General features: G+C 60.2%; 40 protein-coding genes (2 of these 40 only partly in view). 17 read left to right on the top strand and 23 right to left on the bottom strand.

The window, feature by feature from the left end; all coding sequences use genetic code 11:
* The 3 genes from AC3IUE_RS17005 to AC3IUE_RS16995 all read left to right on the top strand — a co-directional run.
* On the top strand, positions 1-1,564 hold the 3' portion of the coding sequence (locus AC3IUE_RS17005; protein ID WP_489263027.1) for a nitrite/sulfite reductase. It extends 110 nt beyond the left edge of the window; only the last 1,564 of its 1,674 coding nucleotides appear in the window; its start codon lies off the left edge, out of view; its stop codon occupies positions 1,562-1,564.
* Positions 1,561-2,040, top strand: coding sequence for a DUF934 domain-containing protein (locus AC3IUE_RS17000; protein WP_046046936.1), 480 nt, complete (start codon positions 1,561-1,563; stop codon positions 2,038-2,040). The genes AC3IUE_RS17005 and AC3IUE_RS17000 overlap by 4 nt, the downstream gene beginning before the upstream one ends.
* Positions 2,041-2,117: 77 nt before the next feature.
* On the top strand, positions 2,118-3,086 hold the full coding sequence (locus AC3IUE_RS16995; protein WP_489263026.1) for a hypothetical protein: 969 nt from the start codon (positions 2,118-2,120) through the stop codon (positions 3,084-3,086).
* 175 nt (positions 3,087-3,261) lie between these two features.
* On the opposite strand, the gene AC3IUE_RS16990 is transcribed toward AC3IUE_RS16995, so the two are convergent.
* The 14 genes from AC3IUE_RS16990 to AC3IUE_RS16925 form a co-directional block, all read right to left on the bottom strand.
* Positions 3,262-5,613, bottom strand: coding sequence for a tetratricopeptide repeat protein (locus tag AC3IUE_RS16990; protein WP_489263025.1), 2,352 nt, complete (start codon positions 5,611-5,613; stop codon positions 3,262-3,264).
* A 284-nt stretch (positions 5,614-5,897) separates the two neighbouring features.
* Entirely contained in the window at positions 5,898-8,411 is a 2,514-nt protein-coding gene (locus tag AC3IUE_RS16985) for a fused MFS/spermidine synthase (RefSeq protein ID WP_489263024.1), read from the bottom strand.
* A 188-nt stretch (positions 8,412-8,599) separates the two neighbouring features.
* On the bottom strand, positions 8,600-10,186 hold the full coding sequence (locus AC3IUE_RS16980) for an arylsulfatase (protein WP_489263023.1): 1,587 nt from the start codon (positions 10,184-10,186) through the stop codon (positions 8,600-8,602).
* 73 nt (positions 10,187-10,259) lie between these two features.
* Positions 10,260-11,288 (bottom strand): HAD family hydrolase, encoded by a 1,029-nt coding sequence (locus AC3IUE_RS16975; RefSeq protein ID WP_056745862.1) that lies wholly within the window; start codon positions 11,286-11,288, stop codon positions 10,260-10,262.
* Positions 11,285-12,703, bottom strand: coding sequence for a BatD family protein (locus AC3IUE_RS16970; protein ID WP_489263022.1), 1,419 nt, complete (start codon positions 12,701-12,703; stop codon positions 11,285-11,287). The genes AC3IUE_RS16975 and AC3IUE_RS16970 overlap by 4 nt, the downstream gene beginning before the upstream one ends.
* Positions 12,700-14,280, bottom strand: a complete 1,581-nt coding sequence (locus AC3IUE_RS16965; protein ID WP_489263021.1) for a VWA domain-containing protein — start codon at positions 14,278-14,280, stop codon at positions 12,700-12,702. The genes AC3IUE_RS16970 and AC3IUE_RS16965 overlap by 4 nt, the downstream gene beginning before the upstream one ends.
* A gap of 1 nt (position 14,281) precedes the next feature.
* Positions 14,282-15,274, bottom strand: a complete 993-nt coding sequence (locus tag AC3IUE_RS16960; RefSeq protein ID WP_489263020.1) for a vWA domain-containing protein — start codon at positions 15,272-15,274, stop codon at positions 14,282-14,284.
* Positions 15,261-15,854: a DUF4381 domain-containing protein gene (locus AC3IUE_RS16955; protein ID WP_489263019.1), complete on the bottom strand. Its 594-nt coding sequence runs from the start codon at positions 15,852-15,854 to the stop codon at positions 15,261-15,263. The genes AC3IUE_RS16960 and AC3IUE_RS16955 overlap by 14 nt, the downstream gene beginning before the upstream one ends.
* Positions 15,851-16,789, bottom strand: a complete 939-nt coding sequence (locus AC3IUE_RS16950) for a DUF58 domain-containing protein (RefSeq protein WP_489263018.1) — start codon at positions 16,787-16,789, stop codon at positions 15,851-15,853. Before AC3IUE_RS16950 ends, AC3IUE_RS16955 begins: the two co-directional genes overlap by 4 nt.
* A gap of 8 nt (positions 16,790-16,797) precedes the next feature.
* A complete protein-coding gene (locus AC3IUE_RS16945; protein WP_489263017.1) occupies positions 16,798-17,778 on the bottom strand; it encodes an AAA family ATPase in 981 nt (326 codons plus the stop codon).
* Positions 17,779-17,792: 14 nt separating this feature from the next.
* Positions 17,793-18,746 (bottom strand): SphA family protein, encoded by a 954-nt coding sequence (locus tag AC3IUE_RS16940; RefSeq protein WP_489263016.1) that lies wholly within the window; start codon positions 18,744-18,746, stop codon positions 17,793-17,795.
* A 12-nt stretch (positions 18,747-18,758) separates the two neighbouring features.
* Positions 18,759-20,162: a DUF1254 domain-containing protein gene (locus tag AC3IUE_RS16935; protein WP_489263015.1), complete on the bottom strand. Its 1,404-nt coding sequence runs from the start codon at positions 20,160-20,162 to the stop codon at positions 18,759-18,761.
* Between the two features lie 27 nt (positions 20,163-20,189).
* Positions 20,190-21,641, bottom strand: a complete 1,452-nt coding sequence (locus AC3IUE_RS16930; protein WP_489263014.1) for a DUF1254 domain-containing protein — start codon at positions 21,639-21,641, stop codon at positions 20,190-20,192.
* A gap of 10 nt (positions 21,642-21,651) precedes the next feature.
* Complete coding sequence (locus AC3IUE_RS16925; RefSeq protein WP_489263013.1) at positions 21,652-22,443, bottom strand: hypothetical protein; 792 nt, start codon at positions 22,441-22,443, stop codon at positions 21,652-21,654.
* Positions 22,444-22,812: 369 nt separating this feature from the next.
* On the opposite strand from AC3IUE_RS16925, the gene AC3IUE_RS16920 reads away from it, so the two are divergent.
* From AC3IUE_RS16920 to AC3IUE_RS16905, 4 genes are all read left to right on the top strand, one after another.
* Positions 22,813-25,389 carry an S-type pyocin domain-containing protein gene (locus AC3IUE_RS16920; RefSeq protein WP_489263012.1) on the top strand — a complete coding sequence of 859 codons (2,577 nt, stop codon included), beginning with the start codon at positions 22,813-22,815 and terminating at the stop codon, positions 25,387-25,389.
* Positions 25,379-25,654 carry a bacteriocin immunity protein gene (locus AC3IUE_RS16915; RefSeq protein ID WP_489263010.1) on the top strand — a complete coding sequence of 92 codons (276 nt, stop codon included), beginning with the start codon at positions 25,379-25,381 and terminating at the stop codon, positions 25,652-25,654. Before AC3IUE_RS16920 ends, AC3IUE_RS16915 begins: the two co-directional genes overlap by 11 nt.
* A 97-nt stretch (positions 25,655-25,751) precedes the next feature.
* The gene (locus tag AC3IUE_RS16910) at positions 25,752-27,275 is read left to right on the top strand and encodes a bacteriocin immunity protein (RefSeq protein WP_489263009.1); all 1,524 of its coding nucleotides are present in this window, start codon (positions 25,752-25,754) and stop codon (positions 27,273-27,275) included.
* Positions 27,276-27,331: 56 nt separating this feature from the next.
* Positions 27,332-27,775, top strand: a complete 444-nt coding sequence (locus tag AC3IUE_RS16905) for an SRPBCC family protein (protein ID WP_489263008.1) — start codon at positions 27,332-27,334, stop codon at positions 27,773-27,775.
* Positions 27,776-27,827: 52 nt separating this feature from the next.
* On the opposite strand, the gene AC3IUE_RS16900 is transcribed toward AC3IUE_RS16905, so the two are convergent.
* Positions 27,828-28,253, bottom strand: coding sequence for a YciI family protein (locus AC3IUE_RS16900; RefSeq protein WP_489263007.1), 426 nt, complete (start codon positions 28,251-28,253; stop codon positions 27,828-27,830).
* A gap of 307 nt (positions 28,254-28,560) precedes the next feature.
* On the opposite strand from AC3IUE_RS16900, the gene tpx reads away from it, so the two are divergent.
* The 7 genes from tpx to AC3IUE_RS16865 all read left to right on the top strand — a co-directional run bounded on the left by tpx (position 28,561) and on the right by AC3IUE_RS16865 (position 41,661).
* Complete coding sequence (tpx, locus tag AC3IUE_RS16895) at positions 28,561-29,061, top strand: thiol peroxidase (RefSeq protein WP_008150862.1); 501 nt, start codon at positions 28,561-28,563, stop codon at positions 29,059-29,061.
* 442 nt (positions 29,062-29,503) lie between these two features.
* Positions 29,504-30,820, top strand: a complete 1,317-nt coding sequence (locus tag AC3IUE_RS16890) for an MdtA/MuxA family multidrug efflux RND transporter periplasmic adaptor subunit (protein ID WP_489263006.1) — start codon at positions 29,504-29,506, stop codon at positions 30,818-30,820.
* Positions 30,817-33,921, top strand: coding sequence for an MdtB/MuxB family multidrug efflux RND transporter permease subunit (locus tag AC3IUE_RS16885; protein WP_489263005.1), 3,105 nt, complete (start codon positions 30,817-30,819; stop codon positions 33,919-33,921). Before AC3IUE_RS16890 ends, AC3IUE_RS16885 begins: the two co-directional genes overlap by 4 nt.
* On the top strand, positions 33,918-37,025 hold the full coding sequence (locus AC3IUE_RS16880; RefSeq protein WP_489263004.1) for an efflux RND transporter permease subunit: 3,108 nt from the start codon (positions 33,918-33,920) through the stop codon (positions 37,023-37,025). The genes AC3IUE_RS16885 and AC3IUE_RS16880 overlap by 4 nt, the downstream gene beginning before the upstream one ends.
* Positions 37,022-38,503: an efflux transporter outer membrane subunit gene (locus tag AC3IUE_RS16875; RefSeq protein WP_489263003.1), complete on the top strand. Its 1,482-nt coding sequence runs from the start codon at positions 37,022-37,024 to the stop codon at positions 38,501-38,503. Before AC3IUE_RS16880 ends, AC3IUE_RS16875 begins: the two co-directional genes overlap by 4 nt.
* Positions 38,504-38,739: 236 nt before the next feature.
* Positions 38,740-40,821, top strand: a complete 2,082-nt coding sequence (locus AC3IUE_RS16870; protein ID WP_489263002.1) for a putative bifunctional diguanylate cyclase/phosphodiesterase — start codon at positions 38,740-38,742, stop codon at positions 40,819-40,821.
* A 93-nt stretch (positions 40,822-40,914) separates the two neighbouring features.
* Positions 40,915-41,661, top strand: coding sequence for an SDR family oxidoreductase (locus AC3IUE_RS16865; RefSeq protein ID WP_082555907.1), 747 nt, complete (start codon positions 40,915-40,917; stop codon positions 41,659-41,661).
* Positions 41,662-41,811: 150 nt separating this feature from the next.
* On the opposite strand, the gene mapR is transcribed toward AC3IUE_RS16865, so the two are convergent.
* The 4 genes from mapR to AC3IUE_RS16845 form a co-directional block, all read right to left on the bottom strand.
* Entirely contained in the window at positions 41,812-43,221 is a 1,410-nt protein-coding gene (gene mapR, locus AC3IUE_RS16860) for a GntR family transcriptional regulator MpaR (RefSeq protein ID WP_033054711.1), read from the bottom strand.
* Between the two features lie 224 nt (positions 43,222-43,445).
* On the bottom strand, positions 43,446-44,876 hold the full coding sequence (gene ccoG / locus AC3IUE_RS16855; protein WP_489263001.1) for a cytochrome c oxidase accessory protein CcoG: 1,431 nt from the start codon (positions 44,874-44,876) through the stop codon (positions 43,446-43,448).
* Positions 44,877-45,071: 195 nt separating this feature from the next.
* Complete coding sequence (locus AC3IUE_RS16850; protein ID WP_056745903.1) at positions 45,072-45,305, bottom strand: DUF3203 family protein; 234 nt, start codon at positions 45,303-45,305, stop codon at positions 45,072-45,074.
* A gap of 202 nt (positions 45,306-45,507) precedes the next feature.
* Positions 45,508-45,678: a hypothetical protein gene (locus tag AC3IUE_RS16845; protein WP_177338888.1), complete on the bottom strand. Its 171-nt coding sequence runs from the start codon at positions 45,676-45,678 to the stop codon at positions 45,508-45,510.
* A 229-nt stretch (positions 45,679-45,907) separates the two neighbouring features.
* Between AC3IUE_RS16845 and AC3IUE_RS16840 the strand changes: the two genes are divergently transcribed.
* From AC3IUE_RS16840 to glgB, 3 genes are all read left to right on the top strand, one after another.
* Positions 45,908-47,902: an alpha-1,4-glucan--maltose-1-phosphate maltosyltransferase gene (locus AC3IUE_RS16840; RefSeq protein WP_489263000.1), complete on the top strand. Its 1,995-nt coding sequence runs from the start codon at positions 45,908-45,910 to the stop codon at positions 47,900-47,902.
* 153 nt (positions 47,903-48,055) lie between these two features.
* Complete coding sequence (gene treS / locus AC3IUE_RS16835; protein ID WP_489262999.1) at positions 48,056-51,397, top strand: maltose alpha-D-glucosyltransferase; 3,342 nt, start codon at positions 48,056-48,058, stop codon at positions 51,395-51,397.
* 2 nt (positions 51,398-51,399) lie between these two features.
* Positions 51,400-53,631 (top strand): 1,4-alpha-glucan branching protein GlgB, encoded by a 2,232-nt coding sequence (gene glgB, locus AC3IUE_RS16830; protein ID WP_489262997.1) that lies wholly within the window; start codon positions 51,400-51,402, stop codon positions 53,629-53,631.
* Between the two features lie 150 nt (positions 53,632-53,781).
* On the opposite strand, the gene AC3IUE_RS16825 is transcribed toward glgB, so the two are convergent.
* From AC3IUE_RS16825 to AC3IUE_RS16810, 4 genes are all read right to left on the bottom strand, one after another.
* On the bottom strand, positions 53,782-54,855 hold the full coding sequence (locus AC3IUE_RS16825) for an autotransporter domain-containing protein (RefSeq protein ID WP_489262996.1): 1,074 nt from the start codon (positions 54,853-54,855) through the stop codon (positions 53,782-53,784).
* 479 nt (positions 54,856-55,334) lie between these two features.
* The gene (locus AC3IUE_RS16820; protein ID WP_461998538.1) at positions 55,335-55,703 is read right to left on the bottom strand and encodes a DUF6124 family protein; all 369 of its coding nucleotides are present in this window, start codon (positions 55,701-55,703) and stop codon (positions 55,335-55,337) included.
* Between the two features lie 372 nt (positions 55,704-56,075).
* On the bottom strand, positions 56,076-56,876 hold the full coding sequence (locus tag AC3IUE_RS16815) for an endonuclease/exonuclease/phosphatase family protein (protein WP_056745912.1): 801 nt from the start codon (positions 56,874-56,876) through the stop codon (positions 56,076-56,078).
* A gap of 260 nt (positions 56,877-57,136) precedes the next feature.
* A protein-coding gene (locus AC3IUE_RS16810; protein WP_461998537.1) for a PIG-L deacetylase family protein crosses the window boundary here: on the bottom strand, positions 57,137-57,671 show its 3' portion. It continues 224 nt past the right edge of the window; only the last 535 of its 759 coding nucleotides appear in the window; its start codon lies off the right edge, out of view — the gene reads right to left on this strand; its stop codon occupies positions 57,137-57,139.

The following is a 57,671-nucleotide window of genomic DNA, read 5'->3' as shown; positions in this document are numbered from 1 at the left end:
GCCGCTGCGTTTGCAAAACGGCCTGTACATGCAAAAGCACGCCTACATGCTGCGCGTGGCGATTCCATACGGCACGTTAAGCGCGCCGCAAATGCGCACGCTGGCGAGCATCGCCCGGGATTACGACCGTGGCTACGGCCACTTCACCACCCGGCAGAACATGCAGTTCAACTGGATCGAACTGGCCCAGGTGCCAGACATCCTTGAACGCCTGGCACACGTGGAAATGCACGCGATCCAGACCTCCGGCAACTGCGTGCGCAACATCACCACCGAAGCCTTTGCCGGGGTGGCAGCGGATGAAATGATCGACCCGCGACCACTGGCAGAAATCCTCCGGCAGTGGTCGACCATCAACCCGGAATTCCTGTTCCTGCCGCGCAAGTTCAAGATCGCCATCTGCTCGGCAGAACAGGACCGGGCGGCGATCATGATGCATGACATCGGTCTCTATCTTTACCCGGGCACCGACGGGCAAATGCTGCTGCGGGTCATCGTCGGCGGCGGATTGGGGCGCACGCCGATCCTTGGTTTGCAGATCCGCGAAGGGTTGCCGTGGCAGCACCTGCTGTCCTACGTCGAGGCGGTGCTGCGCGTCTATAATCGCCACGGTCGGCGGGACAACAAGTACAAGGCGCGGATCAAGATTCTGGTCAAGGCGCTGGGCATCGAAGCCTTTGCCCGGGAAGTGGAGGAGGAGTGGCAGTACCTCAAGGACGGCCCGGCGCAACTGACCGGCGTCGAGTATGAGCGTGTGGCCAGTGCCTTTGTGCCGCCGGACTACCGTGCTCTGGCGGACACCGACCTCGATTTCGGCACACGCTTGTCCGAAAACCCGGCCTTCGCCCGTTGGGTGTCGCGCAACGTTCAGCCGCACAAAGTGCCGGGCTACGCCAGCGTGGTGCTGTCGACCAAACCGGGCATTGCCTCACCGCCGGGTGATGTCACGGCCGAGCAAATGGAGGCGGTGGCCGGCTGGTCCGAGCAGTTTGGTTTTGGCGAAATTCGCATCGCCCATGAGCAGAACATTGTGTTGCCCGACGTGCCCAAGGCTGATCTCTACACGCTTTGGAGCCGCGCCTGCGAACAGGGCCTGGGCTGCGCCAATATCGGTTTGCTGACCGACATCATCGCCTGTCCCGGCGGTGACTTCTGCGCGCTGGCCAATGCCAAGTCGATTCCCATCGCGCAAGCCATTCAGGCACGCTTCGAAGACCTCGACTATCTGCATGATCTGGGCGACATCAGCCTGAACATTTCCGGCTGCATGAACGCCTGCGGCCACCACCACATCGGCAACATCGGCATTCTGGGGGTCGATAAGAACGGCAGCGAGTGGTACCAGATCACCCTCGGCGGGGCTCAGGGCAAGAACAGCGCATTGGGCAAAGTCATCGGCCCGTCCTTCAGCGCCGCCGAAGTGCCCGAGGTGATCGAGCAGATCATCGCCACGTTCGTCAATTACCGCGAGAGCGAGGAAGTGTTCGTCGACACCTTGCAGCGCATCGGTCTGGAACCGTTCAAAGAGCAGGTCTATCCGAAGCTGCTGGAGGTGTCGGCATGAACAATGTGCTGCGGCTGGAGGAGGGTGTGGCGCGGATTGTCGCTGATGATCCATGGACCCTGGTCAGGGATGTCAACGATGAATGGCCGGCGGGTGCAGTGATTCTGCCGTTGGCCCGTTGGCTTGAAGGTCCACCGCAAAAGGGCGTGTGGTTGGGGCCGGACGATGAGGTGGAAAGCCTCAAGCCGTGGTTTTCACACCTGCCGCTGATTGCCCTGGATTTTCCGAGTTTCCGTGACGGTCGCGGTTACAGCCAGGCGTACTTGCTGCGCACTCGATTGGGCTGGACGGGCGAGTTGCGCGCGGTCGGCGACGTACTGCGCGATCAACTCAGCCACATGCGTCAATGCGGGTTCGACAGCTTCGCGGTGCGTGAAGACAAGTCCGCCGAAGATGCGCTCAAGGGGCTGGCGGGGATGAGTGTGCTGTATGGGCGTTCGGTGATTGAGCCGCGGCCGTTGTTCAGGCGACGTTGAGGGTTTCGCTTGGGTCGATGATGGCACTTTGGTAGAGTCCGCACCTCATAAGGAAGTCGTACCGAAAGGAGTCTGGTTTGAGTGTGGGCAAGAAGATTTTAGGGTTAACCGCGTTTCTGCTGATGTTGACCCTGTGGGGCGCTTACTTTTATGTGTTCCAGGAGAACCGCGGCGGTCAGTTGGGTGGTGCGTTCGACAGTTACGCCTGGTGCGGCACGCCACCGGCCGCCGATGCGCTGTCGCTGGGCAAGGATCAGCTGACTCTGCGCGTCACCAACAACCTGCGTGGCGAGTTCATGCTCAGCGGCGCGGTGATTGTTTCCGAGCGCACTTTCAATCGCTATGACCTTGGCCGTAACGAGCTGCGCCTGCGCCTGGAACCGCTGCAATGGTCCTACGGCGCCGCGCCGATTTTCCTCGAACAGGTCAGGATCAAACCCCTGAGCCGTAACCTCGCCTCAGACAACAAAAGTGCCTACGCGGAGCTCGAGCCGCGACCGATCGGCGTGCAGGGTCGCGCCAGCGAGTTTCCCTTCGACACCTACCGCTACGGCTACAAACCGGTGCTGTATTACCTCAAGGGCAATGAGCGCGTCGACCTGCGATTCCGCCACATCACCACGGTGATGGAGGTGTCGAACACCTTTACGCCCATTCAGAAGTACAACCGGGCCGAGTACATCAATGAGAAAAACTCGTTGGTGCGCGAGGAAGACTACAAACCCTACGCCACCCATGAATGCGCGTTCAGCGTCGAGCGCAAAGGCTCGTTCAAGGTGATCGTCTTGCTGTTGCTGCTGGTGATTTGCCTGCCACTGATGCACGTGTTTTATCGCGACGAGCCGGGCATCGATTTTCTCGCCACGCTGGTGAGTATCGGGGCGATCCGGGTGTTTCTGGTGGGGCCGTTGCAGGACTTTCAGCTGTACAACATCGACTTCCTGTTTGGCGCGGCGATTTTACTGGTGGGGACGGTGTCGTTGATCAAGGCGATGCGGGCGAACAGTCGGCGGGAGTTGGCGTTGAAGAGCGGTTCGTCCTGGTGATTCCACCGTCCATGTAGCAGCTGCCGAGCAGCGCGAGGCTGCGTTCGGCGACGAAGTCGTCGTGAAATCAGGCGATACGGTTTACAGGAAAACCGCGTTTGCAGGGTTGACGACGCCTTCGTCGCCGCACGCAGCCTCGCGCTGCTCGGCAGCTGCTACAGACCTGGCGCGAGGGTCACTTCAACGCCGGATCCCCCATGTTCATTTTCTTCCAGCCCTGCAACAGCACCTGCGCCTTCGGTTCCTGTCCGTTATCCAGGTAGTACTGGATCAACGACAACCGCGCATTGCGATTGGCCGGCTGCACTTTCAACAATCGCTCCAGCTCTTGGCAGGCCTCATCGACCTTGCCGCTGTCGTGCAACGCCACCGCCAACACGTAACCGTACTGGGCGTTCTGAGGCTCCAGTTGCGCGGCCTTGCGCAGGGCCGGCATGGCCTGGGCTGATTTGCCCGCGCGCACCAGCGACAGGCCTTGAGTGTGTTGCAGCAGGGCGGCATCCGGATGTTCTTTCAGGCTCTGCTCCAGCAGCGTCTGAGCTTCCTGACTGCGTCCGTTCGCCTCCAGCCATTGCACCAGCGTCACCAGCGCCGGGTAGAAATCCGGATCGCGCTTGAGGGCGGTGCGCAGCAGCGCTTCGACTTCACCGCTACGACCGCTGGCCTGATAGAGCATGGCCAGGTTGAGGTTGGCTTCGGCGCGTTCGGCCAGGCTCTTCTGGACGTCCTCGTATTCGGCGATGGCTGCATTCCAGGGGGCCTGGGCGCTGCCCAAGCCATTACGGGCCACGCTCAGTAGATCCCGGGCCGCGACGATCCGCACAGCCTTCACCGGATCATGCAGCAACGGCGTCAGCAGCGACGCGCGCTCCGGTGGCGGCAAGAACGCGCTGATCGCCCGAACGGCGCTTTCACGCACTTGCGGGGCTGGGTTGTTCAAGTCCTTGGTGGCCAGTTTCAATGCTTGTTCGCTTGGGTACAGCGACAACTCGGCCAGCAGGGTCGCGCGCTGAATCGCTGGCAAATTGCTGCGTTGAAGCTGCTCGTACAAGGCGTGTGCCGCGCCGGGCTGACCGTTGCGAATCAGCCACAGGCTTTCGTCGTAACGCGGTGCCTGCGCGATGGGGGTGTTCCAGCGCTTGAATTGCTCGGTGACCTTGTCGCCAGCCTTGCCCTGGTGACAGGTCAGGCAAGCGTCCGGTGTGCCGAGTTTTTTCGCCCGCTCAGGGTTGGGGATGCTGAAACTGTGGTCATGCCTGAAGTCATTGCCCATGTAGAACTTGCCGGGCATGTGGCAATCCACACACTGCGAACCCGGTTGGCCCATGGTGTGGCGCGTGTGTTCGATGGAGTCGTAATTCTTCGCTTGCAGGCCTTGGCCATCAACGCCTTCAGCCGAGGTCTTGCCGGCGGTGTTGTGGCATTGCAGACAGACACCGTTGCCCGACGCCTTGAGCTCGGTGCTGTGCGGGTTGTGGCAGTTGCTGCAGCGCACGCCCTTGTCGAACATTTTGCTCTGGGCGAAGGAGCCGTGTTCGAACACTTCGTCCTTGATCTTGCCGTCCAGCGCGTACAACTCGCGGGTCAGGGGGCTCGGCAGGTAGTCATCCATCAGCCGCTTGCCGACAGTGAAGCCGTCGCCCAAAGGGGCGCGGCGCGAGTGGCAGCGAGCACAGGTTTCGATTTCGACAGTGGCGTTCTTGTCCTTCAGATCGACGGCAAATCCGGCATGGATCAGGTCACCTTTTTTTGCTGTCCATTCCAGGTGATTGGAGGCCGGGCCGTGGCAGGCCTGACAGCCGACACCGAGGCTGTTCCAGTGACTGTCGAAGGTGTTTTTCGCGGCATCGAAATTGCGCTTGTAACCGGTGGTGTGGCACTCGACGCACATGAAGTTGGCGTTCTGGCTCGGCTTGCTCCAGTGCAACGGGTCTTTGAAGTTCACCCCCTGGCCCGGATAGAGGTGAAACCAGCGGTGCTTCTCGGTATCCCAGGCCACGCCGAGCGCCTGCAACCGACCTTCGCCGACCTCGATCAGGTATTGCTGCAACGGCGCGATTCCGAAGGTGTAGGCGACCTTGAAGTCGGCATTTTTGCCGTCTATGCCAGGGGTGTTGACCCAGAACCCGTCGCCCTTGCGCGAGAAACGGGTGGTTTCGTTTTCCGCTTTGAAGGTGACGTTATTGAAGTCGCCCAGCATCGTTTCGGCATTGGCTTCCTGCATTGCCAATTGGTGATGGGAACCTTGCCAGTCCTTGACCTGCTCGCTGTGGCAGCCTTGGCATTGTTGCTCATCAACCATCGTTGCCGGCGCCACGGCGACCGGTTGCGGTTTGGCCGGCTGAGCGACAGGCGTACTGACAGGCGCATAGGTCACGGGGGCCGGTTTGCTGCTGAACAGAAACCAGCCGATGCCCGCTATGGCCAACAGCAAGACGCCGAGGGTGACGGGAAACAGGTAACGGTTAATCAAGGTCGGTGGCGAATCAGGGTTTGGCTGTACTGCTTTATTTTTATGTTTCGGCATTGCGACTTCCATAGTCCGGGTGCGTTTGCCGTCAGGCGCGCGTTCAAGCTCGATGCAGCTTTGCCGGATGGCCGGCGTCTGTCAAATGACGGTCGTGATCCACTGTAGTGTCCAGGTCATGAAGGCCGATGAAGCTCAAGTCCAAGTGATGCGTTGAGGCTAAAGGCCTCTTCGCGAGCAGGCTCGCTCCCACATTTGATCTCTGTTGTGTACAGAATGTGTGATTGAAGCAGATCCAGTGTGGGAGCGAGCCTGCTCGCGAAGGCGGTCTGTCAGGCGCTGCATCACTCCCCGACAAACCACCGGAAATACGGGTTCCCCCCATCCCCGCGCATCACCTCGCGAATATCCCGGGCCCACGCGTCCCGGTCACCGTCATAAGCGTGCAGACTCGCCCGATAAAACTGCATCAGGCGTTGCTGGTGTGCGTTCATCCGTTCGTTGAAGCCCGCATCGGCATTCACCAGCGGTGGCGCTATACGCAGGTCCAGCAGGGCCGGCAGCACACGACTGATCTCCTTGGCCCGCACCCACGGCGCATATTCGATACGCGGCTGGTCGTCGGTCACCGGTTGGGCGTCGGCAGCGAAACGCTCCAGGCCGGCACGATCGGTGACCCAGGTCGAGAGCAACGCTGCAGCGGAGCCAATGCCCACGTCCTGTAAGGTGCTGCGCACGGTGTCCTGTTGGAAGCGTTGGCTGATTTTCTCCGCGTCCAGTTCAATCGGTTCCATCGAGCCCACCAGCAGCATTTCGTGGAACTCACTGGTCCACAGGGTGGCGTAGGGGAAGACGTCGAGAAAGCTGCGCACCAGTGAGCGCGAATCGTCGATGTTCTGGGTGGGCAGTGGCAACCATTGAGCGACCAGGCCTTGTTTCTCCAGGCGACTGGCGGCCAATTGATAGAAGTCCCGGGAATACAGATTCACCACGCCAGCGGCAGAGGGCGGCGGCGGTTCGAGGGTGATCAAGTCGTAGCGCTGTGGGTTGCGTAGCAGTTCCTGCCGGCCATCGTGCAGGCGTACGTCAACGCCGGGGTCAGTGGCTGCATTGAAGTTGCCTTTGAACAACGGCGCGGCTTTGACCACCGATGGCAGCAGCTCTGCCACGACACGATGCTCCAGCCCCGGATAGCGCGTCAGGGCGCCCGCGGTGATGCCGGTGCCAAAACCGATCACCAGCGCCGAGCGCGGTTCGCCATTGTGGATCAGCAGCGGCAACAGCGCCTGGATACGCATGTAGCGTAGCGATGGCATGGCGTCGCCGGTGTTGGACACGCCCTGGATGTACAAGCGCTGGAACGCTTTTTGTCCTTTGCCCTGAGTGACCACGGCGACGGTTCCACCGCGTCCTTCTTCGTAAAAAGCCAGAGTGCCGTTGCGTGCACCGGGAAGCAGGCTGGCGAGTTTGTTTACGGGCGTAAAAACCGCCACCGCAATCGACAACAGGCCAATAGCGACCACCGCCTGCCGCCGGCCTTTCTTGACCCTATGACCCTTGCGCACCGCGAAGTACCCAATCCCGGCAGCGACAATCGCCAGCAGGCCCAGGGTTCGGACCAGCCCCAGCAACGGGATCAGTACAAACCCGCAGAGCATCACCCCGACAATCCCGCCCAGCGTATTGAACGCCACCACCGCGCCGACAGCCTGACCGACCCGCTCGCGGCCGACGCTCAAACGCAGGGCCAGCGGAAATGCGGCGCCGAGCAGCAGGGTCGGCACAAACACGATGCTCACTGCCGCCACCGCAAACCGCGCGATCATGCCCAACAGGTCACTCGCACCCAACGACAACACCCAGGTTTCGGCCAGGTTTTGGGCGACCACCAGCCAGCGCCCGAGCAAGGCGATTTCCAGCAACGCGACGAGCCCGGCACCGGCGATCAACAAACCGAACACACCCCAGGGATCGCGAATGCGGTCAACCCGACGGGCCAACAGGATGCTGCCGAGAAACAGCCCGGTGAGGTACGTCGCCAGCACCACCGCAAACGCGTAAGTACGGGTGCTCATGAACTGCACGATGGACTGCGACCAGACCACTTCGTAACCGAGGGCCACGCCACCGGCAATTGAGTAAAGCCACAAGGCAACGCGATCGGGTGCTTTGTCGGCGTGGTGCTTGACCGGCGCCTCATTCGGCAGCGAGCGGTGGCGTTGGAACCACAAGGCACCGACGGCGGCCAGCAGGTTCAGCATCGCTGCAGCCAAGGCACTGCCGCGTACACCGAGGGTCGCAATCAACACAAACGCGGCGAGCAAGGTGCCGGCGATGGCCCCGGCGGTGTTCGCCGCATAAAGCTGACCGCCAGCCTTGCCCAGCTGTTGCGGGTTGGCTGCCAACGAACGAACCAGCACCGGCAGGGTACCGCCCATCAGCAACGCCGGAATGCCCACCAGCGCAAATGGCAACACCCAGGCCAGCAGACCGACTTGCTGTTCCAGCCAGGCAAACGGGCTGGCCGCGAGGCTCATGGCGAAGGTCGCACCGACGCCGAGCACGGCCACCAGCACTTCCAGCCCTGCATAGAGCAGAACCGGCTGTTGCAAGCGATCGGCCCACCGGCCGAACCACAAACCGCCTAACGCCAGTCCGGCAAAAAAGGCGCTGATCCCGGTGGTAATGGCGTACACCTCGACGCCGACCACCAGCGACAACTGCTTGATCCACAGCACCTGATACACCAGTGCCGCAGCACCGGAGACGAACAGCACCAGGGCGGGAATCAGCAACGCCGGGGCTTTGCTCTGAGTGGCAGGGATGGCCGACGACTTGCTGGCGACTCGTGAGGACATTGTGGATTGCCTTGTGCAAAATTCGAATCGAACACGAACCGGTGTAGGAGCTGCCGAAGGCTGCGATCTTTTGATCTTGAAGGCTGAAGATCAAAAGATCGCAGCCTTCGGCAGCTCCTACGGTGAATGTGTTCACACCCTGGAAATAGGGCCGCTCGCCGGTGAAGGCGAGCGGCGGTCAAGCGGTCTTACTGTGCAGGCTGGTTCTTCATTTTTTCCGCGATTTTTGCATCTACAGCAGCGCGGATCTGATCAACGCTGAAGCTGGCCGGTTTCTGGCTCGGCGGGTACTCGATGAATGTCTGCAGGAACTGCGCAGACTTGGTGACGGCCTGAGCAACCAGATAGACGTTTTTGGTTGCCCAATCGTAGTACTGATCGGAAACCACGTCGGCGCGTTCAAACGGGTCCATCCGCAGGTTGAGGATTTTCGGCACCCGCAGGCATACGAAGGGTTCGCTCCACACCTTGAAGCCGCCAGGTGCGCGTTGCTCGCAGAACACGGCTTTCCAGTTGTCGAAACGCATCGACACCAGCACACCGTCATCGTTGAAGTAATAGAACTCCTTGCGCTCGCCTTTCGGTTGTTGGCCGGTCAGGTATGGCAGTTGGTTGTAACCGTCCAGGTGCACTTTGAAGTTGGTGCCGCCCGAGGTCGGTGCCCAGCCTTTAAGGAGTTTGTCCTTAACACCGGTGTCGCCGGCAGCCGCCAGCAGCGTCGGGAACCAGTCAAGACCGGAGAACATCTCGTTGGAGACTTCACCCGGTTTGACCTTGCCCGGCCAGCGAATCATCGCCGGTACGCGATAGGCGCCTTCCCAGTTGGAGTTCTTCTCGTTGCGGAACGGCGTGGTCGCCGCGTCCGGCCAGGAGAACTGGTTCGGCCCGTTGTCGGTGGTGTAGACGACAATGGTGTTGTCGGTGATTTTCAGGTCGTCGAGGGTTTTCAGCAGTTTGCCGACGTCGCCATCGTGTTCCAGCATGCCATCGGCGTACTCGTTGCCGGGCATGCCGCTCTGGCCCTTCATCGACTCGCGCACGTGGGTGAACAGGTGCATGCGCGTGGTGTTCATCCAGACGAAGAACGGTTTGTCCGCCTTGGCCTGTTTCTCGATAAACGCCTGCGCGGCGGCGGTGGTTTCGTCGTCGATGGTTTCCATGCGCTTGGTGGTCAGCGCGCCGGTGTCTTCGATTTTGCCGTCAGCGAAGCTGTGAATCACGCCACGCGGGGAGTTGGCCTTGACGAACTCAGGGTCGTCCTTGGGCCAGTACGGACGCTCGGGTTCTTCTTCGGCGTTGAGGTGGTACAGGTTGCCGAAGAACTCGTCGAAACCGTGGTTGGTCGGCAGGTATTCATCCTTGTCGCCCAAGTGGTTCTTGCCGAACTGGCCGGTAGCGTAGCCTTGGGATTTGAGTGCCTGGGCGATGGTGATGTCACGTTTTTGCAGGCCTACCGAGGCACCGGGCGCGCCCACTTTCGACAGGCCAGTACGCAGCGGTGTCTGTCCGGTGATGAAGGATGAGCGTCCAGCCGTGCAGCTGTTCTCCGCGTAATAGTCGGTGAACATCATGCCTTCTTTGGCAATCCGGTCGATGTTTGGCGTCTTGTACCCGACCACGCCCATGGAGTAGGCACTGATGTTGGTCTGGCCGATGTCATCGCCGAAAATCACCAGTATGTTGGGTTTTTCAGCGGCTCCGGCTGTTGCCGAAATCGCCATCACCGAGGCTGCCACCAGGGCGAATTTCGGTAGCCACTTGTGTATGCGAGTCATCTGACTTGCTCCTTTTCTCACTTGCGTCGCTCAAGCGCGACAAACGTTTTTTGCAGTCCTGCGTTACGCTTTTTTATTGCACGTGCTCGGGTGCGGCGGCCTCGAAGGGATAGATCCGACGCCATTCGGCGGCCATATCCACGATAGTCCAGCCACGGGTTTTTGCTTCGTCCAGGGCCTTGTCCAGACGACCGATCTGCGATTGACGGTCGTAGGCCCATTCGCGTTTGGCGTCGGTGTGATGCACCAGCCCCATGAAGCGTTTGCCCGGCCCGGCGGCGGTCCACTGCAACATTTGCAGGTCACCGTCGGAGTTGCCGAACGCGAGGATCGGACGCCGGCCGATGACCGCGTCGATGCTTTCCGGTTTGCCCGGTCCATCATCGTTGTGGGCCAGTTTGGCGGTGCGCAGGATCGACGGCTGGCCGTCCTTGAGCTGGTAGGCGGTGACAAACGTGGTGCCGATGACTTGTTCCGGTGGGATGCCATAGACCTGCTCGGCGAAGGCGCGCATGAACGCGGTGTCACCGCCGGAGACAATGTAGGTTTTGAAACTCTGGCTGCGCAGGTAGTCGAGCATTTCCAGCATCGGCTGGAAGATCATCTCGGTGTACGGCTTGCCGGTTTTCGGATGGCGCGCCTGGGTCAGCCAGGTTTTGGCGTAGTCATCGAAGGCTTCTGTTGTCATGCCTGTGTGGGTGGCGCCGAAGATTTTCAGGATGCCGTCCATGCCCGACTCGCCCAGGGCCTTGTGATCATTTTCCAGCACGGCCTTGAAGGGCTGGGTGGTTTTCCATTCCGGGTGCTGCGGTGCGGTGCGCTTGACCTCTTCCAGGGCAAACAGCAATTCGAAGTACATCGGCTGCTCGCTCCACAGCGTGCCGTCGTTGTCGAACACGGCGATTCGATCGGCGGGTTTGACGAAGTCCTTGCTGCTTTGATCGGTCACGGCCTGGACGAACTCGATGATGTTCTTTTTCGCCGGGCCGTCGTTCCACGAGGGCAGGGGCTCGCTGGTTTGGGCCAGCGCCGGCAGGCTCAGTGCAAGGGTTAACAGCAGCGTCAGCCCGTAGCGGTGGCGCAGCGATATCGGGTTCGTCATGGGAAATCCTTCTCGTGAACGGGATTGAGTGGACGCAGTGCAGGTGCCGCTGATGCTGTGTCGCGTTTGGCCTGACTATGCAGCGTAGCCAAGGATTGCTTGAGGTGGCGCAGCGCCTGATCTTCGGCGGGCTGACGGCTGTAACAGGCGCGCAACAGGTCTTGTAGGCGTGGGCCAAGGTTCGTCAGTTTCAGGCCCATGCGGCTGCGTCTGGCCCACAAGTACAGGGCGCTCAACTGTGCGGGTCTGGCGTCGATTTGCGCCGGTATTTGCCGCCAGGCGTAGTCGGCGGATTCCAGCCACGCGGCGTGTCGGGCGCGGCGCCGTGCCTGCCATCGAAGGTACGCACGATGGGCGAGGGGACGGGCAAACCAACCGAGCAGCGCCACGGCCAACAGCAACGCCGACAGCCCCAACCAATGTCCGGAGAGATGCAGACGACTTTTCTGGCCGAGTTTTTTCAGGTCTTCGGTGATCGAAAACACCGGCCGATAAGCGCTGTTGGCCACGGCGTCGAAGGTTACGGCCGGGACTTGGGCCGTGCGGGTCTGTCCAGTGCTGGCGTCCCACCATTTCAGCTCGATCGCCGGCAGGTTATGGCGGCCTTCGGTGTCGATCCGATAGGTCACGGTGTCGATGCGCTGGCCACCGTTGAAATGGCCGCGACCGTCGTCGAGGTTGCTGATTTGCGCGGCTTTCGGATAACGGCTGAGGCCGGCGACATCCTCCAGTGATGGCGCTGGCAGCGACATGGCCAGGGCGTCGTCGGCCTGCAACGTCAGTTGCCGGGTGATGCTGTCACCGACCTTCAGGGGTGTCGCCGAGTTGGCGACTGTTTGCGTGAAGCGCAGCCCTTGGGCCACCAGCACCGATTCGCCGGGTTGGAACCCCGGCGGTTGTGTGGCAATGAAGTGCAGTGGCTGGCTTTGGGCGGTCAACGGCGCGATGGCCTGACCGGGCGTGGCGCGCACCGTCAACGCCGGGATGTCGAAACCCTGGGCCAGATTCGGAGTGATCCGGTAGCTGTAGCGCATGCCGTTGAACGACTTGCCGTCGAGCGTCTGGTTCAGGTGTTCAGCATGGCCGTCGGGCGGCATGACCAATGCACCGGGAAGCTTCAGGTCGGGCAGGGTGGGCGCGTCGGTGAACCAGCTGTCGGTGAGGACATCGAGTTGCAGCTCCAGAATGCCGCCGACCATGACCGAGGCAGCGGGTTGCAGGCGGGTCTGGATTCGCAGCTCGGGTTCGGCGGCCAGAGCGCTGGTGCTGATCAGATAAATGAGCAATGCGCCGAGCCCGATGTTGAATGATCGGACGCCATCGCGAGCAAGCTCGCTCCCACATTTGATCTGTGTGCGCTGCAAATCACCTGTGGGAGCGAGCTTGCTCGCGATTCGGTCTATCAGACGGATCATGGCTTGCCCTCCGCCTGATCCTGCAAACTGAATTTCTGCTTCAGGAATTTCGCCGGCGACGTACTGAGGTTTTGCAACCACAGCGCATCCGACGCCGCCTGCTCGGTCTCAACCGGTTTGCTCTGGCCCTTGCCCGGCGCCTTGTCCATTTTGATCTCGTCAGGCTTGACCTCGGGCGCGTTCTGTTCGGCGCTGTCGGTGTCTTTCTGCAAGGCGATGGCCAAGGCCAGGTTGGCGGTGGCTTCAGGGAATTGCGGCTGCACCTTCAACGCCTGGGTATACGCGGCGATGGCCTGATCAAACTTGAAGCGGCGCACGTAAATATTGCCCAGAAAGAAATACGCCTGTGGGGTGTCGAGCCGCGCAAAACTGGCCAGTGCCAGGTCGTAATCGGCGGCATTGTAGGCGGCGATGCCTTTCCAGTAAGGATCGACGAAGTGCGCGGCAGCCTGCGGGAAGTGCCCGTGCTCGAAGGCCCAGCGGCCTTGCTGGCCAGGTGTAAAAAAGGCATCGGTCAATGCGTTGGCTTCGGCCGGTGCCGGTTGCAAGCCAATGCCCAGCGCCAGTAACCACCCGGCCATCCAGTTCAAGCTCCAGCCCTTGCGCACGCTGACGAAGGCGATCAGCAGCAACGGCCAGCACAGCCAGTAACCGGCGTCTTTCCAGTGCAGTTCGCGCTGTTCATCGCTGGCAGCCTGGAAATGCTGCTGAGCGTGCAGCTCGATCCAGTCCAGGTCGTCGTCATTGAGCGTCAGGCTGCCCAACGGTGCATCCAACGTTGATCCAAGCTGTTTGAGCGCAGCCTGATCAAAACTGCCGAGAGCCGGACGCCCCGTGCTGTCGGTACGTGGCTGGCCGGTGGCGTCGTGGATGATTCCGCCGTCCTCGCTGCCGACGGCCAGAATCAGCACTTGCAGCGCGCTGTCGTCCAGTTGCTTGTCCAGACCGTTGAGTTGTGAGGTGTCGGCGCCGTCGGTGATCAGCAGCAGGGTTGCCGGCGTCTTCTCGGCGATCAGCAGGCGCTTGGCTTGTTCGATCACCGCGCCGACATTTTCCCCCGGTTTGCTGATCAGGTCGGTGCTCAGGGCCTGAATGAAAGTGTCGAGCAGCGCCGGATCGTCGGTTGGCGGCAATACCAGGTGAGCGCTGCCGGCGTAGGCGATCAGCCCGCTGCGAGCACCGGCGCGACGCTGGATCAGGTCGTGCAGCTTGTGTTTGGCCGCCTCCAGACGACTTGGCGGTACGTCGGTGGCGTCCATGGACGGCGACAGGTCGATGGCGATGATCAGTGGCGCGCGATTTTCCAGAAAGTCCGGACGGTCCTGTTCCCAGGTGGGCCCGGCAGCGGCGACCGCGCCCAGCATCAACAACGCGCACGCCAGATGCACGGGCCGAAAGCGCTGTTGATCCTGCGGCGTAATCAGCAAATGCGGCAACAAGTGTTCGGCAATGTTGCTGCGCAAGCGCCGTTGCACGTCGCGGCTGCGGCGCCAGAGCCAGGGCAACAGGGCGCCGAACGGCACCAGCAACAGCCACAGTGGACGCAGAAAATGGAAGTCACTGAGATTGATCTCCATCTCAAGCCTCCTGCCGCTGACGCGCGAGTGTCAGGTGCGGACGGAGCAGGGCGCCCAAGTGATAGAGCGCGAGCAAACCGATCGCGGCCCCCAGCGGCCACCAGAACAGGTCCTTTTTCGGCTGATGACTGAGGGTTTTCACTTGATGCGGCGTGAGTTTGTCGAGGGTGCCGTACACCTGATCCAGCGCATTGCGATCTTCGGCACGGAAGAACTTGCCGCCCGTGGTCTCGGCGATCTGCCGCAAACCCTGAAGGTTGACCTTGGCTTCGCCCGAGGCGTCAGGGTCACCAATGCCGATGGTATGAATGACCACGCCTTTGGCGGCCGCCATGGACGCCGCGTGATCCGGCGTAATGGCGCTGCTGGTGTCGTTGCCGTCGGTGAGCAGGATCAGGACTTTTTCCTGTTCGTGGGCCTGGTCGAGCAGTTTCAGGCTCAGACCGATGGCGTCACCGATGGCGGTGTTGGGACCGGCCATGCCGATGCCGGTGTCGTCCAGTAACAGCGACAGACTGGCGTGATCGAGGGTCAGCGGCGCCTGCGGGTAAGCACCACTGCCGAACACAATCAGGCCCAGCCGATCCTCTTTGCGCTTGTCGATAAAGCCATGAACAACGTCCTTGACCGCCGTCAGACGGTTGATTTTCTGGCCGTTGGCGTCGGTGAAATCGGTGGTTTCCATGGACTGGGAAATGTCGATGGCCAGCATCAGGTCACGCACCGGTTGCTGGCGCTCGATTGGTTTTTCGACGAACACCGGGCGCGCGACCGCCAGTAGCAACAGTGCCCAGACCAGCAGGTTCAGCAGTAACTGCCAGCGATTGCTGCGGGTGCCGGCCTGGCTGGGTGCCTGGCCGATGGCTCGGCTCATGGCAGCGAAAAACGGTACGCGCACGGCGCTGCGGGCTTCGCGGTAATCGGGCAGGTAGCGGTAGCCGAACCACGGCAACGGCAAAAGGATTAGCAGCCAAGGGTAATCAAGCTGCCACATGGTGATGCTCCATCCAGTGTTTGCAGGTGGCGAACAGTTGATCGCGCTTATCGCTCGGCAAGGCCAATAACGTTGTATCGGGCGCATAGGCTAACTGCGCCAGCTGCTGGCTGAAGTCGGCGGGCAAGGGCTGCGAACTGTGTCGCAGCAAAAACGCCTGCCAATCCTCACCCCCAAGCGCACCAACAACCCCCTGTGGGAGCGAGCTTGCTCGCGATGGCGGCATGCCAGTCGAAATCAATGTTGAATGTAACGCCCACATCGCGAGCAAGCTCGCTCCCACAGGGGGTGTATTCCAATCGGTGGGCATCGACAGGGCCACGCGTTTGAGTAGCTCTGGGAGTTCGCGCAAGGCGTTCAGTTGATCGTCGCTGTTTTGCAGTTCGACCAATCGCACCAACGCCTCGCGCCGATAGCGATCCCGCCGCCATTGCCAATACTTCCGTGCGCTGACCAGCAAAACGGCAATCACCAACAGGCAAAGCAACACCCACCAACCCCACGTCTGCGGCGCATAACTGACCGGCGCGGGCAGGGCCATCTCCTTGAGCTGTTCGATGCTCGGGATGTTCGGGTTCATCGCCGACCTCTGCCAAGCTTGCCCAGTTCGGCGCGCAATTGTTCCTGCGCCTCGGTGGCGGTGCTGAACATCATCAACGGCACCTGACTGCGGCGCAGCAACGTGGCGACGTCCCTGAGCCGACCACTGAGAAAGTCCCCCAGCGGCTGACGAACGCTGCGTTGCTCGACGGCCAGTTCCACCTGCAACTGGCCTTGCGTGATCAGCAAACGGCCATTTTTCGGCAGGTTCAGCGCCAACGGGTCGTAGACCTGCATGGCAATCACATCGTTGTGAGCCGACAATTGGCGCATCAACTGCAAGGTGCGCTCACCGGCGCCGGCAAAGTTGCTGACGATGCAAATCAGGTGATCGTGACCAGCCACCGCCAGGCAATGCTGTAAAACCTTGTCGAGTTGGTCCTCACCTTCGGCGTCCGGATTGGCCGCGTTCAGTTGCTGATTCTGCTCAGCGATGCGACTGCACAGCGCTTCGACACGCTTACGGCTGCGCAGCGGGGCAATGGCCTCGATGCGCAAATCGTTGAACACCAGGCCGCCAACCCGATCTCCCGCGTGGAACACCATCCACGCGGCCAACGCGCCAAGCTCGGCGGCAACGGCGGATTTGAAACTGCGCTGGGAGCCGAAAAACATCGACATGCGCTGGTCCACCAGAATCAACGCCGGGCGGTCGCGCTCTTCGGTGAAGGTGCGAACCACCGGTTTGCCGGTGCGCAGCGACGCCCGCCAATCCAGATGACGCAAGTCGTCTCCCGGCTGATAGCGGCGCAGCTCATCGAAGTTCAACCCACGGCCCCGCAGGCGCGAGGCATGGTTACCAGCGAGGATGCTGCCTTGCGGCTGACGCGCGAGGAAACTCAGGTCACGCGCCTTGAACTCCAGGGCCATCAACTGCGCCAGAGAGACATAGACCAGACCGTCCGCACTGTTCATTTTCAACCTCAGGCCGGAATCGCGACTTTGTCGAGCACGCGGTCCAGCACCTGATCAGCCGTCACCCCGTCGGCCACGGCGTCGTAACTCAGTTGCAGACGATGGCGCAGCACTGGATGCACCACGGCACGAACGTTGTCCGGCGAGACAAAATCCTGCCCCTGCAACCAGGCGTCGGCCCGGGCGCAACGATCCAGGCCAATACCGCCGCGAGGGCTGGCGCCGATGGCGATCCAGCGACCGAGGTCGGCATCGTAATCGGCCGGGTGGCGAGTGGCATTGATCAGGTCGATCAGGTAGCGGTCGATGGCCGGGGACACGTGAACGGCGCTGACTTCTCGACGCGCCGCGAAGATCACCTCCTGGGACAGCGCGAAGCCCTGCACGGCAGCCGTTTTCGCGCCCAACGCAAATTCTTCTTCACGTAACAGGCGCAGCACCTGGCTTTCGTTTTCCGCACTCGGGTAATCCAGCAGAACCTTCATCAGGAACCGGTCCATCTGCGCTTCCGGCAGCGGGTAGGTGCCTTCCTGCTCGATCGGGTTCTGGGTCGCCACCACGATGAACAACTCCGGTAGCACATGACTGTTGCCGGCCACGGTGATTTGCCGTTCTTCCATGGCTTCCAGCAACGCGGCCTGAACCTTGGCCGGGGCGCGGTTGATTTCATCCGCCAGGATCAGGTTGCCGAACAGCGGGCCGGGCTGGAACTGGATCTGGTTCTTGCCATCGATCTGGTGCAGCACCTCGGCGCCGGTGATGTCCGAGGGCAGCAGGTCGGGGGTGAACTGGATGCGGCTCATCTTCGCGTCCAGGTGTTTGGCCAGCGCTTTGACCGTGCGGGTCTTGGCCAGGCCGGGCAGGCTTTCGAGCAACAAGTGCCCGTTGGCCAACAGGCCAAGGATAATCTGGCGGATCACCTGATCCTGGCCGAGCACGGCTTCGGCGATGCTGGCTTGCAGGGCGTTGAGGTCTTGGAGCGCAGTCATGGGATGTTCCACTCCTAGAAAAACGCCAGCGTCAGGTTGACGCTGAAACCATTGCCTTCAGGGCGGTTCTTGGTGTCGAACTCCGGTACCCAACGCGCGCTGACGCTGGCCTGGGCATCGGCAAATTTACCGGCCCAGCCCACCACCGGACCGGCGCCCACCGAGCGGCCGCGAAAGCCGTTGAGTGAATCGGCGGTCTGGCCCTTGTCATCGGTGACCTGCTGTACGTAACCGCCGACAACGCCGGCGCTCCAGCCATTGCCGAAACCGTGGGTCCACAGCGCATCGAGGGTGAAAATGTTGCCATTGCGATAATCCGTGGCGTCGTTCTCGGTATAGAACTCCAGGCCGCTCGACAGGGTGAACTCACCGCCCTTGCCGTCCAGATGGGTGAAGGCCACGGTGGGCATGAAGGTGTAAGTGTTCTGCCCGGGGTTGGCCAGGCGATCGTCGTTATAGGCACCGGTCGGCACGTAGATCGGCAGGGAAAGCGAGAGGTGGTTGACCTCGTCGAAGTGGTAGCCGGCGGCGATCGGTGTGATCAGCATGTCGGCGAACTGCGTGCCGGTGTCTTCGGTGCCCAGTGTCCGGCCGCGCGGGCCGGTAATGCTGATGCTGACGTCGGTGTACTGCACCGGCACGCCGATGGCCGAGGCGTAGTTCCAGCGACCCTTGCCGGTGTCCCAGATATGGGTGAAGTTGGCCATGGTGTAGGAGACTTTCATGTCCAGATCCGCGCCAATCTCACCGGAAATCGGCACACCCTTGCTGCCCTTGAGGTCACCGTCGTACCAGATGCTGGTCAGCGACATGACCCAGCCAGGTTCCGGCGGCACGATCCCGGCATTGGAAAATACCTGTTGTCCGGTGATCGGCCGGCCGACACCGCCCTCGGCCGCGAGGGCCAACGGGCTTGCACCGAGCACGCACAGGGCCAGTAAAGGACGCACAACATAAGGCCTGACCATGACGGACTCCGGTTATTGTTTGGGTTGATTGACGGGGGTCAGCAGCGGCATTTTCCATTCGCCACTGGTGACTTCCGGTTTCGGCAGGTACAAGCGCAACACGCCGTAAAACGGACCGTTCGGCGCCGGCAGCCAATTGCTTTGCAAGTCTTTGGCCGGTGCCTTGTGCTGCACAAAAAGGGTCAGCCCACCGTCGGCGTCGAGCTTGAGATCCGGCAACATCCGCGAGTTGATCAGGTAACGATTCAACGGGTTGGCCACCAGCAATTTGTTCTTGCCGTCGTACATCGTCAGCGACCAGAACGCATCGGCCGGGGGCAGGGCGCCCTTGTCGAAATGCAGGGTGTAATCGTGTTTCGAGGCGTCGACCGGCTGGCCGTCCTTGTCGACGAAATAGCCGATGTAATTCGCCTCTTCGGCGGAGTTGCCGAAGATCCCCATGTTGGCGCCGGCGTAGCGGTACAGGTAGTTGCCGTTCAGGTGATCGCGAGTGCCGAAGATGTCACCGCTGGTGACCTGGTGGGTGTCGACCCTGTCTTTTTTGAATTGGGCAAACTCGGCTTTGGCATCGCTGATACCTTCCTCCAGCGCCTTGCGCTGCTCAGGCGTGAGCGCGCCCAGTTTGAAAGGCTTGCCGGCTTCAATACCGATTTTGGCAAAGCGTGCGAGCAGGTCTTTTTCCACGTCCTGGGGCGGGGCGAAAGACAGCATGAAGTTCAGGTAGCGGAACAGGTCGGGCGTATCGCTCATGGTCGGCGTGGGTTTCGGCCAGTCGATCTTCGGCGCGGCGGGCGGGGCTTTTTGTTTGACGTAGTGGCTGAGCGTCTCGACCTTGTAACCCTTCTGGATCTCCTTGACCTTGCCCAAGTCCTTTTCATCGAACAACTGCGTGCGATACAGCGCGTAGGCGATGTTGCTTTCACTGCGCAGCAGCCGATCCATTTCCACCGGTTGCTGGCCTTGCCAGTTCGGCCCGGCAATCATGAAATGCCCGCCATTGTTGCCCGTGCTGCGGGTGCCCAGGTACGCAAAGTTCTGCGTGTAGGCGTCGATCAGTTGCACCGAGTAGTAACGGTGTTCTTCGATGGCCGGCAGGGTCAGCACCAGCGGTTCGGCGCGCAGGTCCATCCAGATGAAGGAGTAGGGCGTGTCGGCGTTCGGGGTGACGAAGGCGGTGTCTTTGGCGGTAAACGCCTTGGCGGTGTTGCCGATCTGGTTGAACGGCGCCTTGAAGTTCGGGCTCTTCTTGTCCACTGCCTGGGTGTAGAGGGTCTTGTACATTTCTACCACCGGGAAGCCGTACAAATAGGCTTCCTTGGCGATGCCCCGGGCTTCTTCCGGGGTGGCGGTGAAGTCGGCCCAGGCGCTGGTGCTCAGGGTGAGCGAGAGTGCGGTGAGCAGCATGCGGTTATTCATAAAACTTCCTTATAAAACGCTTGGGCGTCATTCCACGGCCGTGATGTCGTCGAGTTTCCAGCTTTTATCGAAGTAGGCTTCGGTAGGCGCGTACAGGCGGAAATAGCTGAACCAGTGTTTGCCCGGCACGGTTTGCACCCAGTTGTTCTCGAAATCTTTGGGCGCGGTCGGGCCGAAGTACAGGTCCACCGAGCCGTCGGGGTTCTTTTTCAGATCCTGACGGGACGACAGATCGGCCTTGCGCTGCGGGTTGTCGATCAGGCAGCGGCTGTCGATGTCGTAGACGGTCATCGACCAGAACTGCTTGGCCGGTGGGTTGGCGCCGACGTGCAGGCGATAACTTTTGCCGCCGTCGAGCCAGTGGCCCTTGGCGTCGGTGTAGGCGCCGAGGTAGGTCTGGCCCAGGCCCGGTGTCTTGGAAACCATGCCCTTGGTGTTGGTCACCGCTTCGTAGAACCAGGCACTGCGTTCCCACAATTGGTCGTAATAAGCCACGCGCTGCGACGGCTCGGCGATGTTCAGCACGGTGTCCCATTGCCGGTCTTTCCAGTACTGGGCGTCTGGAAAACGCTTGGCGAAGGTGTTGGCCTTGGCGATCAGCTCGCCGACTTGCGCACCTTGTTCCAGCGCCTTGCGTTGGTTGTCGTTGGGGTTGAAGGGTTTGTCTTTTTCGATACCCAGGCTGGCCAGCATGGCCATGTAGAAACGGTCACGTTCGTTGACCGGCTCTTTCTGGATGATCTGGTGCAAGCGTTGCCAATACGCCAGGCCACGTGGCTGAGTGCCGGACCAGGCCTTGCCGCCGGGGGAGAGCAGTTGAGTCTTACCCGGTTCGGCGCGTTTGGCATACGGGTACATCTTGAATTGTTCGACCAGCGCCTTGCCCTTGGCCGGGTCCGGATCGAGGACGCGAAAACCCACCAGCACGTTCATCGTTTCCGACTTGGCGAGGTAATACTTGCCGGCGTCGGCCGGTGGCTCGGCACCCGGTGGCAGTACCAGATACTTGCCGCCCTTGCCTTTGTCCGGGCCGGTCTGGCCCATGTCGATGATTGCGCGTTGCCAGAAATCACCCACACCGCCCGCCGTCGGGCCGGGCGGTAGTTCGATCACCAACGGGCCGGTTTCATTCAGGTCAACGAAACCGAGGATGTACGGCGTGGTGGCGTTGGCGGTGATCACGCCCAGTTTGTCTTCGTAGCTGTTGAGCACCATCAGGTCGTCGCTGTGAGCGCCGAGTTTGTCGCGAAACTCTTCCTGCCATTGCGCGTAGGACACCAGCGGCAAGGCCCACAGGTAACTCTGAGTCGCCTGTTGGAAATCCAGTTCGGCGTAGAGTTCGGCAATCGATTCATGGGCCGGCAGTTCGCCTTCCATCGCGACCTTGCCGATCCGCGTATCCAGCTCCTGGGCGCCGACACCGCAACTGACGAACATCGTCATCAGGCTGAAACCGGCTGCGCGAATTGCACCGTGCATAGAAAAGTCCTTATTTGCCAAACGTGACGTTGATCCCGGTGTACAGCGTGAACTGAGGCAAGCCATCGCCTTTGCGTTCCACGGTCCACTGAGGTTCGACGAATACGTTGAGAATATTCGTCGCGGATTTCCAGACCTTGCCGCCGCCGAACCCGATGGGGATGTAATGGGTGTCGTTTTTCAGGTCGAACGTCCAGGTGCCGGTCGAACGCAAATACCAACCTTTGGCCAGGTTATGAATGATGAAGGGCTGCATCGTGGCGGTTTCGACGTGGGCGCGATCATGGTCGCCGGCGAACGAACTCTGGTATTGCACCAATGCGCCGAGCAGGCCGCGCGGCGATGAATCAATCGCAACGGCCGCCAGGCCGGCCTGCCATTTGCCGGTGCCCAGTTCGTCCTGATCGGCGGTGGGGGCGGTGATCAGTGGACCGATGCCCAGCTGCACACCATCAGTCTTGAGCAAGAAGATGTCGAAAATGTTCAGATCACCTTCACCGGTGCTGTAGCCGCCGTTTGGATCGGGGCGAGTACTGATCGGCACGGTGGCGCGCAGCAATTGCGGCACACCAATGAAGTCGTTGGGTGCAATGGGCAACGTGCCGCGCATCAGGACGTCGTTGGTGTGGGCATTGGTGTCGTAAAGCTTGGGTGTGTAGTAATCCTGAAGGTTGGCACCGGGCGCCAGGTTCAGCGGGTTGTTACTTTTGTTGGCCGTATCGGCGTTATCCGCGTGGGCATAAACGGCAGACGCCATTAAGGCCGCCAATAGAAAGGCGTGTGCTCCCGCATTGTTCGACATGAATCCCCCGTTCCTTCGTGGCTCATTGGACGACTAGGCACTTGGCGGCCGTTGCTGCGAAATCTCTTTCCTATCAAGCCTGTAGGACACGTCTGTTGACGCTAGCAGCTAACTCGGGGTTCGCCAGTCGAAGGGGGGAACATTTGGTTTTTTTGTACACGCTTGTGGGGATTTGTGTGTACTAAAAAGTTAATGCGAAGCGGGGTTGAGATCGATGGACTGTTGATGTGGTGAGGGAGCTTGTCGGAACGCCGCATCGCCCCGTTAGGTGGCAAAGCCGCTCGATATAAATCCACCCCATATAACTATGTACCGCACCTGACCACCGCCCCGTCGACATGCTGTGCCCTACAGACAAGGAGTGACTGTATGGCACAAAACACATTGAACGATGGATCATCAGGGAGCGTTGTCATCAGGTCGGGACCGCCCGCTTCGAGTGGTGGTTCGGGCGGCGGTTTCGGTGGCGGCGGCGGGGTTTCAGGCGGCTTTGGTAAAACCAGCAAGGGAAAGCGAAAAGCCCGAAAGCGAGCTATAGAGGCGGATCGTAAGGCAAAGGAACAAGCAAGTGCGCAAGCAGCGGCTCAGGCGCAGGCCAGCGCTGCACAAGCGCAGGAGCAGGCCCGCGTGCAGGCCCGGCATCAACAACTCGCGGCGCTGGCGCAGCGTCATGCCGCCGTAAGAGTTGAGGTAGACCAACGTTTTGCAGCCCGGACCGTGCAACTTGCGCCCACCCTGGAGCAGGAAGTCCTGGCAGCGCGACGAGCGCCCGATAACCAATCGAGCGAACGCTGGCAGCTTTATCTCATCACTAAACAAAAAAGCGAAATCGATGGGCTGATTGCCCGCAAAACCGCAGAACTGAACGCAAAGAACACGGTTGCCCGATCATTCGATGGGCACGATCCACTCACCCGCACTTCGCACGATTACCAGGCCCGACTGGAGCAGTTCGGCGCGGCGCTCAATGACGGCCACCCTATTTGGGAAAACGCCTACAACGCGGCCCACGAAGCTCGACTGCTATCGACACAGATAATCACCCTTTCGGGTAAATCCAATGCACTGGCCAGACACCACGTCGAGCAGACCATTGTCTGGCGTGAGCGGGAGGCCGTCTGGGAGGCTCAGCGACAGTTCGCCGAGCAGCGCGAAGCGCGAGTCCGGTTCAAGCAGCAAGTCGATGAAGATGCGCGGGTTGAACGGGTCAGGCAGGCCAACACGCTGACGGCGCCGGTAACGTCGGTGGCCGCTGGCGGCGGAATGTTTCTGACTCGAGAAAGTGTGTTGGTTGCGCAAGACGTCGCCGCTGCACTTGAAAGGGCTGTCCGGGCGGCCATCGATACCCTCATCGATGCCGGACGCATCGTAGTCAGGACAGGGCCAGTATTTGTCACTGCAATGTTTTATTCGCCAACCCTTGGCAATGGCGAGTTGACAGCGGAACAGCGCGGGCGTTTGTTGCAGGGCATTGGCGTTCCGGCCCAAGCGCTGGGCTTTACTGACAGTCGGGCGCTGCAGTCAATCGCAGATGCGGGCGGTTCGGCGGAGGTGGCGTACCGGCTCAAACCCGAAGCTGTGCCGGAAGGTACGGCGATTATCGTCACAGGCACCGGTGGGGAGGTAGACGCTCGTGTACCGGTCATCAATGCCGTACTTGACCCGCTGACCGGTGTCTACAGCGCCGAGGTTCCAGGTTCACCGCCAAGACTCCTGCAGTTCACACCCGAATCCGCACCTCAAGTCGCCACTTCGGGTCAGGCCGGTCTGGCGGTTATGACACCGCAGATCCAGGACATCCCGGCAGGTGTCGACCTGCGTTTTCAAGATTGCATCGTTTGCGTGCCGGGCCTGCCGCCGATCTACATGTCGTTCAACCTGCCGCCCTTGGGCGCAGGCATCGTCACCGGGGCCGGTCAACCTGCTACGTATGATTGGTGGAAAGCCGCAAGTCAACCACAGGGTGCGGCCATTCCTGTGCAGATCGGCGACCAGTTCCGAGGTCGGGAAATGAGCTCGTTAGGTGCCTTCGATAGAGCACTTTGGCAAACGGTCGGCGAACACCCAGCGCTTGTCGACGAATTCGATGAAGTGAACAAAAAGCGCATAGAACAAGGCTTCGCGCCCTATGCGCCGAAAAGCACCTGGATCGGTGTACGGCGTGAGTTCGAACTGCGTTATCAGGAGCGGGTTGAGCTCGGCGCGAACCCCTTCAACCTCGACAAAATAAGCATCACCACACCGCAAAGCACCCAAGGTCGGCCGGGGATTGTGCCGGCGGTTATCCCTTGGCCGATTCGGCCGATTGGTGGCGGTACCTGGACGCCTTTGGTTCCACCAGGCATCGAACTCCTCGGGCCAACGAGCTCGCCGATCACACCCTCGATCCCAACGGTTTATCCCGGAGCACCGGTCATCCCGGTCCTACCGCAAAACGAGACGTTTCCGGCTGTTGACGAAGGGCAGATTGGTGCCAGTATTCCTGGGTATCCGGCGGATATGGAATTGCCTTCGCCGGATGTTCTGTTTCTTGATCGGCGAGATGATCCGGGGACTGCGACAGGTTGGGGGGCTGATACTTCGAAAGTTTGGCTCGGGGATGACGCAAGGGGAGTGGGTGCACCCATTCCTTCGCACATTGCGGATCAGTTGCGATGGAGGGAATTCAGGAATTTTCATGGATTCAGGGAGGCGTTTTGGAAGGCTGTTGCGTCGGATGCAGAGTTGAGTCGGCAGTTTAGTGGAAGCAATCTGGACAGAATGCGAGATGGGTCTGCTCCTTACCCGGCACTTGTGGATCAAGTCGGGGGACGCAAGACTTTTGAACTTCACCACGAAGTTGAAATTTCAAAAGGTGGAGATGTCTACGGCATGGACAACATATTGGTGATGACCCCTAAACGTCATATTCAACTTCACAAAAGGAGAGACGGTCATGATCTTTAAAGAGAGGTTAGAGGACTACACAGAGGCGGAGTTTTTGTCATTTTTAGGGGAGTTTTTCCACCAGACGAGCGGTCTGCGAGGGCGGGCACTGGAGGATTATAGGGATAAGCTTCTTGATCATTTTGAATCGCTCACCGAACACCCAGATCGATCAGACGTCATTTTCTATCCCAAGGAGGGTCAGGAGGACAGTCCCGAAGGGATTCTGAAAGAAGTCAAAAAGTGGCGGGAAGCCAATAACAAACCTGGCTTCAAACCCGAGTGACTTGCCCACAATGACTAACTGGCATCTGTTCATAACGAAATGAGCAGATGCCATTGTCTTCGGACGTTTGCCCAAGAGACACAAGGAAGAACCAAAGATGGAACTTAAAGCAACTCTCAAGGATTACACCGAGTCGGAATTCCAGGCGTTGGTCAACAAGATTTGGGCCGTTGATTTACCCAAGCGGGATCATGACCGGCTGATCAATCATTTCGACCGGATCGTTGGCCATCCCAGTGGCGCGGATTTATTGTTTTACCCTGACGACAAAGTCAATTTGAATAGCCCTGAATCGGTTGTGTATACCGTCAGGGACTGGTACCGCAAACGGGGTATGGCGGCGTTTAAGGAAGAGAATGTTTCCGTATCGACTCCACCGGTACAGCTAAGCCCGGTCGCCCGGAACCTGGCCGAGGTACAAAGGATCGCCGCAGGCGTGGCCGCGTCGGAACGGGCTGTCGAAACGGCGTTCGGCCTTTTCGAGCAGGGTCTCCAGCACTTGCGCAGTCAGCAGAATGTCCACCTGGGTATCCCTGAGCAGGAAACAAACAGCCGGACTCTGGAACTTGCCCAGTATGAAACGGGTATAGCAATCAGAAAGTTGGAATTCTGGAAAATGCGTGTTGAGTTCGCCAAACGCGATGCTCAGCGCAACCTGACCTATGCCCGGTCCGAGCAAGCGCTGTTGCAGAGCATCGTGCAACTGATCAACTCAACACACGACGGGTACATTGCGCGATTGGGCGGCATGACCCAGCGCCATCGTGCTCTGCATGATCAGGCCGAAGTGCTGTTGATAGCGGCGCAGGAACGATTGATTCGCTCACGCCATCTGGCAGGGACCGGTCCGACTCAGGCTGCCTGCGCGATCACCACATCATTGGCTTTTGCCGATAAACGTCCTGATGTTTTGCTGGAGGGTGGGCCATCGGCATTGTTGGGGTCACAACAGATAGATTTGCAAAAAGCCATTCGCTCAGCCGTTGCGGAATTTACCTGGCAGAACACGTCAGGCGAACCTGCCGATGAGATCCAACGCGCTGCGGTGTTGCACTTTGAGTTTTCCAGCCGCGTAGATAGGCAGGTTTACGGTCTCAGCGTTCCCCTGGCTGAGCTTCTACCCATCGAAGGTCAGGATTGGCAAAGTCTGGCGGCGAGCAGGGCTGAGGTCGACGTTCCTTACAGGATGAGCACCGCTGTGGTCCCGGCCAAACCCAGAACGATGTTCCAGGGGTTACGCGAAATCAAAACGCTGTCACAGGTTCACATCACACCGTCCAAAGGCAGTCATCCGGCATCCGGGGTTCGGGTCAGAGCAGCACAACATAATGAGCGACTGAATACTTTCAGTTTTACGGCTGATGACGCCGCACCGATCACTGTTGACTGGTCTGCCCCGGCCACTCTGGAAGCTAGCCCTCCCGTGGCCCCGGCCCCATCGCGTCGTTTGGGTTTCGTTCGATCGTCACCGGTGCCGGTACTTGAAACTTCGGTGGGAGATGTCCGGTTCGACGACTACATCGTTGTCTTCCCCATCGAGGCAGGACTGGACCCGGTGTACGTCATGTTCAGAGATCGGCGCGAATATCCTGATACGACAATTGCTGAAGCAAGGCCTTAGACCCGACGTCGGAAGCAACCGGTTGCCACCAGACAAACAAAGGAATGTCGCTCTCTATGCCTGTACTGGAACTCACCACGCTGATTCCCAATCGAACACCCGAACTTGTCCTCGACTTCTGTCTGGAGGGCCTCAACTTCCCGAAGATCTTCCCCGAGCGAGTCTCGCTGCTGAGCGATATCGACTTGAGTAACCTGCGCATCGAAGCCGGCCGACAGTTCCGCTTTCGGCACTGGATGTTCAATTGCATTCCGGCGAACTGGACGGTGGTGATACGCGAGGTGGGCGACCATCATTTCATCGACGAAATGCTCAAAGGGCCGATGGCGGCCTTCCGTCATGAACACCGGGTTGCGGCCAGCGAGGGCGGTACGCTGTACACCGACCGGGTGACTTATGCGGCGATTGGCGGTGCACCTTTGGAATGGCTGATGGTTAATGCCTATATGCGTCGAATCTTCCAGGCTCGGCATCGCAATATGCTGCGCTTGCTCGGTTAAAGGCGCCTGTATGCAGTCCTGTGGGAGCGAGCACGCTCGCTCCCACAGTGCCTCAGCGTTTCTTCGCCTGCGCACGCACACGCTCTTCCTGCTCCCGCAATTGCGGTGTGAATTCGGCCCCGAAATCTTCGGCCTCGAACACCTGGCGAATCTCGATTTCGGCATCGGTGCCTGGCATCGGGTTGGGGCAGCGCTTGACCCACTCGATCGCTTCCTGTTTCGACTTCACCTGCCATATCCAGTAGCCGGCGATCAGCTCCTTGGTTTCGGCGAACGGGCCGTCGATCACCGTGCGCTGGTCACCCGAGAAACGCACACGGGCGCCTTTGCTGCTGGGTTGCAGGCCATCGCATTCAATGAGGATGCCGGCTTTGACCAGCTCCTCGTTGTAGTTGCCCATCGCGGTCATCAGTTCCTCGCTGGGCATCACACCGGCCTCGGAATCCTGGCTGGCTTTCACAATGATCATGAATCGCATGGTCTTATCTCCGCTGGATGTGAGTGATTCACAGGCTAGTCGAATGGCCGTCGCCTGAATCGACAATGCTGACTGCCTTTCGTCATGAACACCGGGTTGCGGCCGGCGAGGGCGGTACGCTGTACACCGACCCCTGTGGGAGCGAGCAAGCTCGCTCCCACAGGTTTTGTGTTGATTGTCAGAGTTGTATCCAATTTAGGGGGCGACACATCACAATTTGTATCTGGGCATAGGTCGTCGGGCCATTTCGTGGTTAACTTCGGCCTCTTCAAAATTCTCTACAACAACGTTCAGAAGGACTCCGTTCATGGCTCAAGTCACTCTTAAAGGCTCCCCGGTTCAAGTCAACGGCCAACTGCCACAAGCCGGTTCCAAGGCGCCAGCCTTTTCCCTGGTTGCCGGCAATCTGTCCGACGTGACCCTGGCGAGCTTCGCCGGCAAGCGCAAAGTGCTGAACATCTTCCCAAGCGTCGATACCCCGACCTGCGCCACTTCGGTTCGCAAGTTCAACGCCCAGGCCAGTGATGTCGCCAACACTGTCGTGCTGTGCATCTCCGCTGACCTGCCGTTCGCTCAAGCGCGCTTCTGCGGCGCCGAAGGCCTGGAAAACGTACAGAACCTGTCGACCCTGCGCGGTGCCGAGTTCATCGAGAACTACGGCGTTGCCATCGCTGACGGCCCGCTCAAAGGCCTGACGGCCCGTGCCGTCGTGGTTCTGGACGAAAACGACAACGTTCTGCACAGCGAACTGGTCAAGGAAATCGCTGAAGAACCAAACTACGAAGCGGCACTTGCTGTTCTGAAATAAGCGCGCTTTTACAATTGTTAACGGCCTAGGGGGCGTTCTCACTGAATTTCCCCGCCGCGTTGTCGCCTTAAAGCGGGCCAGGCAAGGCGCAGGCCGCTGGTAATGGTTGTTCCCTTCCCAAGGCCTGCAACGCAGGCTGGCCCGCTTTAAGGCACAACCCGAAGGGCCGTGTCTGCTGTTGTGCAGGGCTGCGTTGCTCGAAGCTTATTTGGAATGACCAAATCACGCTTCTCGCGCCTTGCCCTGCACAACAGCAGACACGGCGCGGCGGGGTAATTCAGTGAGAACGCCCCCTCTGTCCAGGCCGTTTTCATTTGTGCTTCAGTGTCTTAGATACATCTCCTGTAACGTAAGCCGAAGGTAAATTGCCGGTAAAGCCGCTTTGCTTAATGCCCGCCAGTGCTTATCGTTCAGCCTCCTGTAGAAGAAGCCCACGCGCCCAATGGTTGATCATTCCATGCAATCCTCCGTTTCCCGTAGTCCCCGTCGCTGGCTGTTTGGCCTGCTTGTCCTGTTGGTCATCGCTGGCCTGTGCTGGAAATTCTGGCCCGCCGGCACTGCCCAAAAAGAGGGCGCAGGGCAAAAAGCCGTTGCCGGGCACACCGGCAGGTCGGGGGGGATGCGTCCCGGTTTCGGCGGGGCGACCGGACCGGTTCCAGTGCGTGTCGCGCCAGCGGTCAAGGGCGACTTCCCGCTGTACTACAAGGCGTTGGGCACCGTGACGGCGCTGAACACCATTAATGTGCGCAGCCGCGTCGGCGGTGAGCTGATGAAGATCTCCTTCGAGGAAGGGCAGATGGTCAAGGCGGGCGATCTGCTGGCTGAAATCGACCCGCGTCCTTACCAGAACGCCTTGCTTCAGGCCGAAGGCACGCTGCTGCAGAACCAGGCACAACTGAAAAACGCCCAGGTCGATGTGGAACGCTATCGCGGCCTGTATCGCGAAGACAGTATCGCCAAGCAGACCCTGGACACCGCCGAAGCGCTGGTGGGCCAGTATCAGGGGACGGTCAAAACCAATCAGGCTGCGGTCAACGACGCCAAGCTCAATCTGGAATTCACCAAGATTCGCGCCCCGATTGCCGGGCGTGTGGGCTTGCGTCAGCTGGATGTCGGCAACCTGGTGGCAGCCAACGACACCACCGCGCTGGTGATCATCACCCAGACCCAGCCGATCAGCGTGGCCTTCACCTTGCCGGAAAACAGCCTGGAGACCGTGCTGGCCCGTTATCGCACTGGCGCCAAACTGCCTGCCGAAGCCTGGGACCGTGGCGACACCAAGTTGCAGGCCACTGGCGTCTTGCAGAGCCTGGACAACCAGATCGACGTCACCACCGGCACCCTGAAATTCAAGGCTCGGTATGAGAACCGCGATCAGGCGCTGTTCCCGAACCAGTTCGTCAACGTCCACCTGCTGGCCGACACCCTCAAAGACGTGGTGCTCGCACCTTCGGCAGCGATTCAGTTCGGCACCAACGGTACGTTTGTCTACGCGTTGGACGGCGACAAGAAAGTCGCGATTCGTCAGTTGAAAGTCGGCGCCAGTGACGGTGAAAACACCGTGATTACAGAAGGCCTGGCCCCTGGGGATCGCGTGGTCCTTGAAGGCACCGACCGCTTGAAGGAAGGCAGCGAAGTGGAAGTGGTCAACGACACCCAGGATGTACCGACCACCCCGACCGGGCACCTGCAAGGCAAATCGGCCACCACGGCGCCTGACGCGACGACCACCGACAAGGCGAAAAAGGGCGGCGCATGAACATCTCGCGGCTGTTCATCCTTCGCCCGGTCGCCACGACCCTGAGCATGCTGGCCATTATCCTGGCCGGCGTGATCGCCTATCGGCTGTTGCCGGTGTCGGCATTGCCTCAGGTCGATTACCCGACCATCCGCGTCATGACGCTGTACCCCGGCGCCAGCCCGGATGTCATGACCAGCGCCGTGACCGCGCCCCTTGAGCGTCAATTCGGGCAGATGCCCGGCCTGACCCAGATGGCGTCGACCAGTTCCGGCGGCGCTTCGGTGCTGACCCTGCGCTTCAGCCTCGACATCAACATGGACGTCGCCGAGCAGCAGGTGCAGGCGGCGATCAACGCTGCGACCAATTTGCTGCCCAAGGACCTGCCGGCGCCGCCGGTGTACAACAAGGTCAACCCGGCGGACACCCCGGTGCTGACCCTGGCCATTACGTCCAAGACCATGCTGCTGCCCAAGCTCAATGATTTGGTCGACACGCGCATGGCACAGAAAATTGCCCAGATCAGCGGCGTCGGCATGGTCAGCATTGCCGGTGGCCAGCGTCAGGCCGTGCGGATCAAGGTCAACCCCGAGGCGCTGGCGGCCAATGGCTTGAACCTGTCTGACGTACGCACCTTGATCGGTGCGTCCAACGTCAACCAGCCCAAGGGCAACTTCGACGGCCCGACCCGGGTGTCGATGCTCGATGCAAACGATCAACTGACCTCGCCCAAGGACTACGCCAACCTGATTCTGGCCTACGCCAACGGCGCGCCGTTGCGGTTGAAGGACGTGGCAGAGATCGTCGATGGCGCGGAAAACGAACGCCTGGCGGCGTGGGCCAACGAAAATCAGGCCGTGCTGCTGAACATCCAGCGTCAGCCTGGCGCCAACGTCATCGAAGTGGTCGACCGGATCAAAGCCCTGCTGCCGAGCATCACCGACAACCTGCCGGCCGGTCTCGAAGTCACCGTGCTGACCGACCGCACCCAGACCATCCGCGCCTCGGTCACCGACGTGCAACACGAATTGTTGATCGCCATTGCGCTGGTCGTGATGGTGACCTTCCTGTTCCTGCGTCGGGCCAGCGCCACGATCATTCCGTCGGTCGCGGTCCCACTGTCGCTGATCGGCACCTTCGGCGTGATGTACCTCGCGGGTTTCTCGGTCAACAACCTGACCCTGATGGCACTGACCATCGCCACCGGTTTCGTGGTGGACGATGCGATCGTCATGCTGGAGAACATTTCCCGATTTATCGAAGAGGGCGACAGCCCCCTGAATGCGGCGCTCAAGGGCGCCAAGCAGATTGGCTTCACGCTGATCTCTCTGACCCTGTCGCTGATCGCCGTACTGATTCCGTTGCTGTTCATGGCCGACGTGGTAGGGCGCTTGTTCCGCGAATTTGCCATCACCCTGGCGGTGGCGATCCTGATCTCCCTTGTCGTCTCTCTGACCCTGACGCCAATGATGTGCGCGCGGTTGCTCAAGCGTGAGCCGAAGGAAGAAGAACAGGGCCGTTTCTATCGGGCCAGCGGCGCCACAATTGATTGGATGATCGCGGCTTACGGGCGCAAGTTAAAGTGGGTTCTCAAGCATCAGCCGCTGACCCTGATGGTGGCCATCGGCACGCTGGCGTTGACGGTGTTCCTCTACATGGTGGTGCCCAAGGGCTTTTTCCCGGTGCAGGACACCGGGGTGATCCAGGGTATTTCCGAGGCGCCGCAGTCGATTTCCTTTGCAGCCATGAGTGAACGTCAACAGGAACTGGCCAAAGTGATCCTGGCGGATCCGGCGGTGGAGAGCCTGTCGTCCTACATCGGCGTCGACGGTGACAACTCGACGCTGAACAGCGGTCGTCTGCTGATCAACCTCAAATCCCACAGCAATCGCGACCTGAGCGCCACCGAGGTGATTGCACGCCTGCAACCGGAACTCGACAAGCTCATTGGCATTCGCCTGTTCATGCAACCGGTGCAGGACCTGACCATCGAAGACCGCGTCAGCCGGACTCAATACCAGTTCAGCATGTCGTCGCCGGATTCCGAGCTGCTGAGTCTGTGGAGCAGTCGCCTGGTGGAAGCTCTGGCCCAACGGCCGGAGCTGACCGATGTCGCCAGCGATTTGCAGGACAAGGGCTTGCAGGTCTATCTGGTGATTGACCGTGATGCAGCGTCCCGGGTTGGTGTGTCGGTGTCGAACATCACCGATGCGCTGTACGACGCCTTCGGTCAGCGGCAGATTTCCACCATCTACACCCAGGCCAGCCAATACCGCGTGGTGCTGCAATCGCAGGCCGGCGAGAAGATCGGCCCGGATGCGCTGAACCAGATTCACGTGAAAACCACCGACGGCGGGCAAGTGCGCCTGTCCAGTCTGGCGCACATCGAGGAGCGTCAGGCGCAACTGGCGATCACTCATATCGGTCAGTTCCCGGCAGTGATGATGTCCTTCAACCTCGCACCCGGCGTGGCGCTGGGGCATGCGGTGGAGATCATCGACCAGGTGCAGAAGGACATCGGCATGCCGATTGGCGTGCAGACCCAGTTCCAGGGCGCGGCCGAGGCATTCCAGGCCTCGCTGTCGAGTACCTTGCTGCTGATTCTGGCGGCGGTGGTGACCATGTACATCGTGCTCGGTGTGCTGTACGAGAGCTACATCCATCCGATCACCATTCTCTCGACCTTGCCCTCGGCGGCGGTCGGCGCCTTGCTGGCGCTGCTGTTGAGCGGGAATGATCTGGGCATGATCGCGATCATCGGCATCATTTTGTTGATCGGTATCGTGAAAAAGAACGCGATCATGATGATCGACTTCGCCCTCGACGCCGAGCGCAATCAGGGCATGGACCCGGAAACGGCGATCTATCAGGCGGCGCTGCTGCGTTTCCGGCCGATTCTGATGACCACACTGGCCGCGTTGTTCGGCGCGGTGCCGCTGATGCTGGCGACCGGTTCCGGCGCGGAACTGCGTCAACCGTTGGGTCTGGTGATGGTGGGTGGCTTGTTGGTGAGTCAGGTGCTGACGCTGTTTACCACGCCGGTCATCTACCTGTACTTCGACCGCCTCGGTCGGCGCTGGGGTCGCAAGCCTGAAGCCGTGGAAGCGGCAGAACAGCCATGAACCTGTCCGGACCTTTCATCAAGCGCCCGGTCGCGACGATGTTGCTGAGCCTGGCGATCATGCTGCTGGGCGGCGTGAGCTTCGGCCTGTTGCCGGTGGCGCCGCTGCCGCAGATGGACTTCCCGGTGATCGTGGTCCAGGCGAATCTGGCCGGTGCCAGCCCTGAGGTCATGGCCTCGACGGTGGCCACGCCACTGGAACGCTCCTTCGGCGCCATCGCCGGGGTCAACACCATGAGCAGCCGCTCCAGCCAGGGCTCGACCCGGGTGATTTTGCAGTTCGACCTGGACCGCGACATCAACGGCGCGGCGCGAGAAGTCCAAGCGGCAATCAACGCCTCGCGCAACCTGCTGCCGAGCGGGATGCGCAGCATGCCGACCTACAAGAAGGTCAACCCGTCCCAGGCGCCGGTCATGGTGCTGTCGCTGACCTCCGACGTGCTGGAAAAAGGCCAGCTCTACGATTTGGCCTCGACGATTCTGTCCCAGAGCGTGTCTCAGGTGCAGGGTGTCGGCGAAGTGCAGATCGGCGGCAGTTCCCTGCCGGCGGTGCGCATCGAACTCGAACCGCAGGCGCTCAACCAATACGGCGTGGCGCTGGACGATGTGCGCAACACCATCGCCAACGCCAACGTGCGCAGGCCAAAAGGGTCGGTCGAAGATAGCCAGCGGCTGTGGCAGGTTCAGGCCAACGATCAACTGGAAAAAGCCAAGGATTACGAGTCGCTGATCATTCACTACGCGGACGGCGCGGCCCTGCGCCTGAAGGATGTGGCCAAGGTCAGCGACGGCGTCGAAGACCGCTACAACAGCGGTTTCTTCAACAACGACGCGGCGGTACTGCTGGTGATCAACCGCCAGGCCGGCGCCAACATCATCGAGACGGTCAACGCAATCAAGGCTCAACTGCCGGCGTTGCAGGCGGTGTTGCCGGCCAGCGTGAAGCTGAACGTGGCGATGGACCGGTCGCCGGTGATCAAGGCGACCTTGCACGAAGCGGAAATGACCCTGCTGATTGCCGTGGCACTGGTGATTCTGGTGGTATTCCTGTTCCTCGGTAACTTCCGCGCCTCGTTGATTCCGACCCTTGCGGTGCCTGTTTCCCTGGTCGGCACCTTTGCGGTGATGTACCTCTACGGATTCTCCCTGAACAACCTGTCGCTGATGGCGCTGATTCTGGCCACCGGGCTGGTGGTGGACGATGCCATTGTGGTGCTGGAGAACATTTCCCGGCACATCGACAAAGGCGTGCCGCCGATGAAGGCCGCTTACCTCGGGGCGCAGGAAGTCGGCTTCACCTTGCTGTCGATGAACGTCTCGCTGGTGGCGGTGTTCCTGTCGATCCTGTTTATGGGCGGGATCGTCGAAAGCCTGTTTCGCGAGTTTTCCATCACGTTGGCGGCGTCCATCGTGGTGTCGCTGGTGGTCTCGCTGACGCTGACCCCGATGCTCTGCGCCCGCTGGCTCAAGCCGCATACGCCGGGAGAGGAAAACCGTTTGCAGCGCTGGAGTCAGCGCGCCAACGAGTGGATGGTCGGCAAATACGCGACCAGCCTCGACTGGGTGCTGCGTCACCGCCGGTTGACCTTGCTTAGCCTGATCGTGACAGTCGGCGTTAACATTGCGCTGTATATCGTTGTTCCTAAAACATTTCTGCCTCAGCAGGACACCGGCCAACTGATCGGTTTTGTGCGCGGCGACGACGGACTGTCGTTCAGCGTGATGCAGCCAAAAATGGAAACCTTCCGCCGTGCCGTGCTCAAGGATGACGCGGTGCAAAGCGTTGCCGGCTTCATCGGCGGCACCAACGGCACCAACAACGCCTTCATGCTGGTGCGGCTGAAACCGATCAAGGAACGCAACATTTCTGCGCAAAAGGTCATCGAACGCCTGCGCAAGGAAATGCCCAAGGTGGCCGGTGCGCAGCTGATGCTGATGGCTGATCAGGACCTGCAGTTTGGTGGCGGTCGTGAGCAAACCACGTCGCAGTATTCCTACATCCTGCAAAGCGCCGACCTTGGCGAGTTGCGCGAGTGGTACCCGAAAGTCGTGACTGCGCTCAAGGCCTTGCCGGAGCTGACCGCGATTGATGCCCGTGAAGGGCGCGGCGCCCAACAGGTGACCCTGATCGTCGATCGTGATCAGGCCAAACGCCTGGGCGTCGACATGGACATGGTCACCGCGGTGCTGAACAACGCCTACAGCCAGAGGCAGATTTCGACGATTTACGACAGCCTTAACCAGTATCAGGTGGTCATGGAGGTCAATCCCAAATATGCCCAGGACCCGATCACCCTCAAACAGGTTCAGGTGATCACCGCCGACGGTGCGCGGATTCCGCTCTCGACCATTGCTCATTACGAAAACAGTCTGGAAGACGACCGCGTCAGCCACGAAGGCCAGTTCGCCTCCGAGAGCATTTCCTTCGACATGGCCGAAGGCGTGACGGTGGAGCAGGGCACGGCGGCCATTGAGCGGGCTATCGCCAAACTGGGTATGCCGGAAGACGTGATCGTGAAAATGGCCGGCACCGCCGACGCCTTCGCCGCGACCCAGAAGAGCCAACCGTGGATGATTCTCGGCGCACTGGTGGCGGTGTATCTGGTGCTCGGTGTGCTGTATGAAAGCTACATCCATCCGCTGACCATTCTTTCGACCTTACCGTCGGCCGGGGTCGGCGCGTTGCTGTCGATTTACGCGTTGGGCGGTGAGTTCAGCCTGATCTCGTTGCTCGGGCTGTTCTTGCTGATCGGCGTGGTGAAGAAAAACGCCATTCTGATGATCGACCTGGCCTTGCAGCTGGAACGGCATCAGGGCATGGCGCCGCTGGAATCGATTCGCAGCGCTTGCCTGCAACGTCTGCGGCCCATTCTGATGACCACCCTGGCGGCGATCCTCGGCGCATTGCCGTTACTGCTGAGCCGCGCCGAAGGTGCGGAAATGCGTCAGCCGCTGGGCCTGACCATCATTGGCGGGCTGATCTTCAGCCAGGTGCTGACCCTTTACACCACCCCGGTGGTTTACCTCTATCTCGACAAACTGCGCCATCGCTTCAACCACTGGCGTGGGGTACGTACCGATGCTGCTCTGGAAACTCCGCTATGACTGACCGTTCGCTTATCACTCTGGCTGCACCGCTGGTTACGGCCCGAGGCTCGCGTTTGTTGAGCCTGGCGCTGTGCGTGGCGATGCTCAGCGCCTGCGCCATCGGCCCGGATTACCAGCGCCCGCAAGCGGCTGCGCCGGCGCAATACAAGGAAGCGGCAGGCTGGCGTCAGGCCAATCCCAGCGATTCCCTGGCCCGTGGCGCCTGGTGGGAGTTGTATGGCGATCAGCAGCTCAATGGCCTGATCGAAAAACTCAACAGTGCCAACCAGACCGTTGCGCAGTCCGAAGCTCAGTACCGTCAGGCACAAGCCTTGGTGCGCAGTGCCCGTGGCGCGTTTTTTCCGACCGTGGACCTGACCGTCGGGAAAAACCGCTCCAGCCAGGGCACCGGCAGCAGCAGTTCGAGCTTGACCAGTTCTTCCAGCGGGATTCGTGACACTTACACCGCACAGGCCGGAGTCAGTTGGGAGGCCGACGTTTGGGGCAAGTTGCGCCGAGGACTTGAAGCCGACACCGCCAACGCCGAGGCGAGTTATGCCGATCTGGCGGCGATGCGCTTGAGCCAACAGTCGGAACTGGTGCAGAACTATCTGCAATTGCGGGTGATCGACGAGCAGAAACGCCTGCTGGAAGCGACGGTCGAGGCCTATCAGCGCTCGCTGACAATGACCGAAAACCAGTACCGCGCCGGTGTCTCCGGCAAGGACGCGGTGGCGCAGGCTCAGACTCAGCTCAAAAGCACCCAGGCTGACATGGTTGATCTGATCTGGCAGCGTGCTCAATTCGAGAATGCCATTGCCGTACTGATCGGTCTACCGCCGGCCGAGTTCAGCCTGGCTGACAGCAAAGACATTCCTGCGTTGCCCGAGATACCGCTGAGCCTGCCTTCACAATTGCTCGAGCGCCGCCCGGACATCGCCTCCGCTGAACGCTCGGTGATGGCCGCCAATGCCAACATCGGCGTGGCCAAGGCGGCCTTTTACCCGGACTTCACCCTGAGTCTGAACGGTGGCTATAGCAGCAGCACCTATGCCAACTGGATCAGCGTGCCGAACCGCTTCTGGTCGGTCGGGCCGCAATTGGCCATGACCTTGTTCGACGGCGGTCAGCGCTCCGCGGAAGTTGACCGCAGCGAAGCGGCCTACGACGAAACAGTGGCCAAGTACCGCCAGACCGTGCTCGATGGCTTCCGTGAAGTGGAAAACTACCTGGTACAGCTCAAGGTCCTGGAAGACGAAGCAGGCGTGCGCCAGGAAGCACTGGACGCGGCGCGAGAGTCCTTGCGCCTGACCCAGAACCAGTACAAGGCAGGGGTGATCGCTTATCTGGGCGTGGTGGTCGTTCAGGCCACAGCGTTGAACAACGAACGCAGCGTGCTGAGCCTGTTGCAGAGCCGATTGATTGCCAGTGTGCAGTTGATCGCGGCACTGGGCGGTGGCTGGGATGGGGCGTTGCAAGTGAGCGAAAAAGAGTAGGCGCCCCCTCTCTGACGGCAACTCGATACTCCGTAGCAGCTGTCGAGCCTGCGAGGCTGCGTTCGGCTGCGCAGGCTCGGCAGCTGCTACGGGTGGTCGCGGCCGTCGCGAGGTGTCAAACAAGCGTTTCATCGGCTTGATGGCCCTTTGCTAATTTTGTCAGTGCGTTCTTTTGCGCAATCAGTACAATCGCCCGATTTGCCCCCCGAGCACGGAGGGCTGTCGCGAGTAGTCTCATGCTTATCGGTAGCTATTCCCCCACGCTGGTTATCATCTCGCTTTTTGTGGCGATTCTCGCCTCCTATACCGCGCTCGACCTGACCGAACGCATCGCCACGGCCAAGGGCCGGGCCGTGCATTTATGGACGGCGGGCGGCGCCTTTGCCATGGGGGTTGGCGTGTGGTCGATGCATTTCATCGGCATGCTCGCGTTCAAATTGCCCATCGACCTCGGTTACGACGTCGGCATCACGTTGCTGTCTCTGCTGATTGCCATCCTGTCCTGCGGCTTTGCCCTGTGGCTGGTCAGCCAGCCACGATTGCCAGCCTGGCAATTGGCATTCGGCGCGCTGGTCATGGGTTCCGGGATCAGCGCGATGCACTACACCGGCATGGCCGCCATGCGCATGCAGCCGGGTATCGATTACGATCCGACGCTGTTCGGCGCCTCGCTGCTGATCGCCGTAGTCGCCTCGGGCGCCGCGTTATGGATCGCTTTCCGCCTGCGCCAGCACACACCTTATGTCGGCCTGATCCGTGGCGGTGCGGCGGTGATCATGGGTTTCGCGATAGTCGGCATGCACTACACCGGCATGGCGGCGGCGCGTTTCCCGGATGGCAGCTTCTGTGGCGCGGCCGTCAGCGGCCTGAACGGCAAGGGCCTGGACAATCTGGTGCTGATCACCACCCTGGCAGTGTTGAGCCTTGCCTTGTTGACCTCGATCCTCGATGCGCGCCTTGAGGCCCGCACCGCAGGCCTTGCCCACTCATTGACCGAGGCCAACCGCGAACTGACTCAACTGGCCCTGCATGACACCCTGACCGGCCTGCCGAATCGCGTGTTGTTGGCTGACCGCATCGATCAGGCAATGTCCATGGTGCAGGAACAGGGCGGTTGTTTCGCGTTGATGTTCATCGATCTGGACGGTTTCAAACCAGTCAACGATGCCTTCGGTCACCATATGGGCGATCTGTTGTTGTGTGAGGTCGGCTTGCGTCTGCGCGAGGATTTGCGCAGCCAGGACACCCTGGCACGGATCGGCGGCGATGAGTTCGTTTTACTGGTGCAGCTCGGCGAACAGAATGACGCATTGAACCTGGCGGCCCGGCAGGTGGGGCTGATCGGGCGTTCGTTCCGGGTCGACGAACATGACTTGCAGATTTCCGCCAGCGTCGGCATCGCTATATACCCGGGCAACGGTGAAACCGCCGAGGAATTGCTGATGAACGCTGACGCGGCGATGTATCACGCCAAGGGCGCCGGGAAAAACGGCTACAGCTTCTTCGATGCCTCGATGAACAGCAACGCGCGCAAACAGCTGCAGTTATTGCAGGACTTGCGTATTGCCATTGATCAGCAGCAATTCAGTCTCTATTACCAACCCAAGTTCGATGCCAACAATGGCCGGCCGGTCGGTGCCGAGGCGTTGTTGCGCTGGGTGCATCCGACCCAGGGCATGCTGTTGCCGGACAAGTTCATCGAACTGGCGGAAAAAACCGGGCTGATCATTCCGATTGGCGAGTGGGTGCTCAACGAAGCCTGCCGTCAGATGCGCGAGTGGTACGTGCTCGGGTACACCGACTGGCGCATCGCGGTGAACCTTTCTGCCTTGCAGTTCTGCCACGCGGGTCTGGTCCAGAGCGTCGCCAAAGCGTTGGCCACTCACCACTTGCCGGCCAACAGCCTGACCCTCGAGATCACTGAAACCACCGCCATGAGCGATGCCGATGCGAGCATGACGGTGCTTCAGGAGCTGTCGACAATGGGTGTCGACCTGTCGATCGACGACTTTGGCACCGGCTACTCGAGTTTGATGTACCTCAAGCGCTTGCCGGCCAACGAACTGAAGATCGACCGGGGTTTTGTCCGCGATCTGGAGCGTGACAGCGATGACGCCGCCATCGTTTCCGCCATCGTTGCCCTCGGCCAGGCGCTGGGGTTGCGGATCGTCGCCGAAGGGGTGGAAACCGACTCGCAGCAAGACTTCCTGACGCAACTCGGTTGTGATTCGCTGCAGGGTTATCTGCTCGGGCACCCGCTGCCGGCCGAACGCTTCATGGTGGATATTCTGCGTGCAGAGCAATTGGCGGTGAGTTGAGAACAATGTGATTGATGTGAGCCCATGCAAAAGCCAGCAATGACGGTTATTCTTGGCCCCGACTGCTAACGCTTGGAATGGGGGAAATTTCGCATGGACAAAGTCATCGTCATCACCGGCGGTAGCCGCGGTATCGGCGCCGCCACAGCCCTGTTGGCCGCCGAACAAGGCTATCGGATCTGCATTAACTACCTGGCCGATGAATCCGCTGCGCAAACTGTGCTGGAACAAGTCCGCGCCCTCGGCGCCACTGCCATCGCAGTGCGCGCTGATGTCAGCATCGAAGACGAAGTGATCGCGATGTTCCACCGCGTGGACACTGAGTTGGGCCGGGTCACTGCACTGGTGAACAATGCCGGCACCGTCGGGCATAAGTCGCGGATCGATGAAATGTCGGAATTCCGTATTCTCAAAATCCTCAGAACCAACGTCCTGGCGCCGATCCTCTGCGCCAAACACGCGATCCTGCGCATGTCGCCCAAGCATGGCGGGCAGGGCGGCAGCATCGTTAACGTGTCCTCGGTGGCCTCACGCTTGGGCGCGCCCGGCGAGTACGTCGACTACGCCGCGTCGAAAGGTGCGCTGGATACGTTCACCATCGGCCTGTCCAAGGAAGTGGCCGGCGAAGGCATCCGCGTCAACGCGGTGCGCCCTGGTTACATCTACACCGATTTCCACGCATTGAGCGGCGACCCGGATCGGGTCAGCAAGTTGGAGTCGGCGATTCCGATGGCTCGGGGCGGGCGTCCGGAAGAAGTGGCTGAGGCGATCGTGTGGTTGCTGTCGGACAAGGCTTCCTACGCGACCGGGACGTTTGTTGACCTTGGCGGCGGGCGTTAACCCTTCAGATTTGCACTGTTTGATCTGGCCTCATCGCGAGCAGGCTCGCTCCCACATTGGATAGATGTGAACACAATAATTGTGAACAACACCAATCCCTGTGGGAGCGAGCCTGCTCGCGATGGCGATAGACCCGACGCCATCAAACCCTCAGAACGACCGCACAATCCGGCCCAACGTCTCCATCGCCTTCTCGGCTGTCTCATCCCAAGGGCTGCCGTAATTCAGGCGGATACAATTCCTGAAGCGCTGGGTCGGTGAAAAGATCGGCCCGGGCGCAATGCTGATCCCTTGCGCCAACGCCATCTGAAACAACTTCAGCGAATCCATCTGCGGTGGCAATTCCAGCCACAGGAAGTAACCGCCGGCCGGTTGGCTGACGCGAGTTTGCGCCGGGAAGTAGCGCGCGATCGCGGCGAGCATGGCGCTTTGCTGTTCCTCCAGGGCGTAGCGCAGTTTTCGCAAGTGCCGGTCATAGCCGCCGTGTTGCAAGTAATCGGCAATGGCCGCCTGGGCGGGCATCGACGCGCACAGCGACGTCATGAGTTTCAGCCGTTCGATTTTCTGCGCATAACGTCCGGCGGCGACCCAACCGATGCGGTAGCCGGGGGCCAGGCTTTTGGCGAACGAACCGCAGTGCATCACCAGCCCTTCGGTATCAAAGGACTTGGCCGGTTTCGGCGCCTGTTGGCCGTAATACAGCTCGGCGTAGACGTCGTCCTCGATCAGCGGCACTTGATGGCTGCGCAATAGCTCAACCAGCTCCTGTTTCTTCGCCTCGGGCATCGTCGCGCCCATCGGGTTCTGGAAACTGGTCATGCACCAGACAGCCTTGATCGGGTGCCGTGCCAGGGTTTGCGCGAGTACGCCAAGGTCGATGCCATCGCGCGGATGCACAGGGATTTCCACGGCTTTGAGCTTCAGCCGCTCCAGGATTTGCAGGCACGCGTAGAACGCCGGGGCTTCGATGGCCACCAGATCGCCGGGCTCGGTGACCGCTTGCAGGCACAGGTTCAGCGCTTCCAGCGCGCCGTTGGTGATCAGCAGTTCTTCCATGGGCAGCATCAGCCCGCCGACCATGTAGCGCAGGGCGATTTGTCGACGCAGTTGCGGGTTGCCCGGCGACATGTCGGTGACGACCATGCGCGGGTCCATCTCGCGGGCGGCGCTGGCCAGGGAGCGCGACAGGCGCTGCAGTGGGAACAGGGTCGGGCTGGGGAATGCCGAGCCGAAGGGCACGGTGTTCGGGTCCTTGATCGAGTCGAGTACCGAGAACACCAGTTCGCTGACGTCGACTTCGGTGGACTCGTTGACCTGACTGCTGATCACCGGCTCCGAGAACGGGCTCGGCGCGTGTGCGTTGACGAAGTAGCCGGAACGCGGGCGAGCGCGGATCAGGCCGCGGCGTTCGAGCAGGTAGTAGGCCTGGAACACGGTGGACGGGCTGACCCCGTAAGTCTGACTGGCGTAGCGTACTGACGGCACGCGCTGGCCGGGGCCGAGGACACCGGAGCGGATCAGTTCAGCGATGTCGTCGGCGAATTTTTCGTAGCGTTTCATCGGGTGGCCTTGTTGCCTGGGGTTTTTGTTGGGTGTCAGGGATATCCACCCCTCACCCTAACCCTCTCCCCAGAGGGGCGAGGGGACTGACCGAGGTGTTTGTTCAAAATACTGCGACCTGAAATATCTAGTCGAACTCAGGTTTTGAAAGGCTTGAAGATCTGCTCCCTTTCCCCCTCTCCCCCGTGGGGAGAGGGCTGGGGTGAGGGGTGGATTCTAAAGGCTCAACGGTTCATCGGCGCAACAAACCGGCTCTTCGCCACGCTATAAATCTCTGGCTCATCACTGTCGACAATCTTGAAGCTGATCGTCTGCGAACTGCTGCTCGGCCGTTCCGTGGTCATCGCCACCGACACCGGCACATCCACAATCTCGCCCGGTGCCAGGCTCAGTTCGGTCTTGCCTTGCAACTGGAAGCCGTCGCCATCGACCAGGGTCAGACGGTAATCCTGACGTTGCTGGGTCTTGTTGATGACTTTCAGGCTGTAGATGTTTTCGATCTGCCCCTGACTGTTCTCGCGGAACAGGCCACGGTCCTTGCTGACGTCCAGCGAGACCATCGGCCGCTCCACCAGCGCCAGGGCAAGCGCACCGATCATCACCAGCAGGACCACGGTGTAGCCGATCAATCGCGGCCGCAACAAATGAGTCTTGCCGCCCTGCAACTGATGCTCCGAGGTGTAGCTGATCAGCCCGCGGGCGTAGCCCATTTTGTCCATGATCGAATCACAGGCGTCGATACACGCGGCGCAGCCGATGCATTCCATCTGCAAGCCGTCGCGGATGTCGATGCCGGTCGGGCAGACCTGCACGCACACCTGGCAGTCGATGCAATCACCGAGGCCGACTTCAGCCGGTGCCACGTCACGTTTGCGCGGGCCACGGTTTTCGCCACGGGCCACGTCGTAGGAGATGGTCAGGGTGTCTTTGTCGAACATCACGCTCTGGAACCGCGCATACGGACACATGTGCATGCACACCGCTTCACGCAGCCAACCGGCGTTGATGTAAGTCGCGCCGGTAAAGAACAGCACCCAGAACAGACTGACGCCGCCCATCTGCAAAGTCAGCAGTTCTTCGGCCAGCGGCCGGATCGGGGTGAAATAGCCGACAAAGGTCAGGCCGGTCAACAGGCTGATGGCCAGCCACAAGATGTGCTTGGCCGAGCGGCGGATCAGTTTGTTCAGGCCCCAGGGCGCGGCTTGCAGCTTGATCCGCTGGTTGCGTTCGCCTTCGGTGAGTTTCTCGCACCACATGAAGATCCAGGTCCAGGAGCTCTGTGGACAGGTGTAACCGCACCAGACCCGCCCGGCGAACACGGTAATCGCAAACAGGCCGAACGCGGCAATGATCAGCAGCGCCGACAGCAGGATGAAATCCTGCGGCCAGAAGGTTGCGCCGAAGATGTGGAATTTGCTTTCGGAAAGGTCCCAGAGCACCGCCTGGCGGCCGCCCCAGTTCAACCACACCGTGCCGAAGAACAGCAAAAACAGAAACCCCGCGCCGCTCATGCGCAGGGTGCGGAATAAACCGGTGAAGCTGCGGGTGTGGATCAGGTTGTCGCTGGACTTGGCCTTCATCTTTGGACGCGAAGGCTCATAGCTTTGCACTAGCGGGGCACTTTCAACAATTCGGACGGGGATTCTATCGCTCATGGTCTTTCGCTCATCAGCCTCCATCAGGCCTGAGCACTATGAGCGGCGATCTGTTTGCATAACAGACTCACCTATTGCAATAAAAAGCGGATCAGATGGGCGTCGATCCGCTGCCTGCGACAAGTTGATGCACCCGCTGCAGTGGGACGCAGACACCTATATCAAGCGTCTGCGGGTGTTGTTGATCCGGGTCAGTCAAATCACCGAATCACTGTCGGTGGCCTTCAAATGCTTACGCCCGTCGACTGCGCCTGCTACGGTCAATGCGTCGGCTTCTGCTTCGGTAATGTAGAAGCGCTGGCCATTGAGCTCCACCGCCGACATGGCTTTTTCCGAGTCGGTAATGATGGTGACGTCGGGACACAAACGAATTTCTTCGCCGTTCTCGGTAATGAAGAAGCAGGTCTGGCTTTCGATGCGCACAGTCATGGAGGTGTCCTTTTTTCTGCGGGTTCTAAAGTGTTAGGGCGCAGCCGAGGATCATCGTTCTGTGCAACCGATTAATGGTCGACGCTCCTACGCTGATCGTTCCCACGCTCTGCGTGGGAATGCCTCAATGGACGCTCCGCGTCCGCTTCGGCAGGGACGCGGAGCGTCCCGGGCTGCATTCCCACGCGGAGCGTGGGAACGATCAATGCTCCGGTGTAACGATCACCGGTGGCATGGTGCTCGGCGGGTCTTCCCGCGGAGGCGGTGTGGTACCGGGCGGGTCTTGCTCAGGCACAGGTTCAGGCTCGGTTGGCGGAATAGTCGGGCTGTCGATGTTTGGATCAGGCGTTTCGGCAGGGATCGGAATGCTCATAAATTCAGCCTCCAGTGGCACATGGCGTAAGTCGTGCTTAAGTGTGTTGACCACCGTGTAAAGGAATTGATTCCGCCGAAGGCCCAGGCAAATCCTCGTGAACTTTACCTTTGCCTGTGGCTCGGAACCTAAGTGAGTCCATTCCGGGGCGGACGGTCCTGCGGGATGGCTATCCTGTTACAAGCCACAGACACAAGAGCGTCCATGGGGCGTAAAGGAGAGATGCTCGATGACTGCTGAAAAACCCACAGAGCTGAACTACAACCCTCATATGCCGCTGTCGCAGGCTTTACTGCTACCGCGCATCGCCATCGAAAACACCATGCCGACCCTTGATGGCGGGCAGTTCGCCGTCAAAGCCGTGGTGGGTCAGGACGTGGTGGTGACCAGCAAAGTGTTCGCCGACGGTCACGACAAATTGGCCGTGCGCATACGCTGGCACGCCGAGGGTGATGAAACCTGGCAAAGCGAAGACATGGCCGACCTGGGCAATAACGGTTGGCAGGGCCAGTTCCGGGTCGCGCGTCAGGGTCGTTATGTGTTTTGCATCGAAGCCTGGATCGATCAGTTCGCCAGCTTCTGTTATGACCTGGAGAAAAAACACGCAGCCAGAGTGCCGATCAGCCTGGAGCTGCAAGAAGGGCGGACTCAAGTCCAGCAAGCCGCCGAACGCACGGAAGGACAGCTGAGCGAGCAACTGGCGGCGCTGCACCATGAATTGTCAGGCCTGCTCGAAATCGAGCAGGTCGAGCTGTTTCTGCACCAGCGTAGCGCCGAGCTGATGGCGCTGGCCGATCATCGTGCCTATTTGAGCATCAGCCCTGAGTACCCGCTCGACGTCGAACGGGAGCTGGCGCAGTTCGCCAGTTGGTATGAATTGTTTCCGCGTTCGATCACTGACGATCCGGCCCGTCATGGCACCTTCAACGATGTGCATTCGCGGCTGCCGATGATCCAGGACATGGGCTTCGATGTGCTGTACTTCCCGCCGATCCACCCGATCGGCCGCAGCTATCGCAAGGGCCCGAACAACTCCTTGACCGCCGGGCCGGACGATCCGGGCAGTCCGTATGCCATCGGCAGCGAAGAGGGCGGGCATGAAGCCATTCATTCGGAGCTGGGCACGCGCGAAGACTTCCGACGTCTTGTCGCGGCGGCCGCGGACCATGGGCTGGAAATCGCCCTCGATTTCGCAATTCAGTGTTCCCAGGATCATCCATGGCTGCAGCAGCATCCGGGCTGGTTCAACTGGCGTCCCGACGGCACGATCAAATACGCCGAGAACCCGCCGAAGAAATACCAGGACATCGTCAACGTCGATTTCTATGCCACCGATGCGATTCCGAGTCTGTGGGTCGAGTTGCGCGACATCGTGGTGGGTTGGGTCGAGGAGGGCGTGAAGCTGTTTCGCGTCGACAACCCTCACACCAAACCGCTGCCGTTCTGGCAGTGGCTGATCGCTGATGTGCGGGCGCTGTACCCCGAGGTGATCTTCCTGGCCGAAGCCTTCACCACCCCGGCAATGATGGCGCGGTTGGGCAAGGTCGGTTACTCCCAGAGCTACACCTACTTCACCTGGCGCAACAACAAGTCCGAGCTGGCCACCTATTTCACCGAACTCAATGAGTCACCGTGGCGCGAATGCTTCCGGCCGAACTTCTTCGTTAACACACCCGACATCAACCCGGCGTTTTTGCATGAGTCGGGGCGCGCTGGTTTTCTGATCCGCGCCGCACTCGCAACCATGGGCTCTGGTCTGTGGGGCATGTATTCAGGCTTCGAACTGTGCGAAGCGGCTCCGGTGCCGGGCAAGGAGGAATACCTCAATTCCGAGAAGTACGAAATCCGCCCACGGGACTTCAACGCGTCGGGCAACATCATTGCCGAGATCGCCCAGCTCAACCGCATCCGCCGGCAGAACCCGGCGCTGCAGACGCATCTGGGCTTGAAGGTCTACAACGCCTGGAACGACAACATTCTGTATTTCGGCAAACGCAGCGCGGATGGCAGCAATTTCGTTCTGGTGGCGGTGAGCCTTGATCCGCATAACGTCCAGGAAGCGAATTTCGAATTGCCGCTGTGGGAAATGGGCTTGCCCGACGACGCCAGCACCCAGGGTGAAGACTTGATGAGCGGTCATCGCTGGATCTGGCACGGCAAGTACCAGTTCATGCGAATCGACCCGGCGCATCAACCGTTCGGGATCTGGCGGATCACCGTTTAACACCGATCGTTCCCACGCTCTGCGTGGGAATGCAGCCCGGGACGCTCCGCGTCCCATCCAGAGCCGAACGCGGAGCGTCCGTGGAGGCATTCCCACGCAGAGCGTGGGAACGATCTGGGATAGGGCGTTTTCTGTTTTCAACAGGAGTTTCAAATGGCGAAGAAACCCAAGGCAGCCACCTTTATCAAGGACCCGCTCTGGTACAAGGATGCGGTGATCTACCAGGTTCACGTTAAGTCTTTTTTCGACTCCAACAATGACGGGATCGGCGACTTTCCCGGTCTTATCGCCAAACTCGATTACATTGCCGATCTGGGCGTCAACACCATCTGGTTGTTGCCGTTCTATCCCTCGCCACGGCGTGATGACGGCTACGACATTGCCGAATACCGTGGCGTGCATTCTGATTACGGCACCATGGCCGACGCCAAGCGGTTCATCTCGGAAGCCCACAAACGTGGCCTGCGGGTGATTACCGAACTGGTCATCAACCACACCTCTGACCAGCACGCCTGGTTCCAGCGCGCGCGAAAAGCCAAAAAAGGTTCGGCGGCGCGGGACTTCTATGTCTGGTCCGATGACGATCAAAAGTACGATGGCACCCGCATCATCTTTCTCGACACCGAAAAGTCCAACTGGACCTGGGACCCGGTCGCCGGTCAGTACTTCTGGCACCGTTTCTATTCCCACCAGCCAGACCTGAATTTCGATAACCCGCAAGTCATGAAAGCCGTGTTGTCAGTAATGCGCTACTGGCTGGACATGGGCATCGACGGTCTGCGTCTGGACGCGATTCCATACCTGATCGAACGCGACGGCACCAACAACGAAAACTTGCCCGAGACCCACGACGTCCTCAAGCAGATCCGTGCCGAAATCGACGCCAATTACCCGGACCGCATGCTGCTGGCCGAGGCCAACCAATGGCCGGAAGACACGCAGCTGTACTTCGGCGACACCGACGCCAAAGGGCTGAACGGCGACGAATGCCACATGGCGTTCCACTTCCCGCTGATGCCGCGCATGTACATGGCGTTGGCCCAGGAAGACCGCTTCCCGATCACCGACATTCTGCGTCAGACCCCGGAGATCCCGGCCAACTGTCAGTGGGCGATTTTCCTGCGCAACCACGATGAGCTGACCCTGGAAATGGTCACCGACAAGGAGCGCGATTACCTGTGGAATTACTACGCGGCCGACCGTCGGGCGCGGATCAACCTTGGCATTCGCCGCCGCTTGGCGCCGCTGATGGAGCGCGATCGTCGTCGCGTGGAACTGCTCAACAGTTTGCTGCTGTCGATGCCCGGTACGCCGACCCTGTATTACGGCGATGAAATCGGCATGGGTGACAACATCTACCTCGGCGACCGTGACGGCGTGCGCACGCCGATGCAGTGGTCGATTGACCGTAACGGCGGTTTCTCCCGCGCCGACCCGGCCAGCCTGGTGCTGCCGCCGATCATGGACCCGCAATACGGTTACCTGTCGGTCAACGTTGAAACCCAGGCCGGCGACCCGCATTCGTTGCTGAACTGGACCCGGCGCATGCTCGCCGTGCGCAAGCAGTCCAAGGCCTTCGGGCGCGGTACGCTGAAAATGCTCTCGCCGACTAACCGGCGGATTCTGGCCTACACCCGGGAATTCACCGGGCCGGACGGCAAGCACGAAATCATCTTGTGCGTGGCCAACGTGTCCCGTAGCGCGCAAGCGGCGGAACTGGACCTGTCGGCCTACGTCGGCATGGTGCCGGTGGAGATGCTCGGCGGTAACGCCTTCCCGCCTATTGGTCAGTTGAATTTCCTGCTGACCCTGGCGCCCTACGGCTTCTATTGGTTCGTATTGGCGGCGGAAAACCAGATGCCGAGCTGGCACGTGGAACCGGCGCAAAGCCTGCCGGACTTCACCACGCTGGTGCTGAAAAAACAAATGGAAGAACTGCTCGAAGCGCCGTCACGCGACACGCTGGAGCAGGGCATCTTGCCGAACTGGCTGCAGAATCGCCGCTGGTTTGCCGGCAAGGACGCGGCCATCGAACAGGTCAACATCGCTTACGGCGTGCGCTTCGGCGATCCGCTGCACCCCGTGTTGTTGAGTGAAATCGACGTCACCAGTGGCGGCCAGACCAGCCGCTATCAGCTGCCGTTCGGCTTTATCTCCGAAGATCAGGTGGGTGCCGCGTTGCCTCAGCAACTGGCCTTGTCTCGGGTCCGGCGCGTGCGTCAGGTCGGCTTGATCACCGATGCCTTCAGCCTCGACACCTTTGTGCATGCGGTATTGCAGGGCATGCAAAGTAATACCGTGTTGCCATCCAGTGCGGGCGATATCTGCTTTGAGCCGACGTGGGAACTGGCGAAACTCGGTCTGACCGGGGAATCGGAAGTGCGTTACCTGTCCGCCGAACAGTCCAACAGTTCGGTGGTGATCGGCAACAGCCTGGTGCTGAAACTGATCCGCAAGGTCGCGTCTGGCGTGCACCCGGAACTGGAAATGAGCGCGTACCTGACTCACGCCGGTTTCGGCAATATCTCGCCGCTGCTGGGTTCGGTGGTTCGCCGCGACCCGGCGGGCGAGGAAAGTCTGCTGATGATCGCCCAAGGCTACTTGAGCAATCAGGGCGACGCCTGGGAATGGACCCAGAACAACCTCGAACGGGCGTTGCGCGACGAACTGGCCGACGCCATGTCCGAGCAGGAGCAACACTACAACGCCTTGGGCGAACTGAGAGACTTCGCCGGCATGCTCGGTCAGCGTCTGGGCGAAATGCATCAAGTGCTGGCTGCGCCCAGCGACAACCCGGACTTCGCCCCGAAGGTCACCACCCAGAAAGATGCCCTGGCCTGCGCCAAGGACGTGGCGGCGCAACTGGAGTACGCGCTGAAGTTGCTCAAGCAGCATCAAAGCGAATTGAACCCGGCAGACAAAGCCTTGGTCACTCGTTTACTGGACAACAAAAAAGCCATCCTCAGCCATGTTCAGGAGCTGGGCAAAAAAGCCGTTGGTGGTCTGCGCATTCGCGTCCACGGCGACTTGCACCTGGGCCAGGTACTGGTGATCAAGGGCGACGCCTACCTGATCGACTTCGAAGGCGAGCCGGCGCGACCGCTGCACGAACGACGGGGAAAACACAGCCCGTACAAAGACGTCAGTGGCGTATTGCGTTCTTTTGACTACGCTGCGGCGATGGCGATCAATGTGCACAACGTCGACAACACGGCCGATGCCCGAGCCGCTCGTCAACGTGTCGCTGATCGCTATTTAAATGAAGCAAGACAAGCATTTGTCGACGCTTATCGGCTGGCGGCAGCTAGTCTTGCTCATGCATGGCAAGATCCGGAAGGCGAGGACGCCGCATTGGCGTTGTTCGGCCTGGAGAAGGCAGCGTATGAAGTAGCCTATGAGGCAGAAAATCGCCCCACATGGTTGCCCGTGCCGTTGCACGGTTTGTATGGGTTATTGAGTGGGCTTAAACCCTTTTCCGATCTTGGTGGAGAGTAGTCATGAGTTTCTCGAACAAGGAACAGGGTCACGCTAAAGAAGCGTTGCTGCCCAGATCGCGGGACATCGACGCATTGGTACGCGCCGAACATCACGACCCCTTTGCAATTCTCGGTCCCCACGGCGATGGTCATGGTGGGCAATTCATTCGGGCTTATTTGCCGGACGCCTTGAGCGTGCAGGTACTGGCCAAGGACTCCGGGGAGGAACTCGGCAACCTTGAGGCCACCCAGACGCCGGGCTTGTTCGTCGGGCACTTCGATCGGGCGCAGCCTTATCTGCTGCGAACCCGGTGGGCCGGTGGCGAACAGGTTTCCGAAGACCCTTACAGCTTTGGCCCGTTGCTCGGCGAGATGGACTTGTACCTGTTCGCCGAAGGCAATCACCGCGATCTCAGCGCGTGCCTGGGCGCGCAGCTGAGAACGGTCGACGGTGTCGATGGCGTGCGTTTCGCCGTGTGGGCGCCGAACGCCAAAAGGGTGTCGGTGGTGGGTGACTTCAACAACTGGGACGGTCGCCGGCACCCGATGCGCCTGCGTCATCCGACTGGCGTATGGGAAATCTTCGTCCCGCGCATGCAGCCGGGGGAAACGTACAAATACGAGATTCTCGGCACCCACGGCATTCTGCCGCTCAAGGCCGACCCGATGGCGCTGGCCACCTCGCTGCCGCCGGACACCGCGTCAAAGGTCGCTTCGCCGCTGAACATCGATTGGCAGGATCAGGAGTGGATGCAATCCCGGGGCGACCGTCATCGGGTGAGTGCGCCGCTGTCGATCTACGAATTGCATGCCGGGTCCTGGCAATGTGAGTTGGACGATTTGGGCGAAGTTGCGCGCCTGTACACCTGGCATGAGTTGGCCGAGCGGCTGATTCCTTACGTGAAGGATCTGGGTTTTACCCACATCGAGCTGATGCCGATCATGGAACACCCGTTCGGCGGATCCTGGGGTTATCAGCTGCTGTCGCAATTCGCCCCAAGCGCCCGCTACGGGTCGCCGGATGACTTCGCCGCGTTCGTCAATGCCTGCCACCAGGCCGATATCGGCGTGATCCTCGATTGGGTGCCAGCACATTTTCCGACCGATGTTCACGGTCTGGCGCAGTTCGACGGCACCGCGCTGTACGAATACGGCAACCCGCAGGAAGGCTTCCATCAGGACTGGGACACGCTGATCTACAACCTGGGTCGCACCGAAGTGCACGGCTACATGCTGGCCTCGGCGCTGCACTGGCTCAAGCATTTCCACGTCGACGGCCTGCGGGTCGATGCCGTGGCTTCGATGCTGTACCGCGATTACTCGCGCAAGGCCGGCGAATGGGTGCCAAACCGCCACGGCGGTCGGGAGAACCTAGAAGCCATCGACTTCCTGCGCCATCTCAATGACGTGGTCGACCTCGAAGCCCCCGGCGCGCTGGTGATTGCCGAAGAGTCCACCGCATGGCCGGGTGTCAGCCAGGGCACGCAACAGGGCGGGCTGGGCTTCGACTACAAGTGGAACATGGGCTGGATGCACGATTCGCTGCACTACATCCAGCAGGACCCGGTGTACCGTGCCCATCACCACAACGAACTGAGCTTCGGTCTGGTGTATGCCTGGTCCGAGCGCTTTATCCTGCCGATCTCGCACGATGAGGTGGTACACGGCAAGCATTCGCTGATCGACAAGATGCCCGGCGACCGCTGGCAGAAGTTCGCCAACCTGCGCGCCTACCTCAGTTTCATGTGGGCGCATCCGGGCAAGAAGCTGTTGTTCATGGGCTGCGAGTTTGGACAGTGGCGTGAGTGGAACCACGATCAGCAACTTGACTGGTACTTGTTGCAGTACTCGGAACACAAAGGTGTGCAGAAACTCGTCGGCGATCTCAATCGGCTGTATCGCGAAGAGCCGGCGCTGCATGATCAGGACGACGCGCCGCAAGGCTTCCAGTGGTTGATCGGTGATGACGCAATCAACAGCGTTTATGCCTTCATGCGCTGGAGCAGGGATGGGCGGCCAGTGTTGGTGGTGGCTAACTTCACGCCGGTGCCGCGTGAGGGTTACCGCATCGGCGTACCGTTTGCCGGACGTTGGACCGAGGTGATCAACAGCGATGCGGCCACCTATGCCGGTTCGAACTATGGCAATAGCGGCGGGGCATTTACCGAGGATGAGCCGAGCCATGGCCAGGCACTCTCATTGGTATTGAACCTGCCACCGCTGGCGGTGTTGATGTTGCGTCCGGAGGGTTGATCTAACACCGAGTCGCTCCCTTCGCGAGCAAGTCGAATCGTCGCACCGCCGCTCCCACATTAGTTTTGTGTACGACATAAAACCAAATGTGGGAGCGGGCTTGCTCGCGAAGGGGTCAGCCCGAACAATCAATTTCTTGAGCTGAAACACTTACCACCGCATCCGCACACCCAAACTGCCAATCAACCCGTTCAAATCATTGCCATCCACATCACTGCTGTAGTCGGCGCTGACATAAAAACTCACGGCGGGCGTCACTCTGGCCACCAACCCCAAACCCACTTCGACGGTCGATGAGTTGCGGCTGCTGCTGATCTTGTCGACCTGATCCAGGGTCACGGTATTACCGGTGTACACCGAGTGCCACAAGTTGGTTCGCATATAGGGTTCGACCCCCATGCCGTTGATGTCGTAACTACCTTTCAACCGTGCACCGACCCGGCCGCTCCAGGACGTCAGATCGCTGGACGAGGCATTGCCTGAGCCGGCATACGGGGTGTCCAGGGTAATGCGTTGATTGATTAATTGCGCCTGGGGTTCAACTACCCAGTTATCGCTCAGACCAATGGGGAAACCACCTTCTACCGACAGCGTCACCGCGCTGCCCTCGGTCGCTTGTCGGGCGCCTTGGTCATTGCGGCTAAAGCCGTTGACCCGGCCGCCGCTGGCCGTCAAGTCCACGTGCCAGCCCTGGGGCCCGGTCAGGCTCCAGTAAGCGCCGAGGCTCTGGCCTTCGAGGTTGAGGGTGTCGTTGCCGGGGTCAGCAAGGGCGCGACCGGTCAGCAGCCCGTTGCTGTTGCCTTGTAACTGAGTCATGCCGCCGACCAGTCCGACCCGCTGGGTATTACCGCTACCGCTTTGCAGAGTCAGGATCGCCGGACCTTTGAATTCGCTACTGCCAGGGATCGCAAACCCCTGAGCCAGAACATCGGTTTGCGCCTGCCGCGAAGCTTGTCCATACACCTGATCCCAGGCCGAAGGCGCAGCGCCCTCGATGGTCAGGTGTGAACTTTGTGTATCCGAGGCGGTGCTGAAGCGGCCGGGGTAGGGGGTGGTGAAAGTGACGGCTGGCAAGGTCATGACCGGAATATCCTGACGGTACCAAGGCGTGGTTTCATCTTCTGCAGTCCCTGCCTGTACATCCATGGACGAGCACAGAAGGAGTGAACTCGAGACAGCGCAAAAAGTGACTTTGATCTCTTGTTGGGTGAATGAAGTTTTCATGGAGGTTTACCTTGCAATCGCATGCCGTATCTCGCTCTGGCGTCTCTCCTACCCCGAATGAGGGGCGACCGAATGTAGCGAGGCAAGCCTGTGGCCGCCCGATTTCGCGGGTGTCTGGGGGTTTGCCCCGGGTGAATTTCCGGGGGTAGTAACGTGTAGCTAAGAAGACCCTTGACATCGCGTCAAGAAAATGGCCGATAAATGGTATGTGTATTTTAGGACTCGCAAGTGACTGATTTACGCCGCACATCTAAGTTCTTGTTTGTTCGAAAAATCGTCAAAAGATCCGCGTTCCAGAGCGCTTTTGATAGTGGGCTACCGGTTTGCCAACTCACCCTGAGACCGACATTTGCGGCCGTTCCGCGCAGCTGATTGCTGTCGATATTGCTGGTGTAGTCATAAAGAAGCGCGTCGCGGTTGCGACCTTTGAATGCTTCTAAATAGTGAGGGCGCAGGCGCCCTCGCTACCCGCCTGGCGACTACCCAGGCTTGTGGTTATCCAGTACGCGATTGACCGCTAACTCACCCAACATGATCATCCGTTGCAGCACCAGCATCGTTTGCCGTCGCGGGCCGTCCGTTACGTCGGCGAGATCGTTGACCATGGCGCTGGCTGATGCCAACGATTCGCAGGCCTCGACGAGCAACGTTTCGTCATCCACCGCTGCGTCGATGGTGAAAATGGTGCTGGGTTTGCGGGGCGGTATCTGCGTTTTCGACGCCCCGGGGTCGAGGTAGAAGCTGAGTGCGCGGTCGGCCGCCTCTTCCATTTTCTTGGGGTCAAGATCACGAAAGACGTCGTAGGGTACCGGACGGGTATTCGGGGGATTCGGCGTTACTTTGAACATAGTTGCTTTCTCTCATAGTGAGGCGGCAACCATCTCGCTACTAAACGAGAGGGTGGCAGCTGTGCGCGAGTTAGTAGACCGGATAAGCAACAAAAAACCGGCGCGCCCTAGGGCGCCAAGCGCACAGCCACCATGAAGAACAGGCGAATTCCTGTCTGGATGATACTTGTGCAACCGTTATCGCTTAATCCGGGCTACTAAACCCGACCACTGATGGGCAGTGGTAGGGAAACAATAGAGGCCAGGGACAAGGCGCACAAGCCAGCGGATTCTGGCGTACGTGTAGGTAACGACGCAAGGCGTTGTAGCCGTTAGGACGTAACACCGAGTGTCTTTAAACGCGTCCGCTAAACGCCGAAGCTAATGAGCGTTTCAAAGATGCACTTCCACCGCCAACGGCAAATGATCCGACAAATGCGTCCAGGGCTTGTGCCCCAGTATCCGCGGCTCATGACTGCTGGCATTGCGCAGATAAATCCGGTCCAGACGCAGCAGCGGGAAGCGCGCCGGATAGGTTTTCGCCGGGCGACCGTGGTGGCGTTCGAAGGCTTCATGTAGATAGTCGCGTCGGGCGAGGGCGGTGTTGCCTTGCAACTGCCAGTCGTTGAAGTCACCGGCGATGATCACCGGCGCATCGTCGGGTAACGATTCGAGCAGTTGGCAGAGTAGCTGGAGCTGCAACTGGCGATGGCTTTCCAGCAGGCTCAAATGCACGCAGATTGCGTGAACTTCAGTGTGCCCCGGCACATCCAGAACGCAATGCAGCAACCCGCGGCGTTCGGGGCCGGTGATCGAGACGTCGAGGTTGCGGTGTTCGCGGATCGGGTATTTCGATAACAGGGCGTTGCCGTGGTGACCGTTGGGGTAGACCGCGTTACGACCGTAGGCGAAGTCGCTCCACATGCTGTCGGCCAGGAACTCGTATTGTGAGGTCAGCGGCCAATCGTTGTAGCGAGTGGAATGGCGGTCGTGTTCACCGACGACTTCCTGCAGGAACACCAGGTCCGCCGATGTACTGCGTACCGCTTCACGCAGTTCCGGGAGAATGAAACGTCGGTTGAGTGCGGTAAAACCCTTGTGGGTGTTGACCGTCAGCACTCTCAGTCGATGAATCGCCGGGGGCGTGTTCAATGGAGATGACTCGACGGCCCGCCACTTGGAATCACTGGTCACGTTCACTCCTCTGAATCAGGGCTGCTTATGTATGCGACTGATGCAGCGGCGGGCAGTTCAGAGTGATTCGTCGTAACTACCGTTCACCGAAAACTGTAGCAGCTGTCGAGCTTGCGAGGCTGCGTTCGGCTGCGAAGCAGTCGTGAGACCCGGCAACGCGGTGTGTCAGGCAAACTCCATGCTCTGGATAGACGACTGCTACGCAGCCGAACGCAGCCTCGCAGGCTCGACAGCTGCTACAGGCTGCTACCAGCGCTACGTCAGACGAAGACAATTTCGTAGGGCTGCCGTATCCGTTCCAGAAGCACCGGGGGCAGCAGTGGGGCGAGGCCGATGGCCGGTTCGCCGTCGAGCTGGCTGGCGTAGGCGTGGGTGGCGTGGCTTTTGCGCGCGACGGTCCAGGTGTCCAGGCGCACCTTGCGCGCGCGATGCCAGGGGATGAGCCCTCGATCACGCGTTGGCCAGTGCCAGGCCCAGACCGGTACTTCATTGAACGCCGCACCGACCATGGCTGCGGCCTTGGCGCTGGCCCGGCCGACGGCGTCATGGTCGACAATGCCATCCTCGCGCCAGGTGCTGAACACCACATCCCCGGGGCGTAAATAACGGGCAATGAATTGAGACATCTGAAATTCCCGTTCGGCCAGGCCGTTGTCGGTGAAGCCGCCACGAATCCATTTGAGGCTGTGCATCGGCAGCCCGAGCCGGCGCAAGGCTTCGAGGCTTTCCTGGGGGCGGAACACGCTCAAGCGTTTCTCCGACCACTGCTGCGAGCCCGGATGGCTGGCGCTGCCG

The sequence above is a fragment of the Pseudomonas sp. GL_093 genome (assembly GCF_057837605.1).
The sequence above is the reverse complement of the archived record's forward strand: the minus strand, read 5'-3'. Positions and strand labels throughout refer to the sequence as shown.

Bases quoted from the DNA above. Each gene is read 5' to 3' on its own strand.
- AC3IUE_RS17000 (WP_046046936.1), top strand. From the start codon at position 1,561: ATGAACAATGTGCTGCGGCTGGAGGAGGGTGTGGCGCGGATTGTCGCT.
- AC3IUE_RS16990 (WP_489263025.1), bottom strand. From the start codon at position 5,613: ATGCCGAAACATAAAAATAAAGCAGTACAGCCAAACCCTGATTCGCCA.
- AC3IUE_RS16985 (WP_489263024.1), bottom strand. From the start codon at position 8,411: ATGTCCTCACGAGTCGCCAGCAAGTCGTCGGCCATCCCTGCCACTCAG.
- AC3IUE_RS16980 (WP_489263023.1), bottom strand. From the start codon at position 10,186: ATGACTCGCATACACAAGTGGCTACCGAAATTCGCCCTGGTGGCAGCC.
- AC3IUE_RS16975 (WP_056745862.1), bottom strand. From the start codon at position 11,288: ATGACGAACCCGATATCGCTGCGCCACCGCTACGGGCTGACGCTGCTG.
- AC3IUE_RS16970 (WP_489263022.1), bottom strand. From the start codon at position 12,703: ATGATCCGTCTGATAGACCGAATCGCGAGCAAGCTCGCTCCCACAGGT.
- AC3IUE_RS16965 (WP_489263021.1), bottom strand. From the start codon at position 14,280: ATGGAGATCAATCTCAGTGACTTCCATTTTCTGCGTCCACTGTGGCTG.
- AC3IUE_RS16960 (WP_489263020.1), bottom strand. From the start codon at position 15,274: ATGTGGCAGCTTGATTACCCTTGGCTGCTAATCCTTTTGCCGTTGCCG.
- AC3IUE_RS16955 (WP_489263019.1), bottom strand. From the start codon at position 15,854: ATGAACCCGAACATCCCGAGCATCGAACAGCTCAAGGAGATGGCCCTG.
- AC3IUE_RS16950 (WP_489263018.1), bottom strand. From the start codon at position 16,789: ATGAACAGTGCGGACGGTCTGGTCTATGTCTCTCTGGCGCAGTTGATG.
- AC3IUE_RS16945 (WP_489263017.1), bottom strand. From the start codon at position 17,778: ATGACTGCGCTCCAAGACCTCAACGCCCTGCAAGCCAGCATCGCCGAA.
- AC3IUE_RS16940 (WP_489263016.1), bottom strand. From the start codon at position 18,746: ATGGTCAGGCCTTATGTTGTGCGTCCTTTACTGGCCCTGTGCGTGCTC.
- AC3IUE_RS16935 (WP_489263015.1), bottom strand. From the start codon at position 20,162: ATGAATAACCGCATGCTGCTCACCGCACTCTCGCTCACCCTGAGCACC.
- AC3IUE_RS16930 (WP_489263014.1), bottom strand. From the start codon at position 21,641: ATGCACGGTGCAATTCGCGCAGCCGGTTTCAGCCTGATGACGATGTTC.
- AC3IUE_RS16925 (WP_489263013.1), bottom strand. From the start codon at position 22,443: ATGTCGAACAATGCGGGAGCACACGCCTTTCTATTGGCGGCCTTAATG.
- AC3IUE_RS16920 (WP_489263012.1), top strand. From the start codon at position 22,813: ATGGCACAAAACACATTGAACGATGGATCATCAGGGAGCGTTGTCATC.
- AC3IUE_RS16915 (WP_489263010.1), top strand. From the start codon at position 25,379: ATGATCTTTAAAGAGAGGTTAGAGGACTACACAGAGGCGGAGTTTTTG.
- AC3IUE_RS16910 (WP_489263009.1), top strand. From the start codon at position 25,752: ATGGAACTTAAAGCAACTCTCAAGGATTACACCGAGTCGGAATTCCAG.
- AC3IUE_RS16905 (WP_489263008.1), top strand. From the start codon at position 27,332: ATGCCTGTACTGGAACTCACCACGCTGATTCCCAATCGAACACCCGAA.
- AC3IUE_RS16900 (WP_489263007.1), bottom strand. From the start codon at position 28,253: ATGCGATTCATGATCATTGTGAAAGCCAGCCAGGATTCCGAGGCCGGT.
- tpx (WP_008150862.1), top strand. From the start codon at position 28,561: ATGGCTCAAGTCACTCTTAAAGGCTCCCCGGTTCAAGTCAACGGCCAA.
- AC3IUE_RS16890 (WP_489263006.1), top strand. From the start codon at position 29,504: ATGGTTGATCATTCCATGCAATCCTCCGTTTCCCGTAGTCCCCGTCGC.
- AC3IUE_RS16885 (WP_489263005.1), top strand. From the start codon at position 30,817: ATGAACATCTCGCGGCTGTTCATCCTTCGCCCGGTCGCCACGACCCTG.
- AC3IUE_RS16880 (WP_489263004.1), top strand. From the start codon at position 33,918: ATGAACCTGTCCGGACCTTTCATCAAGCGCCCGGTCGCGACGATGTTG.
- AC3IUE_RS16875 (WP_489263003.1), top strand. From the start codon at position 37,022: ATGACTGACCGTTCGCTTATCACTCTGGCTGCACCGCTGGTTACGGCC.
- AC3IUE_RS16870 (WP_489263002.1), top strand. From the start codon at position 38,740: ATGCTTATCGGTAGCTATTCCCCCACGCTGGTTATCATCTCGCTTTTT.
- AC3IUE_RS16865 (WP_082555907.1), top strand. From the start codon at position 40,915: ATGGACAAAGTCATCGTCATCACCGGCGGTAGCCGCGGTATCGGCGCC.
- mapR (WP_033054711.1), bottom strand. From the start codon at position 43,221: ATGAAACGCTACGAAAAATTCGCCGACGACATCGCTGAACTGATCCGC.
- ccoG (WP_489263001.1), bottom strand. From the start codon at position 44,876: ATGAGCGATAGAATCCCCGTCCGAATTGTTGAAAGTGCCCCGCTAGTG.
- AC3IUE_RS16850 (WP_056745903.1), bottom strand. From the start codon at position 45,305: ATGACTGTGCGCATCGAAAGCCAGACCTGCTTCTTCATTACCGAGAAC.
- AC3IUE_RS16845 (WP_177338888.1), bottom strand. From the start codon at position 45,678: ATGAGCATTCCGATCCCTGCCGAAACGCCTGATCCAAACATCGACAGC.
- AC3IUE_RS16840 (WP_489263000.1), top strand. From the start codon at position 45,908: ATGACTGCTGAAAAACCCACAGAGCTGAACTACAACCCTCATATGCCG.
- treS (WP_489262999.1), top strand. From the start codon at position 48,056: ATGGCGAAGAAACCCAAGGCAGCCACCTTTATCAAGGACCCGCTCTGG.
- glgB (WP_489262997.1), top strand. From the start codon at position 51,400: ATGAGTTTCTCGAACAAGGAACAGGGTCACGCTAAAGAAGCGTTGCTG.
- AC3IUE_RS16825 (WP_489262996.1), bottom strand. From the start codon at position 54,855: ATGAAAACTTCATTCACCCAACAAGAGATCAAAGTCACTTTTTGCGCT.
- AC3IUE_RS16820 (WP_461998538.1), bottom strand. From the start codon at position 55,703: ATGTTCAAAGTAACGCCGAATCCCCCGAATACCCGTCCGGTACCCTAC.